We start from the raw sequence: 55,771 nt of genomic DNA, 5'->3' as shown, positions 1-55,771 counted from the left end.
GTATGACCGCAGTGCTGCCGGCGCCGGACGAGACCGCCGCGATCCAGGCCCAGTGGGAGATGTCGAGCGTCCGGCGGGTCCGGCTGGGCGCGGGCGAGGTCCTCACCGACGCGCCCGGATCGCTGTGGGCGCTCGTCCACGAGGGCGCCGTCCTGGTCGAGACGGCGACGGGGCGCCACCCGCTCGCGGCCGGTGACGCCGTCCACGTCGATGCGCGGACGGCGTACCGGCTGGTGGCGGCCGCCCCGGCCCTCGTCCTCGCCGCCGACCTGCGCCTGGTCGTCCCGGCCCACCCGCTACCGAGTCCCCTGGTGGTGACGGCGTTCAGCGAGCGTCACCGCGGGGTCACCGGGCTCGTCACGACCTGCCCCATCAACGACGGCCGCCACCCGGCGCTCTTCGTCGCCAGCTACGCCGGGCTCGTCGGTGCCGCCATGACGGCGTCCTGGCTCGAGGACGCGCCGCCGCCCGGCGCGGCGCCCCTCGGGGACGAGCAGGTCGCCTCCGTCGTGGCCGCGCTCGTCGACCGGCCGGGCGAGCCGTGGACGCTGGACCGGATGGCCGGGCTGGTGCACCTCTCGCGCTCGGCGCTGACCGACCGGTTCCGCCGCGCCACCGGCCGCAGCCCCATGCAGGTGCTGCGCGACGTGCGGATGGGCGAGGCGCGCCAGCTCCTGGGGGTCGAGGGACAACCGGTCACCCGGGTCGCCTACGCCGTCGGCTACGGGTCGGTGGCCGCCTTCAGCCGGGCGTTCTCGTCATCGCACGGGGTGACGCCCCAGCGGTGGCGCGAGCAGGCTCCGTGCGGTCAGCGGGCGGGGATCCGCAGCAGTGCGAACCCGAGCCCGGCGGCCACGGCGGCCACGGCGCCGACGACGAACGGCCAGCGCACCCCGTAGGCGTCCAGCAGTGCGCCGCCTGCCGCGGAGCCGGCCGTGATGGCCACCTGGAACGCGGTGACCTGCAACGACATCGCCGACTCGACGCGTTCGGACTCGACCCGCGTCACCCAGAGCTGGGTCGCCACGGGCACCATGTTGAAGGCCAGCCCCCAGAGCACGATCGCCGCCGTCAGCACCGGCACCGTGCTCGCCGTCGCCGCCACCAGCAGGCTCACCCCGAGCAGCGTCGGCGCCAGGGCCGCGAGCAGCCGCAGCCGCACGGCCACGACACCGGCCAGCACGGTGCCCGCGACGCCGCCGACGCCCCACGCCACGAGCAGCCAGGTCGTCGCGCCGGGGTCGATGCGCTCGGTCGCGATCCGGATGTACGGGTAGGCCGCGAAGTTGCCGAACGCGACGAGGACGATGCAGCCGGCCCCGGCCAGCAGCCGGCGATGCCGCAGCGCCTCGCGGAGCATGCCGATCCCCGCGCCCGGATGCGCCGGGACCGGCGGCAGCGCCCGGGCGACTCCGGCGGCGGTGACGGCGGTCAGCGCGGCGGCCCCGCCGAACGCGGCCCGCCAGCCGATCTGGTCGCCCACGATCGCCGCGACCGGGACGCCGACGACGGTGGCCAGGCTGACGCCGAACGCGACGCCCGAGGAGACGGCGCGCTCGCGGCCGCCCATCGCGTGCACGCCCGCGCCGAAGGCGAACGACCAGGCGCCGGCGATCGCGACCCCGAGCAGCAGCCGCCCGGCCAGCAGCACCGCGAAGTTCGGCGCGGCGGCGACCACGAGGTTCGCCACCGACCCGGCGGCCAGCAGCCCGACCAGCATGGTCCGCCGGTCGGTGCGGGGCAGCAGGACCGCGATGCTCGGGGCGGTGATCGCACCGGCGATCGCCGTGGCCGCGACGGCCAGCCCGGCGACACCCTCGCTGACGCCGATGTCGGCGGCCAGCGCGGGGAGGACGCTCGCCGGCAGGAACTCGCTGGCGACGAGCATCGCCATGGCCGCCGAGAGCGCGACGATCGGCGTCCAGCTGGGGCGGTCGACGGTGTCGAGCGCAGTCCGGGCGTGAGGGGACGAGGAGGCCACGGATCCAGCTTCGGCGCGTCGGCCGGCCGCCGGTTGATCGCGCGGACGGCGTCGTTGATGCGGCGACCGGCGCGTCAGGAGGTCGTCTGGAAGTCCTGCGTGCCGATGACCCGCAGCAGCTCCAGCTTCTCGGCGGCGTCAGTGCCTTCGAGCGGGAAGTACGCCAGCAGCGTGACGTCCTCGTCGGACGTGAGCAGCGCCTCGCAGTGCAGCCGGATCGGCCCGACCTCGGGGTGGACGAAGGTCTTGACGTCGGAGCGGCGCACCGCGACCTCGTGCCGCTCCCAGAGCTCGCGGAACTCGGCGCTGCGCTCGAGCAGGTCGTGCACCAGCTCGGTGATGTCACGGTCGCCGGCCCGGCGCGAGTAGGTCGAGCGCAGGTCGCTGACGTGCGCGGCGGACAGGCGGGGCCGGTCCTCCTCCGGAGCCAGTTCGCGCGACGCGGGCTCGGTGAACCAGCGCCAGTAGACGTTGCCGGCGCGGCCGGCCCGGAGGTCGCGCTCACCCACGAGGGCGGCGAGCAGCGCGTTGCGCCACAGCACCTCGCCCAGGTCGCTGTTGATGCAGACCGGGACGTCGACCAGGCGGGAAGCGAGCGCGATCAGGCCCGGGCGGATGTGGCCGCCGGCCCGGCGCGGCGGCGCGGACAGACCGGCCAGGTGGAAGAGGTGGTCGCGCTCGTCCAGGTCGCAGCGCAGCGCCCGGGCGATCGCCGCCACGACGGCCGCGGACGGCGCCGAGCCCCGGGCCTGCTCCAGCCGCGAGTAGTGGTCGGCCGACACCCCCGCTAGCTGCGCCACCTCCTCACGCCGCAGCCCGGGGGTGCGACGGCGGACGCCTGCGGGCAGGCCGACGTCGGCGGGGCGCAGCAGCTCACGCCGTCGGCGGAGGAAGTCGGCGAGCCCGGGTCGATCGATCACCCCTCCATGGTGCAACCCGGTGGCGACGGTAACCAGGGAGAGGCAGTCCCTGGATGGGTTGCGCCTGCCACGGCGGCCCGGACGCGCGGACGCTGGACGACATGACGACAGCAACACTCGACACCCGCACCCTCGGCCGCACCGGACCCGCCGTCACCTCGCCCGGGCTCGGCGGCCTCGGCCTCTCTGGTGCCTACGGCCGCACCGACGACGACCAGAGCGTCCGGGTCATCCACCGTTACCTCGACGCTGGCGGCACCCTGCTCGACACCGCCGACTTCTACGGCGCCGGCCACAATGAGCAGCTCATCGCCGGTGCCCTGCGGGCTCGCAACCGGGACGACGTCGTGCTCTCAGTGAAGTTCGGCGCCCACCTCGTCCCCGGCGCACCGCCGGACGGCTTCGACGGACGGCCGGCCGCGGTCCGGACGTCGCTCACCTACTCGCTGCAGCGGCTCGGCACCGACCACGTCGATGTCTACCGGCCCGCTCGGCTGGACCGCAGCGTGCCGATCGAGGAGACCGTCGGCGCGATCGCCGAGCTGGTGGAGCAGGGCCACGTCCGCCACATCGGGCTGAGCGAGGTCGGCGCCGAGACCATCCGCCGCGCCGCCGCCGTTGCGCCCATCTGCGACCTGCAGATCGAGTACTCGCTGCTCAGCCGCGGCATCGAGGACGAGATCCTGGCCACCTGCCGGGAGCTGGGTATCGGCATCACCGCCTACGGCGTGCTATCGCGCGGGCTGATCGGCGGCAGCGGCACGGTCGACGGGGCGCGCGCGATGGCGCCGCGGTTCCAGGGCGCCAACCGCGAGCACAACGAGGGGCTGGTCGCCCGGCTCCAGGGGATCGCCGACGCGAAGGGCGCGACGGTGGCGCAGCTCGCGATCGCCTGGGTCGCGGCCCAGGGCGCGGACATCGTCCCGGTGGTCGGCCCGCGCCGGATCGAGCAGGTGGACTCGATGATCGCCAGCACCGGCATCGAACTGGACGGCGACGACCTCGCCCGCCTCGGCGAGCTGATCCCGCCCGGCGCCGCCCGCGGCGACCGCTACCCGACGCGGTTCATGGCCGACCTCGACAGCGAGCGGTGAGCGGCTGGCGCCGAGCTAGAGGCCCGAGGCGTCGACGAGGCGCTGCCCGACCGCCCGCGCGGTGTGCTGGAGCTCGACGCAGCGCACGATCCGGAACGGCACCGGCAGCCTGGCCAGCTGCTCGGCGTACCACCACGGGTTGCTGGTGCTGCCGGTCAGCCGTGTGGTGTCGTCGTCGATCGGCTCCAGCGTCCCGAGCATGGGCGGCACGTACGGCCGCACCTTGTCCAGCGGCCCCTCGATGACGACCTCGGTGTCGAACTCCCAGCCCTTCGCCAGGTGCGCCTCGAGTTCGGCGACGGCGTCGATGCCGGCCGGCGGCTCGAAGGACGAGCCGGGCAGCACCGACACCGTCGTCACGCGGTCGATCCGGTACGCGCGCCGCGCCGACGAGCCGTGTGACCAGCACAGCAGGTACCAGCGCCCGTGCCGGACGACGACGGCCCACGGCTCGACGTCGGCGGACCACTCCGAGCCGGCCTCGGAGCGGTACCCGAGATGCACCTGCACCCGGTCGGCGCAGGCCTGGACCAGCGCCGTCGCGATGGCGGGGTCGGGCCGGGCGGCCGCGCGGTCCGGAGCCGGCGCCGTCGTGCGCCGGACCGCCTCGGCCTGCGCCGCGATGGGCTCGGGCAGCGCGCGGAGCAACTTGGCGAGCCCGCTCCCGACGGGGTCCGTGGCGTCGGCCGCGTGGTGGTGACCGTCGAGGACCGCCATGACCAGGCCGAGCACCTCGGCGGCCGAGAACATCAGCGGCGGCAGCCGGACGCCGCGGCCGAGGCGGTAGCCGCCGTAGGGGCCGCGCATCGAGTCGATGGGCAGGCCGGCCTCGCGCAGGATGCCGACGTAGCGGCGGGCGGCCCGCTCGGTGACCCCGAGCTTGTCGGCCAGCCGCTCGGCCGTGATGCCGGGGCTGCCCTGGATGAGCTCGAGCGCGAGCAGTGCCCGCGCCGTAGGGCTGGCGTCACCGTCCACCAAAGAACCGCCGATCCGGAAGCGGAACGTCCGGAACCCACTCTAGCGTGGCGCCCATGGACCTACAGGACATGACCGTCATCAAGGAGTCGATGGACGGCGACGAGGTCGAGATGCTGATGTTCGCCCTCGACCGCGCGAGGGCGCAGTTCGCCTGGAAGTGCGACGGCCTCGACGCCGCGGCGCTGAACAAGCCGCTGCCGCCGTCGACCATGACGCTCGGCGGGCTGCTCAAGCACATGGCGCTCTGCGAGGACCTGCGCATCGCCGAGTTCATCACCGGCGACCACATGCCCGAGCCGTGGAAGCAGGAGAACTTCGACGCCGACTCCAACTGGGACTGGCACTCCGCGGCCGACGACACGCCCGAGGAGCTGTACGCACTCTGGCGCGCGTCGGTCGAGCGGTCGCGCGCCGCCTGGGCGACGGTGCTCGCGAAGGGCGGCCTGGACCAGCCGTCGATCTTCACGACCGAGTCCGGCGCGCACCCCAACCTGCGCCGCGTCCTGGTCGACGCGGCGGAGCACTACATCCGCCACGCCGGGCACGCCGACCTCCTCCGCGAGAACGTGGACGGCCGCGTGGGCGAGGACCCGCCGCAGCCTCAGCAGCCGTCGGCCCAGTGAAGGAGCCGATCACCGCGGACCAGGTGCGGGTCGTCCCGGCCAACGAGGCGTCCTGGCACGACCTCGGCCTGGTCTTCGGGACGGCCGACTACGCGGCCCGCTGCCGCTGCCAGTGGTTCAAGGTCGAGGGCTGGATCTGGCGCGACAGCACGTTCGACGAACGGGTCGAGGCGCAACAGGCGCAGACCGGCGCCGATGACCCCGAGGCGGAGCGCACCAGCGGGCTGGTCGCCTACGTCGACGGCGACCCGGCCGGCTGGGTCGCCGTCGAGCCGCGCACCGCGTATCCGAAGCTGACCCGAGGCCGTAGCCCGGTTCCGTGGAAGGGCCGCGACGAGGACCGCGAGGACGACAGCGTCTGGGCGGTGACCTGCACGATCGTCCGGCGTGAGTACCGCGGCCGCGGCCTGGCGTACCACCTGGCCGCGGCGACCGTCGGCTACGCCCGCGACCGCGGCGCCAGGGCGCTGGAGGCGTACTCGATGATCACCGAGCCGGGCAAGGAGGTCACCTGGGGCGAGCTGTTCGTCGGCGCTCGGCAGATCTACGAGGCGGCCGGGTTCACGCAGGTCAGCCGGCCCACCAAGCGTCGCGCCGTCATGCGGATCGATTTCGCGACGTAGATTCGCCGCTGGGGTGTCGGATCGCCACCGCCCCGTTCGTCGTGGGGGCGTATCGCGACACCGTCCAGCGAAGGAGAGTCCCATGAAGTACCTGATGTTCGTCTGCACGGACCCGGACCACACCGAGGCCGACGCCAAGGCCGCGCCGGACATCGAGGAGTGGTTCGACTACGTCACCGGCGCCGGCAAGCACGTCATCGGCGACCGGCTGCGGCCGGCCTCCGCGGCGACGACGGTGCGGGTGCGCGACGGCCAGCTGCTGGTCACCGACGGCCCGTTCGCGGAGTCGAACGAGTGGATCGTCGGCTTCGACGTGCTCGAGTGCGCCGACCTGGACGAGGCGATCGAGGTCGCGTCGAAGCACTCCATGGCCTACACCGGACGGCTCGAGCTGCGGCCGTTCTGGCCCCTCGACGGGTGACGGACGGGTGACCGACGGTCCCGGCGCCCGCGCGGCGCTCGCCGGCGCCGTCGCCGCCGAGCGGGTGCGCATCGTCGCCGCCCTGATCCGGGTCACCGGCGACTGGGACCTGGCCGAGGACTGTCTGCAGGACGCCGTCGAGCGGGCGCTGGAACGCTGGCCCGCCGACGGTGTCCCGGACAACCCGAGCGCCTGGCTGACGACGACGGCCCGGCGCCGGGCCGTCGACGTGCTGAGGCGGCGGCAGACCGAACGGGCGAAGCTGCGCGAGGCGCAGGCGCTCGCCGAGCTGGAGCGCGACCTCATCGGCGACGACCCCGGCCCGTACGGCGACGACCGGTTGAAGCTGCTGTTCACCTGCTGCCATCCGGCGTTGCCGATGGCGGGACGGGTCGCGCTGACGCTGAAGACGGTCGGCGGGCTGTCGACGCGGCAGATCGCGCGGGCGTTTCTGGTCGGCGAGGCGACCATGGGGCAGCGGCTGCTGCGGACGAAGAACAAGATCGAGCACGCCGGCATCGGGTTCCGCGTCCCGGAGCCGCACCGGCTGGCCGAGCGCACGGCCGCCGTCCTCGCCGTCGTCTACCTGATCTTCACCGAGGGCTACGCGACGTTGCACGACGATCTCGCCGCCGAGGCGATCCAGCTCGCCGGCCTGCTCACCCGGTTGCTCCCGGACGACGACGAGGTGCTCGGCCTGCACGCGCTGCTGCTCCTGCAGCACGCCCGGCGCGCCGCCCGGACCGACACGTCCGGCGACCTCGTCACGTTGGAGGACCAGGACCGCGGCCGGTGGGACCGGGACGCGATCGAGGCCGGGCTGACGGCGCTCGCGGCGGCCCGGGCGACCGGCCGGCCGCCCGGCTACTACCGGCTGCAGTCCGAGATCGCGGCGCTGCACTCCACCGCCGTCCACGCGGACGTGACCGACTGGGAGCGCATCGTCGCCGCCTACGACGCGCTGCTCGTGCTGCGCCCGTCGCCGTCGATCGCGCTGAACCGGGCCGTGGCGGTGGGCCTGCGGGACGGGCCGGAGGCGGGGCTGCTCGCGGTGGACGGGCTCACGGTGGACCGGCTCGCGGACCACCCGCTGCTGCCCGCCGTCCGGGCCGACCTGCTGCGCCGGGCCGGACGGCGTCGCGAGGCGGCCGTGGCCTACCGGGACGCCGTCGCCGCAGCCCGGACCGAACCCGAGCGGCGGCTGCTGGAGCGTCGGCTCCGCGAGGTCAGTCCGCCAGGCGGCGGTAGCTGACGTCGAAGTCGGTGGCCCAGACGCGGCCGTCGGGGGAGGCCTCCCAGCGCCCGTCGATCGCCGTCGCGTCCGCCGCGACGACACCGATGAAGCGCTGGTGGAAGTCCGCGGCCGGCCGCGAGGTCATGACCCACTGCCCGTCGTCGAAGGTCATCGCGTAGACGCGGCAGACGTTGCGGGAGTCGGTGTAGAGGACGGTGAAGGCGTCGGAGTGGTCGTCGAGCCCGGTGATGCTATCCGTCCAGGCCGGCGCCAGGCCCTCCCACTCGGGGACCAGTTCGGTCTGCGGATCGGTCCGCTGGGAGAGGAAGCGGCCGCCGTCGAGCCAGCGGAACGTCGTGCGTGCCCTGCTCATGACCCGGTCGCCCTGCGACGTCGTCAGCTCCCACCCGCCCAGCAGGACGCCGAGGCGGGCCAGCCGAGGGTTCACGAAGTTCTCCATGACCCTCAGACTGGCCCACCCGGCCGTACTCATCGACGACGGGGTCAGCCCACCAAGGCGGGGCCGCGCTCGGCCGGTACCTCATCCTGTCCCGCCGGCGCCGACTCCGAGAGGGCCAGCCGCTCGTGCAGCCGTCGCAGCGGCCGGGGCAGCCACCAGTTCCGCGACCCCAGCAGCGTCATCGTCGCCGGGACCAGGAGCATCCGGACCACGACGGCGTCCAGGGCGATCGCCAGCACCAGCCCCAGCCCGATCGCCTTGATCGGCGCGAACCCGCCGAACACGAACCCGGCGAAGACGACCCCGATGATCAGCGCGGCCGCCGTGACGATGCCACCGGTCCGCTGCAGCCCCGCCACCACCGACCCGGCAGCGCCGTCGCCGGCCAGCCAGCGCTCGCGGATCCGCGACAGCAGGAACACCTCGTAGTCGACGGAGAGCCCGAACGCGATGGCGCCGACCAGGATCGGGACGGTCAGGTGCAGGTAGCCGAGGCCGTCGGCGCCGACCAGTCCGGCGAAGTGACCCCGCTGGAACACCCAGACGACCACGCCGAGGGCGGCGCCGATGCTCAACAGGTTGGTGAGGATGGCCTTGATCGGCAGCAGGATCGAGCCGGTGAAGGCGAACAGCAGCGCCAGCGTGCCGAGCGCCACCAGCGCGATCGCCCACGGCAGCCGGTCGCCGAGCATCGCCTGGTAGTCGACCAGTGTCGCGGTGTCGCCGCCGACCTGGACCTCGTACGGCAGGTCGAGCTCGCGGATCGTGGTGACGGCGTCCTGGGCGGCCTGGCCCTCGGCGTGGCCCGACGGGGTCGCCGCCAGCCCGGTCAGGTCGTCGCTCAGCGGCACGACCTCGACGGACTCGATGCCGGGCAGGTCCTCGACGGTGGTGCGCAGCCCGTCGACGGAGGCGGCCGGTGCCGAGGCCACGATCTGGATGTCGCCCGCCCAGCGCGCCTGCTCGGGGAAGTGGGTGCCGAGTTGCGACCACAGCTCGCGGGTGTCGGTCGACGTCGGGAGCATCCGCGGGTCGCCCTGCGAGATGTGCATGTCCGCGACCGGCACCGCGAGCGTGACCAGCGCGGCCGCCGTCGTGACCAGGGTGAGGACGGGCCGGCGCTGCACGCCGCGGGCGACGCGGGCGAACACGCCGTCGTTCTCGTCGCGTTCCGGGGACGGCTTGATCCGGTGGCCGAACTTCGCCAGCAGCGCCGGCAGCAGGGTGAGGGCGGCGGCCATGTCGGCCAGCACGACGGCGGACCCGGCCAGCCCCATCGAGCGCAGGAACGGGTCGTTGAAGACCACCAGCCCGGCCAGCGCCACCGCCACCGTCAGCCCGGAGAACACGACCGTCCGCCCGGCGGTCGCCGAGGTCCGCAGTACCGCCTCGCGCACGTCGGGCGCCGTCCGCCGCTCCTCGCGGAACCGGCTGACCATCAGCAGCGCGTAGTCGACGGCGAGGCCGACGGCCAGCATCGTCGTGATCTGGATCGAGTACACCGACACGCCGGTGACCTGGCTGAACGTGAACAGGATGCCGAACGTCGCGCCGACGCCGACCATCGCGATCAGCAGCGGCAGCCCGGCGGCGAGCAGCCCGCCGAACACCACCAGCAGCAGGATCAGTACGACCGGCATGGACAGCATCTCCGCGCGGGCAACGTCCTCCTGGGCGGTGTCGGCGAACTCGACCTCGGAGAGCGGGCCGCCGGCGACGACGACCGAGCCGGCGTCGATCGCCTCGAGCCGCTCGGCCGCGGCGGTCGCCTCGCCCTCGCCGTCGTCCTCGAGCCCCGGCGCGAGGTCGATCTCGACCAGCACCGCGCCGCCGTCCTCCGACGGGAGTGGCGGTGAGACGCCTGCGATGCCCGGCAGCGCCGCGACGTCGGTGAGCGCGGCGGTGAGCCCGGGGTCGGACGCGCCGACGCCGGTGATGACCGAGGTGATGGTGTCGGGCTGCGGAGCGGCGTCGTCGACGCTCTGCTCGGCCCGGGCGGACTCGCTGCCCGGGACGGTGCCGACGTCGGAGGTGAGGTTCGCGAAGACGCCGGTGCCGATGCCGAACCCGGCGGCGATGACGGCGACCCAGGCGAGGATGACGACGAGGGGCCGCCTGACGGCGAACCCCGTGATGCGGCGCAACATGGCGGCCTCCCAGAGATGTGATCGACTGGGTCGATCGTGTCCCTGGAGCCCCTGCCGGCGAATCGCCGCCGAGAGCGGATTCCGCCCCCGCTCGCAGGAGCGGGGGGCCTCGCTCTCAGGAGTGAGAATCCCCAGGCGTGACCAGGCCGGTCTCGTACGCGAGCACGACCGCCTGGACGCGGTCGCGCAGGCCGAGCTTGCTGAGCATGCTGCTCACGTGCGTCTTGACAGTGTGCTCGGTGACGAACAGCTCCGCGGCGATCTCGGCGTTCGACAGCCCGCGCGCGACCTGGCGCAGCGTCTCGGTCTCCCGCGCGGTCAGCACGTCGAGCCGGCCGTCGTCGGCGCCCTGGCCCGCGCCCGGCGGAGGCCCGCCGCGGCCGACGACGTCGGCGATGAGCCGCCGGGTGACCGACGGCGCCAGCAGCGCCTCGCCGGACGCGACGACGCGGACCGCCTCGACCAGCTCGTCGCGGCGCATGTCCTTGAGCAGGAACCCGCTGGCGCCGGCCCTCAGCGCGTCGTACACGTACTCGTCGAGGTCGAACGTCGTGAGGACGAGCACGCGGGCGTCGGTCTCGCGGCAGATCGCGGCGGTCGCCTCGATGCCGTCCATGTGCGGCATCCGTACGTCCATGAGCACGACGTCGGGGCGCAGCTCACGTGCGGCGGCGACGGCGCGCACGCCGTCCTCGGCCTCGCCGACGACGCTGATGTCCGGCTGCACGTCGAGGATCATCGCGAAGCCGCCCCGCACCAGCGCCTGGTCGTCGGCGATGAGCACACGGATGGTCGGCTCGGGCACGCGCCTATTCTGCCTTTTCCTCCCGGGACTCGCCGCCGCCCAGGACCTGGCGGTCGGCCCTGGGGCGATCTAAGGGCACCGAGGCGCGCACGCGGAACCCCACCCCGCCCGGCCCGGGTCCCGCGTCGAACGACCCGCTCGCGGCCGCGACGCGCTCGCGCATCCCGATCAGCCCGTTCCCGGTGCCGTCGATCGACGACGGTGCGCCGGCGCCGTCGTCGGACACCTCGATGCGCAGCTCGGAGTCGGACCAGGTCAGCCGCACATCGACGGCGCTCGCCGCCGCATGCTTGACGGTGTTGGTCAGCGACTCCTGGACGATGCGGTACGCCGTCGCAGCCAGGTCCGGCGGCAGCGGCCGTGCGTCGCCGTCCTCGGTGAGCGTGGCGGTGAGGCCGGTGTCGCCGACCCGGCGGACCAGATCGGGGAGCGCCTCGAGGCCGGGTTGCGGGGACCGCAGGCTGACGCCGTCGTCGCCCGTGTGCAGGACGCCGAGGACCCGCCGCAGCTGCGCCAGCGCGTCGCGGGCGGTCAGGGAGATGGTGTCGAACATCTGCTCCGCGCGGGCGGGGTCGTGCCGGACGGCGACCGGCCCGGCCTCGGCCTGCACGACGACGAGGCTCATCGAGTGGGCCAGGATGTCGTGCATCTCGCGGGCGATGCGCTCGCGCTCGCGGGTCGCGGCCGTCTCCTGCTGCTGCGTGAGCCGCAGCTCCCGTTCCTCGAGCATGGCGATGCGGAGGCGGCGGGCCCGGGCCGAGACGCCGAGCGCGTAGGCGCCGGCGAAGAAGATGCCGATGACGCCGATGTTCAGCGCCTCGTCCTCGGGCAGCAGGATCGACACCGAGACGCCGACGACGGTGCCGGCCACCGCGATCAGCCGCTTGAGCGGCGGCGACAGGGCCGCGAACGTGTAGGTGGCGACCAGTTGTGCCACCGGGATGTCGTTGAGCCCGCCGGCCATCGAGAGCGCCGTCGTGGTGACGCCGGTGATGGCGGTGACGGCGAACGGGTACTGCCGGCGCCACAGCAGCGGGAGGGCGTTCGCGGACGCGGCCAGGGGGACCCACCAGACGAACCGGTGCTCGACGCCGGCGTCGAGCGTGACGTAGAGCGCGCAGAAGGCCGCGATGACCGCGTCGACGGCGATCGGCGGCAGGCCGCGCGACCACGTCGCCAGCCGTTCGCCGTACTCGCTCAGCTCCACGCGATCAGTATCGACGGCCCGCCGCTCGGAAGTCCTCACTCCCAGGAGCGAGAACCGCAGGCACTCTCTCGCCGGAAGTCATCCGCTCCTGAACGGAAGTCGGATGCCCGGCCGTGGCCGGTCCATCTAGCGTCGACCGCATGCTGACCGTCCGCGGAATCTCCTACCTGGTCGGCGAGGCGAGCACCGATGAGGTGCGGCGGGACCTGAGGGTCATCGCCCAGGACCTGCATTGCACCACGGTGATGCTCATCGGGGACGGGACGCGGCTGATCGATGCCGCCCGCGCTGCCCTCGAGGCCGGTCTCGGCGTCTACATCCGGCCCCACGCTCCCGAGCTGCCTCAGCCGGAGCTGCTGGAGCACCTGGCCGCCGTCGCCGAGGCGGCCGAGGAACTTCGCCGGGTACACCCGGACCAGGTGACGCTCCTGGTCGGCAGCGAGTTCTCCCACACCGCGCCCGGCATCGTCCCCGGACCTCGCTCGTTCCTCCGCTTGAAGCTCATCGTCCGGTTCCACCGCGTGCTGCGGCGCAGGATCGACAGGCGGCTCCACCGGCTGCTCACCCTGGCGGTGACCACCGCGCGACGCGGCTTCGGCGGGCCGGTCACCTACGCCGCGGCCGGGTGGGAACAGGTGGACTGGTCACTGTTCGACCTGGTCGGTGTCAGCCTCTACCGCTCCCGCCGCAACCAGGCCGGCTACGCAGACCGCCTGCGCAGCCTGGTTCGCGACCACGACAAGCCCGTCGTCATCACCGAGTTCGGGTGCGGTGCCTTTGCCGGAGCCGAGCAGCGGGGAGCCGGTTCGTTCTGGATCGTCGACTGGTTCGCCGTACCCCCGCGTATCCGTGGGGACCACCCCCGCGACGAGGCCGTCCAAGCCCGCTACCTCGGTGAGCTCATCGACCAGTACGACGCGGAGGGCGTGCACGGCTGCTTCGTGTTCACCTTCGTCATGCCCGGCTTCCCGCATGACGATGATCCTCGTCTCGACCTCGACAGGGCCGGGTTCGGGGTCGTGGCGGTCACCGGCGACGGCGGGCGCAGACCCAAGGAGGCGTTCCACGAGCTCGCGCGGCGCTACGGAAATCGCATCGCCACCGAGTAGCCGGACGGTGAGAATGGTCCGGTGCTGCTGACCCTGACCTCGACCGCCGGCCACGCCTCCGACCTCGGCTATCTGCTGCACAAGCATCCCGAGCGGGTGCAGAGCTTCGAGCTCAGCGTCGGCGTCGCGCACGTCTTCTACCCGGAGGCGACCGACCAACGGTGCACCGTCGCGCTGCTGCTCGAGGTCGACCCGATCGAGCTGGTGCGCGGCCGGAGGTTCGGCGGCGACGCGCTCAGCCTCGCCCAGTACGTCAACGACCGGCCGTACGCGGCGTCGTCGATGCTGTCGGTCGCGCTGGGCCGGGTGTTCGGGTCGGCCCTGAAGGGACGGTGCGACGCCCGGCCCGAGCTGGTCGGCGTGCCGCTGCCGCTCGAGGTGCGCCTTCCGTCCCTGCCGTCCAGGGGCGGGGCCGACGGCGTCAGCTCCCTGTTCGCGCCGCTCGGCTGGTCGGTGTCGGCGACGGTGCAGCCGCTCGACCCGGAGCTGCCGGCGTGGGGAGACTCCCGCTACGCCGACGTCACGCTGCGGGGCACGCTGCCGCTGGACGTCGCGCTCTCGCACCTCTACGTGCTGCTGCCGGTGCTCGACGGCGCCAAGCACTACTGGGTGAGTAGCGACGAGGTCGACAAGCTCATCCGCAGCGGCGGGTCCTGGCTGCAGACCCACCCGCAGCGCGACGCGATCGTCCGGCGCTACCTGGCGCACAAGCGCGGCTTCGTCGCCGACGCGCTGGCCCGGCTGGCCGAGCTGGACGACGCTCCCGGGGAGGCCGAGGAGATCGACGAGACGGAGGAGGTGGACCCGCCGGCGTCGGTCCCGCTGGCCCAGCTGCGGAAGGCGGCCGTCGTCGAGCAGCTGACGGCGGCCGGCGCGCACCGCGTCGTCGACCTCGGCTGCGGCGAGGGGGCATTGCTGCGCGAGCTGCTGGCCGACGCGTCGTTCACCGAGATCGTCGGCGCCGACGTCGCGCCGCGGGTGCTCGAACGGGCCGCCGCCCGGCTGCACCTCGACCGCATGGGCGAGCGGCAGCGCTCACGCATCACGCTGCTGCAGTCGTCGGTCACCTACCGCGACGACCGCCTGTCCGGCTTCGACGCCCTCGTGCTCATGGAGGTGGTCGAGCACATCGACCCGGAGCGGCTGCCGGCGCTGGAGCGGACGGTGTTCGGCCACGCCCGGCCTCGGACGGTCGTCGTCACCACGCCCAACAGCGAGTACAACGTGTTGTTCGAGACCCTGCCCGCCGGCACGCTGCGCCACCCGGACCACCGGTTCGAGTGGACCCGCGCGGAGTTCGCCGCGTGGGCGACACGTGTGGCGGACGCACACGGCTACACCGTCGCGTTCGCCCCCGTGGGCGAGCCGGACGCCGTCGCCGGACCGCCGACCCAGCTCGCGACCTTCACCCGGTCGGAGGTCCCCGCATGAGCAGCATCGGGATCCCGGAGCTGTCGCTGGTCGCGCTGGTCGGCGTGTCCGGCTCGGGCAAGTCGACGTTCGCTGCCCGGCACTTCGGCCGGTTCGAGGTCGTCTCCAGCGACTTCTGCCGCGGCCTCGTGGCCGACGACGAGAACGACCAGACGGTCAGCGGCGACGCCTTCGACGTCCTCTACTACATCGCCGGGAAGCGGCTGGCCGGCGGCCGGCTCACCGTCGTCGACGCCACGAACGTGCAGAAGGACGCCCGCCGCAAGGTCGTCGACCTCGCCAAGGCGCACGACGTGCTGCCGGTCGCGATCGTCCTCGACGTCCCCGAGAGCGTGTGCGTCGAGCGCAACCGGGACCGGCCGGACCGCGACTTCGGCCCGCACGTGGTCCGGCGCCAGCGCGACCAGCTCCGCCGGTCGCTGCGCGGCCTGGCCAAAGAGGGGTTCCGCCAGGTGCACGTGCTGCGCTCGGCCGAGGAGATCGAGTCGGTCACCATCGTGCGCGAGCGGCTCTACAACGACCGTCGCGACGAGCACGGCCCGTTCGACGTCATCGGCGACGTGCACGGCTGCCGGTCCGAGCTGGAGTCGCTGCTCGGGCGGCTCGGGTATGCCGTCGTGCGCGACGACGACGGGCGCGCCGTCGACGCCGTCCACCCCGAGGGCCGCCGCGTCGTCTTCCTCGGCGACCTCGTCGACCGCGGGCCGGACTCGCCGGGCGTGCTGCGGCTGGCCATGGGCATGACGGCGGCCGGGCACGCGCTCGCCGTCCCCGGCAACCACGAGCACAAGCTGGTCCGGGCCCTGGGCGGTCAGCAGGTCAAGGTGGGGCACGGGCTGGCCGAGACCCTGGAGCAGCTGTCCGCCGAGCCGCCGTCGTTCGCCGCCGAGGTGCGCGACTGGTGCCGCGACCTCGTCTCGCACCTCGTCCTCGACGACGGGAAGCTGGTGGTCGCGCACGCCGGGCTCAAGGAGGCGTACCACGGTCGCGCGTCGGGCCGGGTGCGCGCGTTCGCGCTCTACGGCGACACCACCGGCGAGACCGACGAGTTCGGGCTGCCGGTGCGCTACCCGTGGGCCAACGACTACCGCGGCCGGGCCATGGTGCTGTACGGCCACACGCCCACGCCGGAGCCGGAGTGGGTCAACAACACGATGTGCCTCGACACCGGCTGCGTGTTCGGCGGGCACCTCACGGCGCTGCGCTACCCGGAGCGCGAGGTGGTCCAGGTTCCGGCCGAGCGGGTCTGGTACGAGCCGGTGAAGCCGCTGGTTCCAGCGGTTGCGGCCGGAGAGGCGTCGTCGCGGGCGGGCGACGAGCTGGACCTCACCGACGTCCTGGGCAAGCGGGTCGTCGAGACGGAGCACCACGGCCGGATCACGGTGCGGGCCGAGAACGCCGCCGGCGCGCTCGAGGTGATGAGCCGGTACGCGCTGCATCCGCGCTGGCTGCCGTACCTGCCGCCGACCATGGCGCCGGTCGCGACGTCGCCGCTGCCGGAGGTCTTGGAGCATCCCGCGGAGGCCTTCGCCGCGTTCGCGGCCGACGGCGTCGACGAGGTCGTGTGCGAGGAGAAGCACATGGGCTCGCGGGCCGTCCTGCTGGTCTGCCGCGACCAGGCGGCGGCGACCCGCCGGTTCGGCGCGCCTGCCGGTGAGACGGGCGCGGTGTACACCCGGACGGGGCGGTCGTTCTTCGCCTCGGCGTTGACGGAGGTGCTGCTCGACGGCGTGCGGGTGGCGGTGACGGCGGCCGGGCTGTGGGACGAGCTCGGGACCGACTGGGTGCTGCTCGACGCCGAGCTGCTGCCGTGGTCGGCGAAGGCGGAGTCGCTGCTGCGCGGCCAATACGCGTCGGTCGGGGCGGCGGCGCGGTCGGCGCTGCCGGTCGCGGTGTCTGCCCTCTCCCGCGCGGCGTCACGGGGACTGGAGGTGGCGGCGTTGCTGGACCGGACGACGGCGCGTGCGGCCAACGCGGCGGACTTCGCGGCGGCGTACCGGCGCTACGTCTGGCCGGTCGACGGGCTCGACGGCGTCCAGGTGGCGCCGTTCCAGCTGCTCGCCACGGAGGGCGCGACGTACCACGACCGGCCCCACCCGTGGCACCTCGCGCTGGCCGACCGGCTGGTGGCCGCGGACCCGGTGCTGTTCCGCCCGACGCGGCGGCTGGCGGTGTCGGTGTCGTCACCGGAATCGACCGCCGCCGGAGTCGAGTGGTGGACGTCGCTCACGGACGCCGGCGGCGAAGGGATGGTCGTCAAGCCCGCGGCGAACCTCGTCCGCGGCCGGCGCGGGCTGGTGCAGCCGGGACTCAAGGTGCGCGGCCGCGAGTACCTGCGGATCATCTACGGCCCCGACTACACGCTGCCGGTGAACCTGGAGCGGCTGAAGGACCGCGGGCTCGGGCACAAGCGCTCCCTCGCGCTGCGCGAGTACGCGCTCGGCCTCGAGGCGCTCGAGCGGCTGGCCCGGTCCGAGCCGCTCTGGCGCGTCCATGAACCGGTCTTCGCCGTCCTGGCGCTGGAGTCCGAGCCGGTCGACCCTCGGCTCTGACTCCGTTGCCGCGTCAATAAATGTTGCCGTGGACATAGTGTCCACGTACAGTTTTTCGGGTGATGAAGAAGAACCCGACCGCGGGCTACCTCGTGTGGCGGCTCGCGACCAAGTGGGGCGCGCTGCTCGACCGGGCGCTCGCACCGTTCGGGCTCACGCAGGCGCAGTTCTCCGTGCTCGCCACCCTCTACGGCGTCACCCGGGCCGGCGGGCAGCCGAGCCAGCGGGAACTGTCCGACCACACCGGCCTCGATCCGGTCTTCGTGTCCAAGCTGGTGCGCACGCTCGAGGGCCACGGCCTGCTGCGCCGCACCACCGACCCGGCCGACTCGCGCGCCGTCCGGCTCACCCTCACCGAGCAGGGAGCCGAGATCGCCGAAGCCGCCACCACCCGCGTCATGACGCTGCAGGACCAGCTCGCCGAGCCGCTCGGCGGGCCCGGCAGCGAGCAGACCCGCGACTTCATCGCCACCCTGACCACCCTGTTGCACGCGCCGCCGCCGCCCGACCCCGGGAGGACCCCATGAACACCACCACCCCGCTTCCGGGCGTCGACCTCGGCGACGCCGCCAAGGCCGTCCGCTCCCTCCTCGACGTCGTGCTCGACGCCCAGGACGTCACGTTCGCCGAATGGGTCGCGCTGCGCACGCTCGGCGTCGCCGTCCCCGGGCGGGTGTCGCAGCCTGCCCTGCGCGACGGCGTCGTCCTGGCGCTGGACCTCGACGCCACCCAGGCGACGGCGCTGCTCTGCGCCCTCGAAGGACGCGGGCTGCTGTCTTACGACGGGTTCGAGCAGGTCGGGTTGACCCCCGAGGGCACGGCGTTGTTCGACGAGATCCAGGGCGGGGTCGCCGCCATCACCGCCGAGGTCTACGGCGGCATCGACGCCGGCGAGCTGGCGACGACGCGGCGAGTGCTGGCGTCCGTCGCGGCCCGGGCCACGGAGCTGCGCGCCCGCCTCTGAGCCGGGCCCTCCGGAGAACGTGGACGCGACAGCTCGGCCACGGTGTTGCGACGCTGCACCCGGTGGGTGGCCGAACTGTCGCCCTGGCAACAGCACCGCCACCCACGTCCGGCAGGAAGGTCTGCACGCGGGCGGACCCGTCAGTCCGCCGCCCGCCCACGAGGTCGCGCCCGGCCTTCTCCAGCTGCTCGATCGCGTCCTCCAGCTCGAAGTCCGCCGACCCGGTGAGCTGGTGGAACGCGAACAGGTGCCCGCGCGCCACCTCGGTCGTCTCGAGCGCCTCGGTCAGGGCGCCGACGGCGGCGACGGTGGCCGGGTCGACGCCGTCGGGCGGGGCGGGGAGGTCGTCGGCAGAGGGGTTCATGCGGCCCCCTGTACCCGAACCGGCCGCGAGCACGACTTGACCTCAACAATGGTTGAGATTGGACCCTGGCTCCGTGACCATCACCGAAGACCCCCGCCGGGCCTGGGCCGGGCTCGCCGTCCTCTGCGTGGTGGCGGTGCTCGCCTCGCTCGAGCTGACCGTCACCCATCTCGCACTCCCGGCCATCGACGCCGACCTGCGGCCGTCCGGGACGCAGCTGCTCTGGATCGTCGACGTCTACGCGTTCCTGCTGGCCGGCTCGACGCTGGCGCTCGGCGCCGTGGGCGACCGGATCGGCCGGCGGCGACTGCTGATGATCGGGGCCGCGGCGTACGGGGTCCTCTCGGCGCTCGCGGCCTACGCGCCCACGCCGGACCTGCTCATCGCCGCCCGCGCGCTGCTCGGCGTGGCCGGGGCGACGCTGATGCCGTCGGCGTTCTCCCTGGCGGCGACGTTGTTCGGCGAGGCGCGGCAGCGGGCGGTCGCCCTCGGGATCGTCGTCGCCAGCGTGGCCGGCGGCACGGCGATCGGGCCACTGGTGGGCGGAGCGCTGCTGGAGCGCTTCTGGTGGGGTTCGGTGTTCCTGCTGGGCGTGCCGGTGATGGTGCTGATCCTCGCGCTCGGGCCGGTGCTGCTGCCGGAACACCGGGCCGCCGTCGCCGCCCGCATCGACCTGGCGAGCGTCGGGCTGTCGCTGGGTGCCGTCCTGCCGATGGTGTGGGGGCTGAAGGAGATCGCCGCCGACGGGGAGCGCTGGAGTGCCGTGGGCGCCGTCGTCGCCGGACTGGTCGTCGGTGTCGTCTTCGTCGCGCGGCAGCGGAGACTCGCGGACCCCGTCGTCGATGTGCGGCTGTTCCGGGACCGGGCGTTCTCGGTGGTCGTGGCGACACTGACGATCGGGATCTTCGTGCTCTGGGCCGCGAACTACTACCTGGCCCAGTACCTGCAGCTGGTGAAGGACCTCGACCCGCTCGAGGCGGGACTGTGGACGGCGCCGTCGGCGCTCGGGGTCATCGCCGGCTCGCTGCTGGCGCCCCGGCTGACCCGGCGGCTGCGACCGAGCCTGGTGATCGGTGCCGGCCTGACGGTGTCAGCTGCCGGTTTCGTCCTGCTCACCCAGCTCACCGCGACGTCCGGACTGGGGTTGATGGTGGCCGGGTCGGTGGCGGTGTCGGCGGGGTTCGGCCCGATGATGGCGCTGGCCACGGACGAGGTCATCGGGGCGGCACCGCCGGAGCGTGCGGGTGCGGCCGCCGCGTTGTCGTCCATGGCGCCGCAGCTCGGCGGCGCGCTCGGCATCGCGGTCCTGGGCAGCGTCGTGACGGCGGTGTTCCGGGGCGCGGACACCGGGGCGGACGCCGGGGCGGACACGCTCGGCGCGGTCGTCGCGTCGTCCACGGACGGGGTCGTGCTGGCGGCCGCGCGCGACGCGTTCACCGGCGGCATCGCCGTCGCCGCGACGGTGAGCGCCGTCCTCGTTTCGGTCCTGGCGTCAACCGTTGTCGCCCTGTCGGTCCGCCGGGATAGCGTCTCTCCCACGCCGAGACCCCGTGGGAGTTCCGCATGACCATCGCCCAGCTCGCCGACGAGCTCATCGACCTCCTGTTCGACGCCTACCCGGTCGACGCCTCGCTGCTCGGGCTGCGCGACCGCGAGGACCGCCTCACCGACTACACCGAGGCCGGCGAGGCCGCGTTCGCCGGCCGGCTGACCTCCGTCGCCGCGCGGGCCGAGGCCGTCGACCCCGCCGGTCTCGACGACGCCGACCGCATCACGCGGGCGGTCATCCTGCAGCAGGCCGAGGCCGAGCTGGACCACCTCGCCACCCACGCGGTCGAGTACACCGTCACCGACTCCTTCTTCGCTCCGGCCAGCGCCTCGCTCTCGTCGCTGACCATGATCGGCATCTCCGAGCCCGCGCACGCCGACGGCTACCTCGCCCGGCTGGCCGGGCTGCCGGCCCTGCTCGACACCATCACTCAGCGCCATCGCGCGGGCATCGCCGCCGGGCGGCTGCCGGTGCGCCGGCTGGCCGAGGCCACCGTCGCGCACTGGACCCGCTACGTCGCCAACGCCGCCGACGACCCCCTCCGCCGGCCCGAGCCGGCCGCCGGCAGCGGCACCGACGCCGCCGCGTTCCGCACCGAGCGCGACCGCCTGCTCACCGAGGTCGTCCACCCCGCGATCACCCGCTACCGCGACTCCGTCGCCGCCGACGTCGTCCCGCACGGGCGCCCCGACGACAGGGCCGGGCTGTGCTGGCTGCCGGGCGGCGACGAGTTCTATGCCCGGGTCGCCCGCGCCCACACCACCACCACCCGCACGCCCGACGAGCTGCACCAGACCGGCCTCGACGTGCTGGCCCGGCTCACCGCCGAGTATGCGGAGATCGGCGGCCGCGTCTTCGGCACCGGCGACCAGGCCGCCATCCTGCACCGGCTGCGCACCGACCCCGCCATGCGCTGGCGCGACGGCGACGAGCTGCTCGCGGCCGCGCGCGCCGCCATCCAGCGCGCCGAGCGCGTCGCGCCGCAGTGGTTCGGCCGGCTGCCGTCGCAGAGCTGCGTCGTCGAGGCGGTGCCGGCGTCCGAGGCCCCGGGTGCGCCCGGCGCCTACTACATGCAGCCGGCCCTGGATGGCAGCCGTCCCGGCACCTACTTCGCCAACACCCACGAGGCCGAGAAGCGCGACCGCTACGGCGCCGAGTCCGTCGCCTTCCACGAGGCCGTCCCCGGACACCACTTCCAGCTCACCATCGCCCAAGAGCTCACCGACCTCCCGCTGCTGCGCCGGCTCGCCTCGATCACCGCGTTCGACGAGGGCTGGGGCCTCTACGCCGAGCGGCTGGCCGACGAGATGGGCCTCTACTCCGACGACGTCGCCCTGCTCGGGATGCTGAGCGAAGACTCCATGCGCGCCTGCCGGCTGGTCGTCGACACCGGGCTGCACGCCAAGGGCTGGAGCCGTCAGCAGGCGGTCGACTTCATGGTCGCCAACACCGCGACCAGCCAGATCGAGATCGAGACCGAGGTCGACCGGTACATCTCCGCGCCCGGCCAGGCGCTCGCCTACATGGTGGGGCGCCTGGAGATCCAGCGCATCCGGGCCGCCGCCGAGGCCACCATGGGCGACCGGTTCGACCTGCGCGGCTTCCACGACCTCGTGCTCGGCAACGGCCCGCTCCCCATGGGCGTGCTCGATCAGGTCGTCGGTGCCTGGGCGGCGCGGCAGGACTGACCCGTGGACGAGGTCGGGCTCATCCGCCGCCGGCTGGGCACCGTCGGCCTGGGCGACACGCAACCCGCGTCGTTCGCCGACGCCGCCGACGTGGTGGGCTGGTTCGGTGGCCTGCAGTCGCAGGACTACCACCCGGCGAAATGGGCGATCGCCCAGCGGCTCGGCCCCGGTGTCGGCGACGCCGACCTCGACCGCGCCTTCGACGATGGTGCCATCCTGCGCACCCACGTGCTGCGCCCGACGTGGCACTTCGTCACCCCGGCCGACCTGCGCTGGCTGCTGGAGCTGACCGCGCCGCGCGTGCACGCGCTGAACGCCTATGCCTATCGGGCGACCGGCCTCGACGCCGAGGTGTTGCGCCGCGGCACGGACCTGATCGCCGGCGCACTCGCGGGCGGGAACCATCTGACCCGAGCCGAGGTCGCGTCCATGCTGGACCGCCACGGCATCAGTGCGGTGCGAGTCCGGCTCGGCTACATCCTCATCCACGCCGAGCTCGAGCGGGTGATCTGCAGCGGGCCGCTGAAGGGCAGGCAGCACACCTACGCCCTGCTGGACGAGCGCGCTCCGCAGGCGGCGAGTCTGGACCGCGATGCGGTGCCGACATCGCCGCCGGACTGTCGCTCGCCGCGGACGCGCTCGAGCGCACCGAGGTCGACGGCCTCACCTACTGGTCCGCGCCGGGCGACACTCCCGTGACGGCACCGTCGCCGTCGGTGCGGCTGCTCCAGGCGTACGACGAGTACATCGTCGGCTATACCCAGAGCAAGTACCTGCTGGACCTCGGCGGCCTGGTCGCAGCGGTGCCGGACAAGCTCGCGCTGCCCAACGGGGTCATCGTCGTCGATACCCAGGTCGCCGGCCGGTGGAAGCGCAGCGTCCGCAAGGACGAGGTGGTCGTCGAGGCGGCGCTGTACCAACCCTTCGACGCCGCCGAGTCGCGGGCGTTGCAGGTCGCGGCCGACGAACTGGGCGCGTTCCTGGGAGCACCCGCTGTGGTCGCGGTGAGCGTGCTGTGAGCGGGGGCCGGGTGGTGACCGAGCGGTTCGAGCTCGTGCCGCTGACCGTGGACGACGCCGCGGACATGGCCGAGGTGCTGGCCGACCCCGCGCTGTACGCGTTCATCGGGGGTGCGCCGCCGACGCTGCCGGAGCTGCGGGCGCGGTACGAGAGGCTGGCGGCGGGCCGCTCGCCCGACGGCTCGGAGGAGTGGCTCAACTGGGTCGTGCGCCGCCGGCCCGACTCCCGCGCCGTCGGCTACGTGCAGGCGACGGTCACCGACGAGGGCCGGCAGGCCGAGATCGCCTGGGTCGTCGGGACCGCCTTCCAGGGCCAGGGATACGCGACGGCGGCGGCCGCGGCCCTGGTCGGGTGGCTCGACGCGCGCGGGGTGCACACCGTCGTCGCGCACGTGCACCCCGACCACGCGGCCTCCGAGGCGGTCGCGCGGCGGGCCGGCCTGCACCCGACCGACCACTACGAGGACGGCGAACGGCGCTGGATCCGCCCCCGCATAGGGTGAAGGGCGTGGCTGAGCTCGCGGCGGTGGTGTTCGATCTCGACGACACGCTCTTCGACCACTCCGGCTCCGCATCGCGCGGCTTCGGCACCTGGCTGGCCGGCTTCCACGGACCGGCGACGCCCGAGCTGACGGCCGCCTGGTTCGAGCTGCAGGACCTGCACTTCGGCGCTTGGCGGGCCGGCCTGGTCAGCATGGCCGAGCAGCGCCGCCGCCGCATCGCCGGACTGCTCGAGCTGCTCGGGCGGCCCGCGCTCGAGCCCACCGGGCTGGACGCGCTGTGGGCCGACTACTTCGTCGCCTACCGTTCCGGCTGGCAGCGCTTCGACGACGCCGAGGCGGCGCTCGCGCTGGTGGCCGCGGCCGGTCTGCGCACCGGCATCCTCACCAACGGGCCCGAGGACATGCAGCACGACAAGCTCGCGGTCATCGGGCTGACCGGCCGGGTCGGCCCCGTCCTCACGGCCGACGTGCTGGGGTGCGCCAAGCCCGACCCGCGCGCCTATGCCGGCCTGTGCTCGGCCCTCGGCCTCGACCCTGCAGCCGTCCTCTACGTCGGCGACGACCACGACCTCGACGTCGTCGCCGCCCGCGCGGCCGGCCTGCGCGCCGTCCACCTCGACCGGCGGGGCACCGGCCCGGCCGGCGAACGCGACCGCATCGCCACCCTGCACGACCTCGCCGCCCACCTCGCATAGAACCCGCTCAGCACCCCGGCTTGGAGTTCCGAGGCCGGAGGGCACAAGGTGGGACGGTGACGACGTCGACGAGTCTGCCGGGGCCGGCGGCGGTGGCCGCCGCCCGGGCCACCATCGCCCCGTACATCCGGCCCACGCCGCTGTTCCGTACCCAGGTGGACGGCAGGCCGTTGGTCCTCAAGCTCGAGCACCTGCAGCTCAGCGGCTCGTTCAAGCTGCGCGGCGCGCTGACCGCGCTGCTCGGCGGCGACCGGCCGGAGCACGTGGTGACGGCGTCGGGCGGCAACCACGGGCTCGGGGTCGCGACGGCGGCCGCGCTGCTCGGGCTGCCGGCGACGGTGTACGTGCCGGAAACGGTCCCTGAGACGAAGGCGCGCCGCATCGAGCAGGGCGGCGCCCGGCTCGTCCGCCACGGCAGCACCTACGCCGAGGCCGCGGCCGCCGCCACGGAGGCCGCCACCGAGCCCGGCGCCCGCTACGTGCCCGCCTACGACCATCCCGATGTCATCGCCGGGCAGGGCACGGTCGCCGCCGAGGTGGTGGCCGAGGCGCCGGACGTCGACGCGGTGGCGGTGGCCGTCGGCGGGGGCGGGCTGGCCGCCGGGACGGCGCTGGCCATCGGCGGGCGCACCACGGTCGCCGTCGAGCCGGAGCACTGTTGCGCGCTGCACCGGGCGCTGGAGGCGGGGGAGCCGGTGGATTCTCCGGTCGACTCCGTCGCGGCGTCGGCCCTGGGCGCGACCCGTGTGGGCGAGCTGCCGTTCGCCGTCCTGAGCGCCTCGCCGGTGGTGTCCCTGCTGGTCACCGATGACGAGCTGCTCGCAGCACGGGACCGGCTCTGGGACGAGTTCCGGCTGCTGGTCGAGCCGGCCGCCGCCGTGCCGTTCGCCGCGTGGCTGGCCGGCCGTCTGCCCGGCGAGCTGGCGTGCATCGTGCTGTGCGGGGCCAACACCGACCGCTGATCGGGGCGCCCGAGCCGTTCCCAACGGCCGTCCGCGTCGCCATACTGTGCCGATGATCCGCCCTGCGATCGTCGCGATGGTGCTGCTGCTCACCGCCTGCTCCGACGGCGGGGACGATCCGTCGGCCGGCGCGACGCCCACGCCCACGCCGTCGGCCACGCAGCGCGAGACCGACGAGGGCCTGCGCGCGGAGCTGCTGGAGATGATGGAGCAGGACCAGACCGAGCGCTCGCCCGAGTTCACCGGCGAGTGGAACGACCAGGAGCGCACCGACCGGCTGCGCGAGATCGTCGAGGAGCACGGCTGGCCCGGGTCGGACCTGGTCGGCGACGACGGCGCCACCGCGGCCTGGGTCATCGCCCAGCACTCCGACCTCGACCTGGAGTTCCAGCAGGAGGCGCTGGAGCTGATGCGGCCCGCTGTCGAGGCCGGGCTGGCCGACCCCACCGAGCTGGCGTACCTGGAGGACCGGGTCGGGCTCAACTCCGGCGGCGAGCAGGTCTACGGCACCCAGATCGGCTGCGTCGACGGCGTGCCGCAGCCGGCACCGCTCGCCGACCCCGAGACGGTCGACGAGCGGAGGACGGAGGTCGGGCTGGAGCCGCTCGACGACTACCTCGCCACCCTGAACGAGGCCTGCGCCGCCGAGGCGGCGGCGAGCGCCGGCGCCAGCCCCACCTCCTACGGCTGACCGAACGGCACCCAGCCGCGCGGCTCGAGGTCGTCGAGCCCGTTGGCCTGCACGCCGTCCTGCCACACGGTGTAGAGGGCGTCGCCGACGACGATGGTGCGCCGCAGCTGCGTCCAGCCCTCGCGCGGCGCCTCGGTGCGGGTGATCTGGCCCTGCTCGGTGACGGTGTCGTCGCCGAGCCGGACGACGAGCGCGCTGGGCCCCGTCATCGTCTCGAGCGGTACGACCACCTGGTCGGTGTCGGCCCAGAACAGGAACGCCTGCGGGTCCCACTCGGTCTGCGACCAGGCGTTCGGCACGACGTGCCCGTCGAGCTTGGCCGGCGCGCTGGGGTCGGCGACGTCGAACAGCGACACCTGCGCTCCGACGGTCTGACCCTCGGCGGTGGCCTCCTGGCCGACCCCGATGAGCCGGTCGTCGCCGCCGTCGTGCAGGTAGGACGAGTAGCCGGTGATCTTCAGCTCTCCGGTGACGGCCGGGTTCGCGGGGTCGGAGAGGTCGAGCACGTAGAGCGGGTCGATCTGGCGGAACGTGACCACGTAGCCGGTGTCGCCGAAGTAGCGCACGGCGTAGATCTGCTCGCCCTTGCCCAGCCCGCCGACCTGCCCGAGCGGCATCAGCTCGCCGTCGCCCTCCTCGAGCGTGTAGAGCACGCTCTCGCTGGTGTCGGTGGTGCCGTTCCAGGAGTCGAGGGTGGTGGCGACCCGCAGCACGCCCTCGTGCTCGGACATCGCGTACCGGCCGATGATGCGGCCCTCGACCTCGCCGGACGCGAGGTACTTCGCGGGCACGTTGCCGGTGATGTCGAACGCGTGGATGCCGGTGGTGACGGTGGTCGTCTCCGGCGCCGGCCGGACCAGCCGGGAGGCATCGGGCTCGTCGGCCTCGACGGGGAACGGGTCGCCCCAGCGGGTGGTGGCGACGTAGAGCCGGTCCTCGCTGGCGTAGACGGTGTCGCCGTCGGTCAGCACGCCCACGGCGCCGTCGGCGGACAGCCCCTCGGCGGGGTCGAACGTCAGCACGCTGAGCGTGGTGAACCCGGCGAACTCGTCGGGGCGGCTCAGCTGCTCGCAGTCCAGCAGCTGCCCGGTGACGGGGTCGGCGTCGCCCTGGGTGAAGGTGTAGGCCGGCAGCCAGTCCTCGATGGTGGAGTCGGCGACGATGCCCTGGTTGCGCTCGGTGAGCACGTCCTCGGGCTTGTTCCAGTCCTCCTCCGCCATGGGGAACTGCAGCGTGGGGTAGGAGCTGACGACCAGCCGGACGGTGTCGTCGACCATGCGCGCGTCGACGTAGTTGCCGTCGACGACGAGCGTCGACTCGACGGCCGGCTGGGCCGGGTCGGAGAGGTCGACGAGCAGGACGGTGGTCGTGGTCGTGGGCGCGCCGCCCGCGGGGTAGGTACTGGCGGCGAGGTCGTAGGCGATCATCGAGTTCTGCCGGACCAGCACCACGGCGCGGTCGTCGGCCAGGAACACCGACGCGTCGACGTAGCCGGGATCGGGCAGGATGTACGCCCCGGGTTCGTCGGACTGCGGCTGCACCGGCGGCTCGACCAGCCGGAGCCGGCCGACCTCGCGCGGAGTGTCGCCGGTGACGTCGAGGACGCGCAGGTCACCGCCGGCCGTCGTCACCAGCAGCCGCCCGTCGGTCTTGGCGACGTCGGGCTCGTCGACGCCCGCCTCCTGCACGTTGGTGGTCGAGTGCGGCTGCCGGGCGGCGCTGCCCGCGGCGCCGTCGGCCGCCTGTGGAGCGGCGGCCACGGCACTGTCCTCCATGGCGACGGCGCCACCCGCGGCGTAGAGCCGAGGGTCGCCGACGCCGAGGCCGTACGGCCCCACGCGCTCGCCCGCCTCGGTCTTCAGGTGATTCAGGACGTCCGCACAGGCATCGAAGTACGTCAGCCCCATGACGGCGATCGGGCCGTCTTCTTCATCCGGACCAGCTGAACCGTCCGAACCCCACGAGCAACCGGCGAGCATGCCCAAAGAGACAAGGCCGGCAAACCACCGCCTCATGCCCGATTCGACGGCGGCGGCGACCGGCCGGTTCCGCGCGGCCGCCCGGGTCAGCCCACGTAGCGGTCGAGGAAGTCGTTGCCGAACGTGTCGTCGGGGTCGTAGTCGGCCCGCAGCCGGCGGAAGTCGTCCAGCCGCGGGTAGCGCTCGCGCACCTGGGCGGAGTCGACGGTGAACAGCTTGCCCCAGTGCGGGCGGACGTCGTACGGGGCCAGCGCGCGCTCGATCTCGGCCATGACCGGGCGGACGCCGTCCGGATCCTTCTTCCACGTGAAGTGGAAGCCGGCGACGTCGCGGCCGTACGACGAGCTGAGCCACAGGTCGTCGGCGGCGACGGTGCGGATCTCGGAGATGTGCAGCACCGGCGCGATCCGGTCTGCCAGCTTCGCGACGGCGCCGAACGCCTCGACCGCGTGCTCGCGCGGCACGAGGTACTCCGACTGCAGCTCCTCGCCGCTGCTGGGGGTGAACTCGAGCCGGAAGTGCGGCAGCCGGTCGTACCAGGGTCCGGGGACGCCCAGCTGCTCGGTGCAGAACTCGGCGGGCATGCCCGGCACCGGGTGCCGGGGGCCGTCGGCCAGCGTCGCGCCCATCCAGGACGGCTCGGGCGTCCAGTCGTCGCTCTCGCTCACCCGGTGCTTGACCCAGCTGAGCGCCGTCCCGCTGGCCCAGTCGGTGAAGATGCTGACGCTGTAGGCGGTGGCGAAGATGTCGTCGAACCGCTCCGCGGCGGTGCTGAGCGCGAGGTCGTCATAGACCACCTGCCGCACTTCGAAGGCCGGCTCGAGGTCGAGCGTCAGCGACACGACGACGCCCAGCGCGCCCAGCGCCACGACGGCGCCGTCGAAGTCCGGCTCGCCGCGGCGCAGGGTGACCAGCTCGCCGTCGCCGCCCACCAGCTGCACGGCGGACACGGCCGTCGCGAGGTTGCCGTTGCCGTCGCCGGACCCGTGCGTGCCCGTGGCGACCGCCCCCGCCACCGAGATGTGCGGCAGCGAGCCGAGGTTGTGCAGCGCCCAGCCCTTGCGCTGCAGCTGGGTGGCGAGGTCGCCGTAGCGCAGGCCGGCCGCGACGGTCACCGTCCGGTGCGCGCGGTCGACCTCGATGTGCGACGGCAGGCCGGCCAGCGACACCAGCTCGGCCGTCGTGTCGGCGACGTCGCTGAACGAGTGCCGGCTGCCCAGCGCCCGGATGCGGTCGCTGCGTGCGACGAGGTCCTGCAGCTCCTGCACCGTGCCCGGGGTGTGCACCCGCGTGGCCGCATAGGTGAGGTTGCCCGCCCAGTTCGTCCGTTCCGCGCTCACAGCGAGCAGCGTACGGCCCGGGTCCGGGGAGCGCGTCGGCGGCCGGGTCGGCAAGATGGTGCGCATGAGGCCCTGGCTGCAACAGTGGATGGACGACCTCGAGAACGAGCGCTACTCCGAAGCCGACGAGAACGTCCACTTCACCGAGAACCTGGCCGAGACCGTGATCGCCGAGTACTCCCTGCCCGGCCAGCTGGTCCTCGACCCGTTCACGGGATTCGGCACCACGCTGGTCGTGGCCGAGCGGATGGGCCGGTCCGGGCTGGGCGTCGAGCTGCTGCCCGAGCGCGCGGACATGGTCCGGCGCCGGCTCGGGGGCCGCGGCGAGGTCATCACCGGCGACGCCCGCAAGGTCGCGGCGCTGGTGGACCGGCCGGTCGACCTGTGCCTGACGTCGCCGCCGTACATGACTCTGATGAACCACCCCGAGAACCCGCTCAACGCCTACGAGACCCTCGACGGCGACTACACCACATACCTGTCCGAGCTGGACGCGATCTTCGGCCAGGTGGCCGGGCTGCTGCGGCCCTGGGGGCACCTCGTCCTCAACGTCGGCAACATGATCGACGACGGCATCGCGACGACGTTGGCGTGGGACGTGGGGAAGATAGTCGGCAAGCATCTGACGTTCCGGCAGGAGACGTTCCTGTGCTGGGACGAGCAGCCCGAGTGGCTCACCGGCGACTACTGCCTGGTGTTCCAGAAGCCCGGCGACGCCTAGAGGGGCTTGTGCCAGACGAGGAAGTCGCACGGCGTCGCGAGCAGCGGCGCCAGGTGCGGATAGTCCTCGTCGATGGTGCCGCGCCGGACCACCCGGTAGCCGCGGCGCTCGTACCACTGGGCGAGGAAGGCCTTCGCCGGGTGCGTCCACGTCCGCGGCACCAGCAGCTCCAGCCGCATGATCGTGCGGCCCTCGCCGCGGCTCTGCTCCTCGGCGAAGCGGACCAGCGCCCGCCCGACGCCGCCGCCCCGGTGATCGGGGTCGGCGGCGAGCATGCCGAACTCGCCGGTGCTGGCGTCCCAGCGTTGGATCCGCACGCACCCGATCGTCCGGTCCCCGACGCGGGCGACGGCGATCTCGCCGGCCCTTATGAACCCCGCCATCTCGGCCGCGGACGTCCGGCTGGCGCCGTCGAGCCACAGCCCGGTCTCTGAGGCGGCGTAGACCTCGTTGACCAGACCGGTCAGTCGATCCACCAGCGCGGCATCGTCCGCCGCCTCCGGCTCCAGCAGCTCGACGGCCGGCTCACTCATACCGTTGGCGTTCTCGGAACGGCCAGGTCCATACTTCCTGTGTCTACCAGCAACATCGGGAGGTCGACATGCCGGTGACCCGTATCCTCCTCGATCAGGACCTCGTCGCTGAAGTCCACCGCCGATCCGGCGTTGCATCTGCAGAGCACGCTGTCACCATCGCGCTTCGCGAATATGTCACTCGCCGTCGCCGTATCGCCCTCGACCAGTTCGCCGTCCTTGCGGCGGACTGGGACTACGTCCGGTGGGAGCGCCGTCGAGCGGAATGAATGAGGTTTCCCGGCCCATGTGTGCCGTGTCTCCGCGTGATCATGTTCGTCTGCGGTCACTGAGACGCCGCCAGGGAACCTGATCACCTGAGCCGGAGAGGCCGGTCACGACGGTGTCCGTCGTGACCGGCCTCGATATCGCAGTCAGGACGAGCGGCGCATCGCGCGGGTGCCGACCGCCAGGCCGAGGGCCGCGACCGCCGCCGACGCGACCATCGCGGCCAGCACCGTCGACGCGGGGAACTCGCCGTTGAAGAGGGCTCGCTCGGCGTCGACGACGTAGGTGAGCGGGTTGGCGCTCGACAGCGCGCGCAGCCAGCCGGGACCGTCGTCGACCGGGAGCAGGATACCGGCCAGGAGCAGCAACGGGAACAGCACGGTCTGCTGCACCGTCCAGAACAGCCACTCGGTGTTCTTCGACGCCAGCGCCAGCGTGTACGACAGCGCGCCCAGCCCGACGGCCATGACGGACAGGATCGCCACGCCGACGACGACGCCCAGGACGTGCAGGTCGAAGCCGAACGGCACGCACACCAGCACGATGATCGCCGTCTGCACGATCATCGGGACGATCTCCTTGAGCGCCCGGCCGATGATGAGCGCCGGCCGCCGCAGCGGAGTGACCAGCATGCGCTCGTGCGCCCCGGTCTGGATCTCGAACAGCAGGTTCGACCCGGTGAACGAGGTGCTGAACAGGCACGACATCACCACGATGCCGGGCACGAACCACTGCAGCGCCGATCCGCCGCCCTCGACCTCGGGAAGGAGCGGCGCGAACAGCCCGAGGAACACCAGCGGCTGGATCATGCTGAAGACGACGGAGAACGGGTCGCGCAGGACGGGCCGCAGCTCGCGGCTGAAGACGGTGACGGTGTCGGTGACCAGAGTCGTGCTGCTCATGCCACGACCTCCTCGGCGATAGCGGTGTCGGTGACGGTGTCGGCTGCGGTGCCGCCCTCGCGGAGGCTCCGGCCGGTGAGGTTGAGGAAGACGTCGTCGAGAGTGGGGCGGCTGACGGCGGTGGACTCGACGGCGATCCCGGCGGCGTCGAGGTCGCGAATGATCCCGGGGACCAGGCGCGGCCCGCCGGCGGCCCGCACCTCGAGCGACGCGCCGTCGACGGTCACCGTCGCGCCGGCCAGGGACGCCAGCCGCGCGGCCGCCTGCCCGGCATCGGACGCGGACCCGAAGCCGAGCGTGATCCGGTCGCCCGCGTGGTCGGCCTTGAGCCGGGCCGGGGTGTCGTCGGCGATGACAGTGCCGTGGTCGATGACGATGACCCGCTCGGCCATGGCGTCGGCCTCGTCGAGGTAGTGCGTCGTCAGCACGATCGTCGTGCCGTGCTCGGCGCGCAGCTTCAGGATGTGCTCCTGCAGGTTGGCCCGGTTCTGCGGGTCCAGGCCGGTCGACGGCTCGTCGAGGAAGAGCAGCCGCGGGGCGTGGATGAGGCCCATCGCGATGTCCAGCCGCCGCTTCTGCCCGCCGGACAGCGACGACGTCGGCCGGTCGGCGACGGCGGCGAGGTCGAGCGAGGCGACGAGCTCGTCGGCCCGGGCCTTGGCGTCGCGGACGCTCATGCCGTAGGCGCGGCCCTGGCTGACCAGCTCGTCGCGGCCGCGCTGGCTGAGCGCCGCGCCGTTGCCCTGGCCGATGTAGCCGATGACCCGGCGCACGTCGCGCTGCTGGGCGACCACGTCGAACCCGGCGACCGTCGCCGTGCCCGAGGTCGGCGGGATCAGCGTCGTCAGCATGCGCAGCGTCGTCGACTTCCCTGCGCCGTTCGGCCCCAGCAGGGCGACCAGCTCGCCCTCCGCGACGTGCAGGTCGAGCCCGCGAACGGCTTCGACCGTCTCCTTCTTGACCGTGAAGTGCCTGGTCAGACCGTTGGTCTGGATCATGGTGGCGTTCATGGGATCCACGCTAGAATCCATTCCGGCCACTTTCTGACCTCAATTGCGAGGACGCTGAAGACATGGCGAACACGAGTGCTCGAATGCTCCGGCTGCTGTCCCTGCTGCAGACGCATCGGTACTGGCCAGGGGAGGAGCTGGCCGACCGGCTCGGCGTCAGCCCGCGCACGCTGCGTCGCGACGTCGACCGGCTGCGCGAGCTCGGCTACCCCGTCGACGCGGCCCGGGGCGTGGCCGGCGGCTACCAGCTGCAGGCGGGGGCCGCGCTGCCGCCGCTGCTGCTCGACGACGAAGAGGCCGTGGCCATCGCGGTGAGCCTGCGCACGGCCGCCGGTGGCGCCGTCGCCGGCATCGAGGAGACGTCGGTGCGGGCACTCACCAAGGTGGTCCAGGTGCTGCCGCCCCGGCTGCGCCGCCGGGTCGACGCGCTGCACACCTACACCGTCCCGTCCATCGCGGGCGGCGGACCGCGCGTCGACTCCGCCGCGCTCACCGTCCTCGCGCAGGCCTGCCGCGACGACGAGCGGCTGCGGTTCCGGTACGCGCCCCGCGAGGGCGAGCCGGCCGGCCGGCTGGTCGAGCCGTACCGGCTGGTGTCGCGGGGACGGCGCTGGTACCTCGTCGCGTGGGACGTCGAGCGGCACGACTGGCGCACGTTCCGCGTCGACCGGCTCTCCGACCCGGCGACGACGGGCCAGCGCTTCCGCCCGCGCGAGCTGCCGGCCGAGGACGCCGCCACCTTCCTCAGCGAGCGGCTGGCCGCCATCCCGACCCGCTACCAGGTGGTGGTCGACGTGAAGGCGCCGGCCGACCGGGTGAAGCGGCAGGTGTGGGGGTGGGGCACGATCGAGCCGACCGGCGAGGCGACCTGCCGGCTCACCATGAACGTCGACACCCTGGACTGGCCGGCGTTCGCGCTGGGCTCGATCGGCGCCGAGTTCGACGTCGTGGCGCCGGCCGAGCTGCGCGACTACGTCCGCGGCATGGGCGAGCTGTTCCTCCGCTCGGCCTAGATCAGGCCCGGCTCAGCCCGGGGACCCCCTCCTCGACGACGTACGACGTGACGGTGCGCGCGGGCGACGTCCGCTGCCGGACGGTGTCGACCACGCGGTAGTCCGCGCGGGCCAGCTCCGGCGTGACCGTGATCAGGACGTGCCCACGGCCTGCACCGGCCATCCGGAAGTGCGGGTTCTCGGGGTCCGGGTCGTGCTGGACGGAGCCCGCGACCTGGCCGCCGCTGGTGATCGAGGTGCCGGTGAACTCGACGCCGACCGTCGGCGACGACGGGTCGTCGAAGTCGAGCTTGAGGTCGGCCGCCCGGTTGGCGTGGATGTCGCCGGAGAGCACGATCGGGTTGCGCGGCCGGCCCGACGCCATCGCCTCGAGCACCTGCTGGCGCGAGACGCGGTAGCCGTCCCACTTGTCGTTCTCCGCACCCACGTCGGGGTCCTCGAAGAACGGCACCTGCTGGGCCAGCACGTTCCACGTGCTCGTGCTGCCGTTGAGCCCGTCGAGCAGCCACCGCGTCTGCTCGGCGCCGAGGATCGTGCGGCCGGGCTCCCAGGCCTCGGGGCCGTCGGCCTCGATGTCGGCCACGTGGTCGGTGCGGTACTGCCGGGTGTCGAGGATGTTGATCGTCGCCAGCCGCCCCCACTGCAGCCGCCGGTAGAGCTGGATGCTCGGGCCGTCCGGGCGCTGTGCCGCGCGGAAGGGCATGTGCTCCCAGTACGCCTGGAACGACGCGACCTTGAGCGCGGCGAACTCGTCGGCGGGGCGGTCCGGGTCGGCGTCGTCGCCGGCCCAGTTGTTCTCCAGCTCGTGGTCGTCCCAGGTGATGCCGAACGGGACGGCCGCGTGGACGGCCTGCAGGTCCGGGTCGCTGTGGTACTGCCCGAGCCGGACGCGGTAGTCCGCGAGCGTGGCCAGCTTGGCGTCGGGCAGGTGGCCGCGCCCGAGGTTGCCCTGGCCGCCGCCCTCGTAGATGTAATCGCCCAGGTGGAACACGATGTCCGGGTTCCCGGCCAGCATGTCCTGGTAGGCGGTGTAGTAGCCGGCCGTGTAGTTCTGGCAGCTCGCGATCGCGAACCTCCAGGACGACGGCAGGGCGTCCGGCGCCGGGGCGGTGCGGGTGCGCCCGACGGGGCTGAGCTGGCCCTCGGCGCGGAACCGGTAGAAGTACCAGCGGTCCGGCTCCAGCCCGGCGACGTCGACGTGGACGGTGTGTGCGTCCTCGCGCCGGGCCATCGTCATGCCGCGGCGGACCAGGCGCGTGAACAGCTCGTCGTGCGCGACCTCCCACGACACCGCGACCGGCCGCGACGGCATGCCGCCCGCGCCGTCGAGCGCGACGGGGTCGGCCGCCAGCCGGGTCCAGATGACGACGCGGTCGTGCAGGGGGTCGCCGGACGCGACGCCGAGCGTGAAGACGCCGTCGGTCAGCTTGGCCGGCGCCGGGGTGGGCGAGGCCCAGGCGATGCCGCCGGTGGCGGCGGTGCCGACCAGCGCGGCGGCCGTCGCGCCGCCGAGCTGCAGGACCCGGCGGCGGGTGAGCTTCTGCTCCATGGGGCGGGTCCTCTCAGCCGCGGAGGCGGCGGGCGGCGGGAATGCCGTGCGGGGGCTCGTCGCGCAGGATCCAGAAAGGGTTGCTCTCGCCGATGACGCGGTTCTGCGCGTCGCGGGCCTGCAGTCGCACGAAGGAGCCGTCGCCGGGGACCACGAGGTGGTCGACCCGCCCGTTCACCAGCGACGCGGCCGGCACGACGGTGCTCGTCGTGGCCGGCGACGGGTCGGCGACGCCGGGGAGGTCGACCGGGCTCTCGATGATGTGCAGCGCACCGCCGTCGGGCAGGCCGGTCGCCGTCAGCCGCACGTTGAGCCGGGCCGCGGTCGTCACCAGCGCCGAGCCGAGCGCTCGCCGTCCGGCCAACTCGATGTCCATGGCGCCGCGCCAGCGGACCGGGTCCACCCACCACGCGCGGCCCGCCCGCAACGCGTCGACCAGGTCGTTCTTCGCCTTCGACGCCGCCCAGACATAGGTGATGTTGTTGTCGGCGAGGTTCGCCCAGTTCTGGCCGGCGTGGTCGTCGCTGACGCCGACCCCGGTGATGAACAGCGCGTTGCGGGCCGCGGCGTCGAACACCCACCGCAGGTCGTCGAACGGGGTGCGGCCGATCTCCATGAGGTCCGCGCCCAGGCTGTTCCGCTCGATCATCAGCCGGACCAGCTCCTCCGGCGTCGCGGCGTCGAGCGGGTGGTTCCACTGGACCAGCGCGCCGTGGGCGTGCATGAACTCGATCATCTCTTCGGTGAGGTCCGGGTCGTTGTTCCGCCGCGGCGGGCTGGGCAGCTCCGGCATCGCGAGCTCGCCGCCGATCCAGTTGAGGTGGCGGACCATCGACATCTCGAATGCCTCGTAGTGCGTGACGTCCGCGAACTCGCCGGCGTAGTTCGCCAGGACCTCGCGGCGCAGCTCGATGCCGCCGGCGCCGTCGCGGCGGCCGTAGTCGATGCGCAGCCGGTCCGCGACCACCTGGGTCGGTGCCTGGCCCGTGACGCGGACGCCGAGGCGCAGCTGGTGCATCGAGTTGTCCGCCGCGACCAGGTCCGGCCAGATCGCCCGCATGTCGTCGACGGGGCGCAGCGTGACACGCTGCCACTGGTTCTGCGGGACGGGGATCTCGACGTAGCCGCGCAGCCCCTCGGCGCGCCGGACGATCGCGCCCGAGGTGCTGCCGCCGATGCGGTACTGCAGCAGGTAGCGACCGGCGGCCCGGCCGCCGCGCGCCGGGTGGTACGAGGTGTTCAGCTCGAGGACCAGCTCACGGCCCGGGCCGGTCTGCTCGGCCAGCACGTCCAGCTGGAGCGTGGAGTCGGCGAGCGAGCCGCTGAAGGTCTGGTTCCACGCCGCGGCGGTGTACCAGAGGATCCCCCAGCCGGTGCCGGCCGCCGTCAGGCGCATGGCCTTGCCGGGCTCGTCCGGCGAGTGCGGGTCGTCGACGAACTCGGCCGCGCCGCTGGTCACCGCGCCCTCGGTGGAGCGCGTCCAGGTCCACTCCATGGTGTTGACGACCTCGCGCAGGCCCTCGAAGCGGACCTCGCGGCGGTGGTCGTGCGCGCCCACCCGGAACTCGTGGTCGGTCCACCAGATGACGTCGACGGCGTTCAGCCGCGCCTGCCGCAGGTGCGTCTCGTAGCTGGCGGTGCCCTCGCTGAACGAGCCGTGGATGTGCATCGCCATGCTGACCGGACGGAGGTCGCGGGCCGCAGCGGCCGCGGGCAGGGCCTGGACGAGCGGGAGGGCGAGCCCCGCGGCTGCCGCGCCGCCGGCCGTCGCCAGCAGGGTCCGGCGCGAGACCGCCCCGTCGTTCTCCGTCGTGGCAGCGTCGCGCATGCCGTGCCTCCGTGATGGTCTCCGATGGATGGTCGGAGATCACCGTAGGAACCGGTCCGGAGGCCGCAAAAGGGATGTATCAAGGATTCACCGACCCGTCGAGCGGGCGTCGCGGAACGTTCGCCGCCAGCCGCTGCGCGGCCGGATCACGGACGGCGGACGCAGTCGCTGCCCGGCTGGGGACAGTCCGGCGCGATCTCCGGAAGCAGGGTGGCCAGCTCGTCGGCGAAGGCCACCAGGGCGTCGCGGTCGCGTTCCGGGTCGTGGGGCCTGTGCTCCACGGCCAGGCCCAGTTCCTGGGGGACGACCACGACGTCGACGCCGGCCGTCGGGGGCGTGGAACCGATCACCTCGAAGTAGACGGCGTTCTCCGTCCCACCCGCCAGGTCGAGCACCTCTGCGCCGGGGGCGTCCATCGTCCACACCAGCCCCGCCACCTCGCCCGACGTCGTCCGGGCCGACAGCGAGCCGGTCTCGGTGGCCCAGCCGCAGACCAGGCCGTAGAACGAGACGTTGTCGCGGCGCAGCTCCGGCCGTTCGCCGAGCACGGCCGCGGCGCTGTCCGTCAGCGCGTCGCACTCGGGCAGGGCGACCACCTCGGGCGGCTCCGGCAGGTCCGGGAGCCGCGGCAGCACCAGCTCGGCCAGGGCGATCGCCTCGTCGTGGCCGGGGAGGTCCCGGAGCCGGAGCACACGGCCATCCTCGAACACCTGCAGGCTTCCGTCCGAGACGAAGCGGGCGTCTTCGCCCAGCCCCGGCACCTCGGCGCCGGGCGGTGGCCCGGCAGGCGCGACGGCCTGCCGGTAGAGCAGCTCGTGGTCGGCCAGGGTCATCGGCTGGGCCGAGACGTCGATGCGGACGGTCGAGCCGGCCGCTGACGGGCCGCCGCCGAGGACGAGGTCGCATCCGTCGAACGTCTGGACGTCGACGGGCCCGGGCCGCTCGACCAGCTCGACCTCGCCTCCGAGGATCTCGCCCGCCTCGTCGGCGCCGATCAGCTCGCAGATCCCGGCCGTCGCCCGGTCCGGGAGACGATTGCGGTCGACCGGGTACGCGACCGGCGGTTCGGGTGCGGCCTCGGGCAGTTCGGCGGCGAACGCCCGGGCCAGCGCGATCAGCGGGTCGTGGTCGGTGCCGTGGTCGTGCGGCTGGTGCTGGACGTAGCCGCCCAGACGCCAGCCGTCGACCACGAACTGGACCGTGCCGAAGGCGTCCTCGTGCGAGAGGTACCTGGCGGGCGCGCCGCCGAGGTCCAGGCTCTCGTCCTCGGTCGCGTCGGCGGCGCCCTCGAGCACACTCCGGTCGCCCAGGGTGGTGTGCGCCTGGATCACGTCGCCGCCGCGGGACCAGGAGCAGAGCAGCCGGTCGTCGGCACGGTCGCGCCGCCGGTCGGCTTCGCCGCCGAGCAGGGTCTCCGCCTGCGGGGTGACGGCGTCGCAGGCGGGCAGCGCGACCTCCGCCGGCGCGGGCCGATAGCCGCCGAGGCGCGACAGCACCGGCCGGACGACCTCGCTCAGCACCGGGATCTCCGGGAGGTGGTACCGGCCGGACAGCCGGACCAGCCGGTCGCCGGCGAGCACCTGCAGCCAGGTCGGGGTGAAGAGGTCGGCCGCGGTGCCGAGTCCGGGCACCTCGATCGTGCCCCAGTCCGCGGCCATCGCCTCGTGGTCGGCGAGCTCGGCCCGGTCGAGCGACACCCGGAGCAGCAGCTCGTACGTCGGATCGGTGCCGGCCTCGTCGACGGTGATGCGGCAGTTGTCGAACGACCAGTCCTCCTCCAGCGGGCCCGGCTCCTCCGTCAGGGTCACGTCGGCCGCACCGAGCGCCGTCCGGACCTCGTCGGCGCGGAGCAACTCGCACACGTGCGTCCCGGCCGGTGCGTCCGGCCCCGTGTCGTCCTGCGCCCCGGACCCGCACGCGGCCGCCGCGAGGAGGACCGCTGCGCCGGCAACGGCGGACCGGAGCCGCATCGATGATCACCCGTCCCGACCTCGAACCCTGTGCCATGAAGACGGCCCGCCCGCCCGCGGCGGTTGCACGGTCCGGAACTGCCTGCTGGCGCAAGATTCGGTCCAAACGGTTGAAACCCGGTCGGTTGCCGGGCGGGCCCTGCGCCGACGCGGGAGAATGGGCGCCATGTCTCGCCTGAGCGCCCCCACGCGAGTGCCGGTCGGCACACAGGTCGTCGTGCACGGCACGCCGGCCGACGCCGCTGCCCCCGGCTCCGGCCGTGGTCTCGCCGGACGTGTCGTCCGCGAGGCCGACGGCACCTACACCGTCGCGATCGGCGACGGGCGCCTGGTCGATGCCGACCCCGACCAGCTGACCGCACTCGCCGACCCGCTCTCCCGGCTGCCCGAGCCGGTGCGCTCCGGCGCCCCGCGCGACCTGGTCACCACCCGCACCCTGTACGCCGCCGCGGTGGGCCGGCCGTCCGCCGACCCCGCCGCGCCGCTGACCGTCCGCGGCGTCTTCCAGGCGCCGACGGCGGCGTTCTGGTCGCTGCGCAAGCCGCCCGAGCAGGTCACCGGGCCGGGACCGTCCTGGCTCTCGTGGGAGGTCGAGCACTTCTGCCGGCTCGCGCTCGACGCCGACCCCGAATGCCTCGAGCTGTTGTGGTCGGCCCGCCCCATCTGGGTGAGCGAGGCAGGCCGCGAGCTGCTCGACCTCCGGCCGGCGTTCCTGTCGCAGACCATCTCCGCCGCCTATGCCGACCACGTGCTGGCCGGGTTCAAGCGCTTCGACGACGAGCACGTCCAGGGCGAGCCGCGCGACTCCGGCGCGGCCGATCTGCTGCGGCTGCTGGTCGACGGCCTCGCCCTGCTGCTGACGGGCGACACCGGCGTGCCGTCCGCCGAGCACCAGGAGCGCCTGGCGTCGGTGCGGGCCGGCGCACTGCCCTGGGACCAGGTCGACTCCTACCGCCTCGAGCTGCAGCAGCAGCTCGACGACGTCGCCGCGGCGTCGTTCCTGCCGCCCGGCCCCGACATCTCGCGCGTCGACGCCTGGCTCAGCGACCTGCGCCGACGCGACCTCGACGCGAGCTCCTGACTCTGCCCGATTGGACCGTGATCAGCAGGGTAAGTCCGCTACGTCACGAAAGTCCGATGAACGGGGACGAAGGAGCTGGGATGATCATCCTGGGTGTCGTTCTGCTGCTGATCGGGTTGCTCGCGGGCGTGGGCATCCTGACGACCATCGGCATCATCCTGCTGATCGTCGGTGCGGTGCTGTACGTCCTGGGCGCCGCCGGCCGTCCGCTGGCCGGCCGCAAGCACTACTGGTAGCGCCCCTCACGGCACCCGGCCGGGGCTACAGACGGCGGTACATGATGTGCAGCCCGACGTAGCCCCGGTCCGGGTGCCGGAACGCCTCCGGGAGCGTCCCGACGACCTCGAACCCGAGCGACCGCCACAGCGCGACCGCCCGCGTGTTCGTCTCGACCACCGCGTTGAACTGCATGGCGCGGTAGCCGGCGGCGCGCGCCCAGTCGAGGACGTGCTCGCCCAGCGCCCGCCCGACGCCGCGCCCGGAGTGCTCCGGCGCGACGATGAAGCTCGCGCTGGCGATGTGGTCGCCCGGGCCCAGGTGGTTGCGGTTCATCTTCGCCGAGCCCAGCACCGTGCCGTCGTCGCCGACCGCGACGACCGTGCGGTCCGGAGGCGCCAGCATCCAGATCCGCCGCCCCAGCTCGACGTCGAGGTCGCGGGGGAGCGTGTACGTCTCGCCCGCCGCGACGATGCCCCGCAGGATCGGCCAGACGGCCGGCCAGTCGTCGTCGCGGGCGTCCCGGATCTCCATGCCGCGAGCCTAGGCTTCCTTCTGGGACGACATCAGCCAGGCATGAGGAGACGGCGTTGACCAGCCTGTACGACATTCCGCTGCAGACCATCGACGGGGTGGACGCCTCGCTCGGCGACCACAAGGGCAGCCTCCTGCTGCTCGTCAACGTCGCCTCGAAGTGCGGCCTGACCCCGCAGTACGAGGGCCTCGAGCGCCTGCACGAGCGCTACGCCGGCCGCGGGTTCACGGTGCTCGGCTTCCCGTGCAACCAGTTCGGCGGCCAGGAGCCCGGCACCGCCGAGGAGATCCAGGAGTTCTGCTCCACGACCTACGGCGTGACCTTCCCGCTGTACCGGAAGGCCGACGTCAACGGACCGTCGCAGCAGCCGCTGTACGCGGAGCTGACGCAGGTCGCCGACGCCGAGGGCGAGGCCGGTGACGTGCAGTGGAACTTCGAGAAGTTCCTGGTCTCGGCCGACGGCGCCGTGCTGGGCCGGTTCCGCCCGGGCGTGCTGCCGGAGTCCGACGAGCTGGTCGGGGCCATCGAGGCCAACCTGCCGCGCTGACCCCTGCCGCCCGCCCGCTACTGTCGCGTCTCGTGGAGACGAGACAGCTGGGGCGGACCGGCCGGCAGGTCGGTGTGGTGGGGTTCGGCGCGTGGCAGATCGGCGCCGACTGGGGCACGGTCGACGAGGACGCCGCGATGGCGGCGCTCGAGGCCGCGGTCGACGCGGGCGTGACGTTCATCGACACCGCGGACGTGTACGGCGACGGGCGCAGCGAGCGGTTCGTCGGCGAGCTGCTGCGGCGCCGGCCCGACGCCGGGCTCACGGTGGCCACCAAGATGGGCCGGCGGGCGAATCCGCACGTGCCGGGTGCGTACACGCTGGACGCCTTCCGGGCGTGGAACGACCGCAGCCGCGAGAACCTCGGCGTCGACACCCTCGACCTGGTGCAGCTGCACTGCCCGCCCACCGAGGTCTACTCGCGCGACGCCGTCTTCGACGCACTGGACACGCTGGTCGAGGAGAAGCGCCTGCGGGCCTACGCGGTCAGCGTCGAGACCTGCGACGAGGCGCTCGCGGCGATCCGCCGGCCGGGCGTGGCCAGCATCCAGATCATCCTCAACTGCTTCCGGCAGAAGCCGCTGGACGAGGTGCTGCCCGCGGCCGTGGCGGCCGGCGTCGGCATCATCGCCCGGGTGCCGCTGGCCAGCGGCCTGCTGTCGGGCCGCTACGACGCGTCGACGACCTTCGGGCCGAACGACCACCGCACGTTCAACCGCGCCGGCGAGGCCTTCGACGTCGGCGAGACGTTCTCGGGCGTCCCGTTCGAGGTGGGCGTCGAGGCGGCGCGCGAGATCGCCGCGCTGACCCCGTCCGGCGCCACCACGGCCCAGCTGGCGCTGCGCTGGATCCTCGACCAGCCGGGCGTCTCGGTGGTCATCCCCGGCGCCCGCAACCCGGAGCAGGCCAGGGCCAACGCGGCCGCGGCGGACCTGGCGCCGCTCGACGGGGCGACCTCGGCCGCCATCGGGCGCATCTACGACGCGCGCATCCGCCCGCTCGTGCACGCCCAGTGGTGAGCCGCCCGAACTGAGCCGTCAGCGCGTGGGCGCCGGACCGACCCGCGGCGCGACGTCGAGCAGCGACGGCGCGAACGCGTCGGCCAGCGCCACCAGGTGGTCGCGGTCGCGCCCGGGGTCGTGCGGACGCTGCCGCAGGAGCATGCCGACCTGCTGGTGGCCCATCCAGAAGTAGACGCGGCCGCTGGGAACGTAGACGCCGTTGTCGTGCAGTCCGCCGACGTGCACGACCTCGGCGCCGGGCCGGTCCATGGCCCAGACCCGGCCCACCTCGTCGCCGCGCCCGCGCAGCGTGGCGGTGAGGACGGTCTCGCCGGCCGTCCACTCGCAGCGCAGCTCGTCCTGCGTGCGGCGGTCGCGGCGTCCGGTGGCCGGCTCGCCCAGCACGGCCTCGGCCTCTGGGGTGACGGCGTCGCAGGCGGGCTGGGTGCTGCCGGGGTCGGGCGACGGCGCCAGCTCGGCCAGCCGCGGGACCACCAGGGCGGCGAGGTCGACGGCGTTGTCGTCGCCCCCGCCGTGGATGCGCACCACGCGGTCGCCGGCGTAGACGTGCAGGAGCCCGGGGGCGATGTAGGCGACGTCGCCGAGGCCGGGCACCACGGTGCGCGGGCCGATGCCTTCTTCGGCGTCCTCCTCGAGCATGGCGAGGTGCTCTTCGGCCGAGACCGGGTCCATGGACACCATCAGCGGGAACGGCTTCGGCGGCCGGGTGGTGGTGCCGTAGTCGATGGTGACGTAGCAGCTCTCGAAGGACGGGTCGCCGACCGGACCGGCGTAGTCGCTGAGGCGGACCTCGCCGCCGCTGTAGACGGCGCGGACCTCGGCCGGGTCGAGCAGGTCGCAGACACGCCGGGCCGAGGGCTCGCTGCCGGTCTTGGCGGCCGTGGCGGTGTCGGCGGCGGGGCCGGCGCCGGATCCGCAGGCGGCCAGCACCAGGGCGAAGGCCGCAATGGACCGGACCCGCATGGCGTGACCACCTCCTCCCCGTCGCCGGAACACCTCTCAGCAGGATGACGCATGGGCCGGACCAAACCGTTGCATCAACGACTGTGCCACCATCGAGCGATGACGACAGCAGTCACGGAACCGGTCGTCCTGCGCCACGCGCTCGGCCGCGCCGTGGCCGTCGTGGGCTGGACGGCGGCGCTGGGCTGGCTGGTCGCCGCGCGGCCGCCGGGCGGCACCGGCCTGCTGTTCGCCGCGGGGGCGAGCGGCCTGCTCTGGGCGCTCTGCTGGCGCCCGGCCGTGGTCCTCGACGACGACGGCGTCACCGTCCGCAACCCGCTCCGCGACGTGCGGGCCGGCTGGGCCGCGCTCGACGAGGCCGGCTTCGGCTGGTCGCTGTGGCTGCGCGCCGGCGACGTCACCTGGCACGCGGCCGCCGCGCCCGGCCCGGCGTCGATGTCGGCGCTGTACGACCGGCACGTCACTGCGGGCGGGGTGCTCGAACGCGACGCCGTCGCCCGGGCGGGGCAGCGGCCGGCACCGGCGCTGCTGGCGGTGCGGCAGCGGTGGGAGGCACGGCGGGCGGTGGCTCCGGGCGGGCTGACGGTGGCGCCGGCGGTCGCGAGCATCGCCGTGCTGGCGTCCTCGGCCGTCCTGCTGGTGACGGCGGCCCTCACGGGCTGACCACGACGCGATGGCAGGATGGAGGCATGGATGCCGGTGACACCGTCGACGACTTCGTCCTGCCGGACCAGTCCGGCACCCCGCGCCGGCTCAGCGAGCTGCTGGCCTCCGGTCCGGTCGTGCTGTTCTTCTATCCCGCCGCCATGAGCCGCGGCTGCACGGCCGAGGCCTGCCACTTCCGCGACCTGTCCGCCGAGTTCGCCGTCGCCGGTGCGCAGCCCGTCGGCATCAGCGCCGACGCCGTCGAGCGGCAGCAGGCCTTCGACTCCGGCAACGACCTCGGCTTCCCGCTGCTCAGCGACCCCGGCCGGACGGTGGCGGCGCAGTTCGGCGTCGCCCGGCGCTTCGGCGCGCTCCCGGTGAAGCGGCAGACGTTCGTCATCGGCACCGATGCGCGCGTGCTGGGTGTCGTGCGCAGCGAGCTGGCCATGGAGAAGCACGCCGACCGCGCCCTCGAGATCCTGCGCGCGGCCGCCTGACGGACCGCCGGTCTCAGGCGATCCGCCGCGCCAGCGCGGGGTCGGGCTCGCCGGCGGCGTCCGGGTGCAGGATCGCCGCGAGCGCCTCGACGCCGTCGACCAGGCGCGGGCCGGGCCGGGCGAACGAGGCGTTGGCGTCGACCGCCCAGACCGGCACGTCGGGCAGCCCGCCGGCCCGGACCAGCTCAGTTGCCAGCCGCGCGGACTCGTCCAGGCCGAAGCCGCAGGGTGCGCACACGGCGACGTCGGCGCCGCAGCCCGCGAGCACGCCCGGATCGAGGCGGTAGGAGCGCTCGCCCGCCGTGCCCAGGACGCAGGCGCCGCCGGCCGCCGTCACCATGTCCGGCACCCAGTGCCCCGGCGCGAACGGCGGGTCGGTCCACTCCAGCACCAGGGCGGGCACCGGCGCGCGCCCGGCGACCTTCGCCCGCACGGCGTCGAGGCGGCCGGTCAGCTCGCGTACCAGCGCATCGGCCCGGTCCGGCGTGCCAGTGGCGGCGCCGATGAGGCGGATCGACCCGAGCACCTCACCGAGGTCCTGCGGGTCGACGGTGAGCACGTCGGCGGTGCAGCGCAGGTGGGCCAGGGCATCGCGCACCTCGGTGACGTCGACGGCGCACACCGCGCAGAGGTCCTGCGTGACGACGAGGTCGGCGTCGAGCCCGGCCAGGGCGCCCTCGTCGAGGTGGTAGAGGTCCTCGCCGGCCGCCATGCGCCGGGCGACGAGGCGGTCGATCTCCGCGGGCGTCAGGCCCTCGGAGAGGGTGCTGGTCGAGACGATGCGACGGCTGCGTGCCTCGGGCGGGAAGTCGCACTCGAACGTCACGCCGACGACGTCGTCGCCCGCGCCCAGGGCGAAGATGATCTCCGTCGTCGACGGGAGGAGCGACACGATCCGCATCGGTCCACCGTAGCCGGGACACCGGACCCGTCCGGAGGTGCCGAAACCATGATCGTTGTGCCAGGCTGCGCCCCATGAAGCGAATGAGACCAGTGCGCGCTCTGGCGGTGGCTGCCATGGCGGTGGCCCTCACCGGGTGCATCAAGGTGGATATGCAGCTGGATGTGTCCGACAGCGACACGGTCGGCGGCGAGATCATCTTCGCGCTCAGCCGTGACGTGTCCGCGATGGCCGAGGCCATGGGCGAGGACCCGAGCGAGGCCTTCGGCGACCTCAGCGAGGACATGCCCGAGGGCGCGCAGGTCGAGGAGTACGAGGACGACGACTTCGTCGGGCAGCGAGTGACCTTCGAGGACATCGCGCTGTCGGAGTTCTCCGAGGGCAACGAGTTCACCATCGCCCACGAGGGCGAGGAGATCATCGTCGACGGCTCCCTCGACATGACCGAGTTCGACCCCGAGACCATGGCCGGCGAGCTCGGCGGCCTGGGCGGCGACGCCGGTGAGCTCGGCGACATGGACCAGCTCATGGAGTCGCTCGAGATGCGCGTCGCCATCACGTTCCCGGGCGAGGTCACCGAGCACAACGGCGAGCTCGACGGCACCACCGTCACCTGGACCCCGGTCCCCGGGGAGGCCAACGAGATCAGCGCCCGGTCCGCCGACTCCGGTGGCGGGGGCGGCGACGGCATCCCGGTCTGGATCTGGATCCTCATCGTCGTCGTGGTGCTGGGTCTGGCGGCGCTGCTGTTCTTCCTGTCGCGCAACCGCAACCAGGCGCCGCCGGCCGACGAGTCCGCCGCCGGCTACCCGGGCGCGGTCCCGCCGCCGCCCGGTGGCGCGCCGTTCGGGCCGGGAAGCGCCGCCGACGCGCCGACCGTCACCACCGAGGCCCCGACCGCGGTCCAGCCGCCGCCTCCGGACCAGGCCGCCGCGCCCACGCAGCAGACGACGCCGTTGCCGACGGATCCGCCGGCCCAGGGCGGGACGCCGGGCCAGGGCGGGACGCCGGGCCAGGGCGGGACGCCGGGCCAGGAGCCGCCGGCCGCGCCGCGCTGACCCCGTTCGCTTCACGAACCGACGACGGCGCTCGTCGTGCGCACCACCGCACGGCGAGCGCCGTCGTTCGCCGGTTCAGCCCTTGCTGAGCGTCAGGAGGAACTCGACGGTGCCATGGTCCTCGACCTTCACGAAGCCGAGGTTCGGCGGGTCGACGTCGAAGTCGGCGAACTGGATCTCGCCGGACCCCGCCACCTGGACGCCGTCGCCGGAGCGCTGCACGTCGAGCTGGACCTCGATGGAGTGCGTGACGTCGCGGACCTTGAGGTCGCCGGTGGCGCTGACGGTGATCGGGCCGCCGTCCTCGAGACCGTCCAGCGAGACCGGCGACGTGAGCGTGAACGTCGAGGTCGGGAACTCGTCGGTCTGCAGGATCGGGCCGCGGAACTGGCTGTCGCGGCTGCCGCTGTCCGTGGTGATGGTCGTCGTGTCGACGGTGATCTCGCCCTCGGTGGCCGAGCCGCCGGCGACGGTGATGTCGCCCGTGACGTCGCTGGTCCGGCCGACGACGGTGTTGTCCTGGCCGTTGAGCACCTCGTCGACGCGGTAGCCGGCCTCGGAGCCGCCGGCGACCGTCCAGGTGCCGTCGAGGTCCACATCGCCGCCGCTGGCGGGCGGCGGGTTCGTCTCGAGGGCCAGGGGATCGGGCGCGTCGCCGCTGATGACGTTGACGTAGAGATACGTCCCGCCGATCACCAGCACCACGAGTGCGGCAAGGCCGCCGACGCCGATGAGGACCCGGCGGCGGGTGAAGAACGACATCCGAAAGACCTCCAGCAGTGTGGCCCGACTGCTTGTTATACGAGGAACTGCGTGACGGGGATGGCGGTTCCGCGAGTCGCGGGCGTCACACGCTACTGTGCGGAGCGTGCGAGCGGCGGCGCAGACGGCCTACGGCGGGCCCGAGGTCGTCCGTCTGACCGACGCGGACCGGCCGGTCGCGGGCCCGGGCGAACTGCTGGTCCGGGTGCACGCGACGACGGTGAACCGCACCGACACGGCGTACCGGGCGGGCACGCCGGTGTTCCTGCGGGTCGTCCGCCCGCGCGGGCGGATCCTGGGCACGGAGTACGCCGGGGTGGTCGAGGAGACCGGCGCCGGCGTCACGGGCTACGCCGCCGGGGACCGCGTCTTCGGCTACCACGAGGGCGGGTTCGGCGCCCACGCCGAGTACCTCACGGTCGAGGCGGACGGCTTCCTGGCCGCGATCCCGGACGGCGTCACCTTCGCGCAGGCGGCCCCGGCCACCGAGGGCGCCCACTACGCGCAGTCGTTCATCCGCCGCGCCCGCATCGAGCCCGGCATGGCGGTGCTGGTCAACGGGGCGACCGGCGGCATCGGCTCGGCGGCCGTCCAGCTGCTGGCGGCCATGGACGTGGCGGTCACGGCGGTCTGCGCCACGCCGCATGTCGAGCTGGTCCGCTCGCTGGGGGCGCGTCACGTCATCGACTACACCGCCGAGGACTTCACCCGTTCTGCCGGCGGCGGGTTCGACGCGGTCTTCGACGCCGTCGGCAAGGCGACGTTCGGGCGCTGCCGTCGGCTGCTGCGCCCCGGCGGCGTCTACGTGAGCTCCGAGCTCGGCCCGTTCGCGCAGAACCTCGGCCTGGCCCTGGTCACGCCGTTGCTGCGACGTCGTCGCGTGGTGTTCCCGGTGCCGCTGCAGAGGCGGGAGATGATCGAGCAGTTGCGCGACCTGCTGGCCTCGGGGGAGTTCCGGCCCGTGATCGACCGGCACTACCCCCTGGAGCGGATCGTCGAGGCGCACCGCTACGTCGACATCGGCGCCAAGATCGGCAACGTCGTCATCGACGTGGTCCGGTAGCTAGCGGCCGATCACGCGCACCTCGGCCGCCGGCAACCCCGTCCACCAGCGGTCGTAGCGGCGGTAGACGGTGGGGTCGCGCTCGGCCAGCAGCGCCGTCAGCGCGGCCGCCTCGGCCGAGAGCCCGGCCCAGTCGGCCGCCGGCAGCGGGTGGAACGCGGCCGCCTCGATGCCGCCGCCGTCGGCCGGGCGCCACACGCCGGCCACGAACCCGTCGACGAGCAGCGCCGGCAGGGTGTCGCCGTTGCTGCGGATGACCAGCTTGCGGTACTCGGGCGGGAGTACGCGGCCGCGGTCGGCGTGCGCCAGCAGCAGGCTGTCCCACATGCCCAGCAACCGCGGCGGCGCGGGGACGTGCTCGCCCGGGCGGGGCGCGCCGGGCAGGTCGTGGAGCACGGTGCCCCCGGGTCCGGCCAGCTCCTCCAGCTCGTCCGCGAGGGCCTCGACCGCCGCCTTGGCCTGCGGCCGGTAGACCAGCGCGAACTGGGCGAAGTCGGGCATCGTCACGGGCCCGAAGCCGGCGACGTAGCGGCGGAACAGCTCGGCCAGGGCGGCCGCGGCGGTGGCGTCGTCGGCGAGCGGCGGCGGGTGGGCGGGCGCGACGTACGACGGCCGGGCGCCGAACGACCACGGCGGGCCGGTGGGTGCGTGCACCACCGGCCCGAACTGCCGCAGCGCCCACCACAGCCACGTGCTGGGCTCGCCCCGGCGTGCGGTCAGCCAGGCCTCGCACTCGGCGTTGGAGCGCGGTGATGCGAGGAACTCGAGCACCTGGGGGATGGCGGCCTCGGCGTCGGCATGGCTCAGGCCGGCGCCGGCGTAGCGGCGATCGTTGAGCCGGGCTCCGCGCAGCGTCGGCTGCATGGCCTGCTTGAAGGTGAGGTGGTCGCCGGCGTCCACCGCGTGCAGCGTGACGCGCATGAGGGTCGCCTTGACCACAGTCGCGTCGGCGAACGCGGCGTCGAGGGCGGCAGGGTCGAAGCCGTCGACCCGGTTCCACAGCGCGAGGTACGGCGAGGCCGGGTGCTGGGCCTGCAGCGCGACCAGCTGCCGGACCGCGCCGGCCACGTCGGTGGACGCGCGCTCCAGCAGCAGCTGCCGGGCCAGCGTGGCACGGTTGAGCGCCCGGACGGTCATCGTCATGCCGGGCATTGTGCCCCGAGCCACCGACAGCCCCGCGCCACCGACAGCCGGACCCCGTCGGGCGAACCCTCGTCAACCCTCCGTCTGCTCGCCCTGCACCGGGCCGGGCGTCGCGGCGAAGTCGGCCGCCGTGTCCTCGCCGCCCCGCTTCGGCAGCCCCCGGGCGCGCGCGTCGGGCCAGGCCCAGTCGGCCACCTCGGGGAGGTCGGTGCCGTGCTCGCGGGTGTACTGGCGGGCCCGCAGGCGCGCGTCGGCCATGCGCTGGCGCAGCACCGCCCGCTCGCCGGCCAGCCCGGGCACGCGGTCGATGACGTCCATGACCAGGTGGTACCGGTCGAGGTCGTTGAGCATCACCATGTCGAACGGCGTCGTGGTGGTGCCCTCCTCCTTGTAGCCGCGGACGTGGATGTTGTCGTGGTTGGTGCGGCGGTAGGTCAGCCGGTGGATCAGCCACGGGTAGCCGTGGTAGGCGAACACGACCGGCTTGTCCGTGGTGAACAGCGCGTCGAACTCGCGGGCGCTCAGCCCGTGCGGGTGCTCGTGCTCGTCCTGCAGCCGCATGAGGTCGACGACGTTGACGACGCGCACCCGCAGCTCCGGCAGGTGCTGGCGCATGAGGTCGACGGCGGCCAGCGTCTCGACCGTGGGCACGTCGCCGGCGCAGGCCATGACGACGTCGGGCTCGCCCTCGCCGCCGTCGGTGCTGGCCCACTCCCAGATGCCGATGCCGCGCGTGCAGTGGGCGATCGCCTCGTCCATGGTCAGCCACTGCGGCCCGGGCTGCTTCCCGGAGACGACGACGTTGACGTAGTCGCGGCTGCGCAGGCAGTGGTCGTACGTGGACAGCAGCGTGTTGGTGTCCGGCGGCAGGTAGACCCGGATGACGTCGGCCTTCTTGTTGACGACGTGGTCGATGAAGCCGGGGTCCTGGTGCGAGAAGCCGTTGTGGTCCTGGCGCCAGACGTGCGACGACAGCAGGTAGTTCAGCGAGGGGACGGGCGCGCGCCAGGGGATCTCGCGGGTCACCTTCAGCCACTTCGCGTGCTGGTTGAACATGGCGTCGATGATGTGGATGAACGCCTCGTAGCAGTTGAAGAGCCCGTGCCGGCCGGTCAGCAGGTATCCCTCGAGCCAGCCCTGGCACTGGTGCTCCGACAGCATCTCGAACACCCGGCCCGTGGGCGACAGCGAGTCGTCGGTGGGCAGCGTCTCGCCCAGCCAGCGCTTGCCGCCGGCCGCCACGGCCGCCGACAGCCGGTTGGACGCCGTCTCGTCCGGCCCCATGATGAGGAAGTTGTCCGGATTGGCGCTGACGACGCCGGCGAGCCACCGGCCCAGCACCGTCGTCGGCTCGTCGATCACCCCGCCGGGCACCGGCACGTCGACGGCGAACTCGCGGAACTCCGGCAGCCGCAGGTCGCGGGTGAGGACACCGCCGTTCGCGTGCGGGTTCGCGCTCATCCGCCGGGGTCCCGACGGCGACAGCTCGCGCAGGTCGGCGCGGAGCCGGCCGTCGTCGTCGAACAGCTCCTCGGGCCGGTAGGAGCGCATCCACTGCTCCAGCAGCCGGGTGTACTCGTCGTTGCCGCGGACGGCGCTCATGGGTACCTGGTGCGACCGGTAGGTGTCCTCGACCTGGTGGCCGTCGACCTCGCGCGGGCCGGTCCAGCCCTTGGGCGTCTTGAAGACGATCATCGGCCAGTCCGGCCGGTGGTCGTACTCGCCGGCGCGGAAGTCGTTCTGGGCGGCCGCGATCTGGTCCAGCGCATGGTTCAGCAGGTCGGCGAACCGGCGGTGGATCGACAGGTGGTCCTCGTCGTCGAAGCCGGCCTCGAACCAGTAGGGCGTGTACCCGTAGCCGACCATGAGGTGCTCCAGCTCGCGCCGCGGGATGCGGGCCAGCACCGCCGGGTTGGCGATCTTGTAGCCGTTGAGGTGCAGGATCGGCAGCACGGCGCCGTCGGTGGCCGGGTTGAGGAACTTGTTGCTGTGCCAGGCCGTGGCCAGCGGGCCGGTCTCGGCCTCGCCGTCGCCGACACAGGCCGCCACGATCAGCCCGGGGTTGTCGAAAGCGGCGCCGTAGGCGTGCGACAGCACGTAGCCCAGCTCGCCGCCCTCGTGGATCGAGCCGGGCGTCTCGGGCGCCACGTGGCTGGGGATGCCGCCGGGGAAGGAGAACTGGCGGAACAGCTCGCGCAGGCCCGCCTCGTCGTCGCCGACGCCGGAGTAGACCTCGCTGTAGGTGCCGTCGAGCCAGGCCGCCGACACCAGCGACGGGCCGCCGTGCCCCGGGCCGGAGAGGTAGATCATGTCGAGGTCGCGCTGGACGATCGCCCGGTTGAGGTGCGCGTACAGGAAGTTCTGCCCGGGCGACGTGCCCCAGTGGCCGAGCAGCCGCGGCTTGACGTGCTCGGCGCGCAGCGGCTCGCGCAGCAGCGGGTTGTCCAGCAGGTAGATCTGGCCGACGGAGAGATAGTTGGCCGCCCGCCACCACGCGTCGATGCGGGTGAGCAGGGCGTCGTCGATGGTGTGGCGGGCCTCGTCGAGCATCGTCGCCGCTCCTCGGTTGGGGCTGCTCGTCAAGGACCAGCATGTACCCGGTGCCCGCGGACTCATACAGGTTTCTCAGGACCGTCTCCGGATGTTCTCAGGAACGCCGGACAGGATCGGTCTCACGAACGACACGACCCTCACCCGGAGGCGGCCATGTACGCGATCCCGACGGCGGCACAGATCCTCGGCGTCACCCCCGCGGCCCTGGAGGCCGCCCTCGAACGCGGCGAGACGATCCGCACCCTCGCGCTGGCCTGCGGACTCGACCCGGACCTGATGACGGAGGCGATCGTCGACGCGGAGACCGCCGATGTCATCGCCCTGGCGTCGATCGCCGGGTTCGGGCCGGCGGACGTCGCCGAGTTCGCCCGCGAGCTGCGCACCTATCTCGTGGCGTTCGTGCACGACGGCGAGCGCGTGGCCGACCGGCTCTACGAGACGAGCACCCTGCAGCCGGTGTGAGGCCGAGGAGCTGCCGGGTGGCCGCGGGTCACGCCCCTTGCGCCTCGGCCACCCGGCGCATCCAGTAGCGGAACCAGCTGTCGCCGTACGGTGCGTAGACGCGCACCGGCACGCCGCGGCCGGCCAGCTCGCGGGCGTCGTCCTCGCGGACGCCGAGCAGCATCTCGACCCCGGCGCCGGGCAGCGCCTCGAGCAGGGCCTCTAGCAGCACCCGGTCGTGCGTGGCCAGCAGCGGCGGCGTGCCGCCCGCGTGGATCCGGTGCGCGAGCCGCACGAATGCGACGCCGGTCTCGTCGCCCCAGCGGTGGGCGATGTCGGCGGCCTCGAGGTAGGCGCCCTTGACCAGCCGGACCGGGACCCCGGCGGCCAGCAGCCGGTCGACGTCGCCGGGGCTGCGGCGCAGGTTCGCCTGGACCGTCGCCAGGACCGGCGCGCCCGCCTCGGCCAGCGCGATCGTGAGGTCCATGATGTGCGGCGTGCGCTCGGCCTCCTCGGCGCTGATCTCGAGCCGCGACCCGGCCGGCAGGAACTCGACCAGCTGCTCCACGTGTCGGCGGCAGACGTCGAGCCCGAGGTCCAGCCCGAGGTGCGACGGCACGATCTCGAGGTACACGTCGCCGCCCACGTCGGCCAGCGCGGCCGCCGCCTCGCGGTAGCCGTCCACCGTTGCCGCCAGCGCCTCCTCGTCGGCCGCGCCCTCGCCGAACAGGTCGAGGCTGACCGCGAGGCCGTCGCCGACCAGCCGCCGGACGGTGACCAGCGCCTCGTCCAGTGTGGTGCCGGCGACGTAGCGGCGCGCCTGGGACAGCGCGAGGTCCTGGACCGGCGGGACGGCGCGGACGACGGACTCCAGCTCGGTGCTGGTCGCGAGGGCATAGAGGGCCCGGCGGGCGAGCGATGCGATCACGGTGCCGACGTTACCGGCCGAGCCAGCCGAGCTTGTCCGGATTGGTGACGAGGAAGAGCGCGCTGATCCTGCCGTCGTCGATGCTGAAGGTGAGGGTCTGGGGGCCGCCGTACAGCTGGAGGATCGCGCCGGGGGCGCCGTTGAGCTCGAGCAGCTCGTACGCCGGACGGCTGCGGGTGTGGATGCCGGCGAAGAACCGGGCCACCTTGTCCGCACCGGACACCGGGTTGCGGGCCGCCTTCGCCCGGCCGCCGCCGTCGGTCCAGGCGACCGCGTCGTCGTGGAGCAGGGACCGCAGCGTGGCGAGGTCGCCCTCGCGAGCCGCCACGAGGAAGCGCTCGAGCAGGACGGCGTGCTCGCGGCGGCTGGGCGCGAACCGGCGGCGGTCGTCGCCCAGCCGGGCGGCCGCTCGGTGGTAGAGCTGGCGGCTGTGCTCGGGCGTGCGGTCGACGATCTCGGCGATCTCCGCGTAGGGCAGGTCGAACGCGCTGCGCAGCACGAACACGGCGCGCTCGACCGGGTCCAGCCGCTCCATCAGGTAGAGGGTCGCCGTCGACACCGAGTCGCGCTGCTCGACGGTCTCGAGCGGGTCGAACGGCGACGGGGCCGTGGCCACCGGGTCCGGCAGCCACGGCCCCACGTAGCTCGCGTGCGCCTTCCGCTCGCGCAGCCGGTCGAGGGCGAGCCGGGTCACCGTCCGGGACAGGTAGCGGCGCGGCTCGCGCACCTCCGACCGGTCGACGTCACGCCAGCGCAGGTAGGCGTCCTGCACGACGTCCTCGGCGTCGCCGGTCGAGCCCAGCATCCGGTAGGCCAGGCCGAGGAGCATCGGCCGGTGCCGCTGGACCTCGACGGCCGCGTCGGCGGACGCGGTGTCGATCACACCGTCGTCGGCGGCTCGGTCCGGGTCGGTACGGTGATCCGGTTCCACACGTTGATTGTGCCGATGGTCAGCAGCAGATCGGCCAGTTCCTTCTCGGTGAACAGCTTCGCGGCCATGTCCCAGACGTCGTCGGGCACGCCACCGGGGCCCAGCCGGGTGGCGGAGTCGGTGAGTGCGAGCGCCGCCCGCTCGCGCTCGGTGAAGAACGGAGCGTCCTCCCAGGCGCCGACGGCGAAGAGCCGGCGGGCGTCCTCGCCGGCGGCCAGGGCGTCGCGGCTGTGCATGTCGACGCAGTAGGAGCAGCCGTTGATGATCGAGGCGCGCAGCTCGATCAGGTGCATGAGCGTCCGGTCGACGTTCGCCTTGACGTAGGCGGCCAGGCCGGCCACCGCGCGGTAGCCCTCGGGAGCCACTGCGGAGACGTTCAGGCGTTGCGTCATCGTCGTTCCTCTCGGTGGGTGGGATGTCACCGAGACGACGCGAGGGGACCCGGCCGGCGTGACGGAACCGGGTGTGAGGCCGCCCACACGGGCGGCGGGCGCCGGGCTAGAAGCCCAGCAGCAGGCCCGCGAGCACCGAGGCGTAGCCCACGCACAGGGCGGCGATGCCGACCTTGACGGCCGTGGCGCGCCGGCTGGGCTGCGACGGTGGCTTGAACACGCGAACCTCCGGCGGTGGAGGGCGCCGGCCGGCTGCCGGCGCCCTCGCGAGCAGCGGTCAGGGCGTGATGAGCCCCGTGGTCTTCGTCCGGGCCGCCTCGAAGCGCGTGGCGACGTCGGGCCAGTTGACGATGTTCCAGAACGCCGCCACGTAGTCGGGCTTGACGTTCTTGTACTGCAGGTAGAAGGCGTGCTCCCACATGTCGAGCATGAGCAGCGGGACGGTGCCGGCCGCCAGGTTGCCCTGGTGGTCGTAGAGCTGCTCGATGACCAGGCGCTGGCCGATGCTCTCCCACGCCAGGATGGACCAGCCCGAGCCCTGGATGCCCAGCGCGGCCGCGGTGTAGTGCGCGCGGAAGCCGTCGAAGGAGCCGAAGAACTCGTCGACCGCGGCGCCCAGCTCACCGTCGGGCTTGTCGCCGCCCTCGGGCGACATGTTGTTCCAGAAGACGGTGTGGTTGACGTGGCCCGCGAGGTTGAAGGCCAGGTTCTTCTGCAGCTGGTTGACCGTGTCGAGCTTGTTGGTGGCGCGCGCCTCCTCGAGCTGCTCGAGCGCGGTGTTGGTGCCGCTGACGTACGTCTGGTGGTGCTTGGAGTGGTGGAGCTCCATGATCTGACCGGCGATGTGCGGCTCGAGCGCACCGTAGTCGTAAGGGAGATCCGGCAGAGAATAGGCGGCCATGCTTCTGAGCTTCCTCTCGACGACATCGTCAGGCGCGGAACCTGTCACTGGCTAACCTAC

Annotated in this window: 56 protein-coding genes; 31 read left to right on the top strand and 25 right to left on the bottom strand. The window is 73.4% G+C overall.

Annotated features, from left to right (window positions below):
- Positions 1-2: 2 nt before the first annotated feature.
- A complete protein-coding gene (locus HD601_RS08490; protein WP_184820997.1) occupies positions 3-899 on the top strand; it encodes a helix-turn-helix transcriptional regulator in 897 nt (298 codons plus the stop codon).
- Here HD601_RS08490 and HD601_RS08485 read toward each other — a convergent pair.
- Positions 809-1,981 (bottom strand): MFS transporter, encoded by a 1,173-nt coding sequence (locus tag HD601_RS08485; protein WP_221440710.1) that lies wholly within the window; start codon positions 1,979-1,981, stop codon positions 809-811. The genes HD601_RS08490 and HD601_RS08485 overlap by 91 nt on opposite strands.
- 74 nt (positions 1,982-2,055) lie before the next feature.
- Positions 2,056-2,898 (bottom strand): MmyB family transcriptional regulator, encoded by an 843-nt coding sequence (locus HD601_RS08480; protein ID WP_184829602.1) that lies wholly within the window; start codon positions 2,896-2,898, stop codon positions 2,056-2,058.
- Between the two features lie 104 nt (positions 2,899-3,002).
- On the opposite strand from HD601_RS08480, the gene HD601_RS08475 reads away from it, so the two are divergent.
- Positions 3,003-3,995: an aldo/keto reductase gene (locus HD601_RS08475; protein WP_184820995.1), complete on the top strand. Its 993-nt coding sequence runs from the start codon at positions 3,003-3,005 to the stop codon at positions 3,993-3,995.
- 15 nt (positions 3,996-4,010) lie between these two features.
- On the opposite strand, the gene HD601_RS08470 is transcribed toward HD601_RS08475, so the two are convergent.
- A complete protein-coding gene (locus tag HD601_RS08470) occupies positions 4,011-4,970 on the bottom strand; it encodes a WYL domain-containing protein (RefSeq protein ID WP_184820993.1) in 960 nt (319 codons plus the stop codon).
- A gap of 56 nt (positions 4,971-5,026) precedes the next feature.
- Here HD601_RS08470 and HD601_RS08465 point away from each other — a divergent pair, with 56 nt between their 5' ends.
- The 4 genes from HD601_RS08465 to HD601_RS08450 all read left to right on the top strand — a co-directional run bounded on the left by HD601_RS08465 (position 5,027) and on the right by HD601_RS08450 (position 7,892).
- Entirely contained in the window at positions 5,027-5,596 is a 570-nt protein-coding gene (locus HD601_RS08465) for a mycothiol transferase (RefSeq protein ID WP_184820991.1), read from the top strand.
- Positions 5,593-6,219: a GNAT family N-acetyltransferase gene (locus HD601_RS33615; RefSeq protein ID WP_221440708.1), complete on the top strand. Its 627-nt coding sequence runs from the start codon at positions 5,593-5,595 to the stop codon at positions 6,217-6,219. Before HD601_RS08465 ends, HD601_RS33615 begins: the two co-directional genes overlap by 4 nt.
- Positions 6,220-6,301: 82 nt before the next feature.
- On the top strand, positions 6,302-6,640 hold the full coding sequence (locus tag HD601_RS08455) for a YciI family protein (protein ID WP_184820989.1): 339 nt from the start codon (positions 6,302-6,304) through the stop codon (positions 6,638-6,640).
- Between the two features lie 7 nt (positions 6,641-6,647).
- A complete protein-coding gene (locus HD601_RS08450; protein ID WP_184820987.1) occupies positions 6,648-7,892 on the top strand; it encodes a DUF6596 domain-containing protein in 1,245 nt (414 codons plus the stop codon).
- Here the strand turns inward: HD601_RS08450 and HD601_RS08445 are convergent.
- The 4 genes from HD601_RS08445 to HD601_RS08430 all read right to left on the bottom strand — a co-directional run bounded on the left by HD601_RS08445 (position 7,867) and on the right by HD601_RS08430 (position 12,493).
- On the bottom strand, positions 7,867-8,334 hold the full coding sequence (locus HD601_RS08445; RefSeq protein ID WP_184820985.1) for a hypothetical protein: 468 nt from the start codon (positions 8,332-8,334) through the stop codon (positions 7,867-7,869). The genes HD601_RS08450 and HD601_RS08445 overlap by 26 nt on opposite strands.
- Positions 8,335-8,378: 44 nt before the next feature.
- Positions 8,379-10,481, bottom strand: coding sequence for an MMPL family transporter (locus HD601_RS08440; protein ID WP_184820983.1), 2,103 nt, complete (start codon positions 10,479-10,481; stop codon positions 8,379-8,381).
- Positions 10,482-10,596: 115 nt separating this feature from the next.
- A complete protein-coding gene (locus tag HD601_RS35540) occupies positions 10,597-11,286 on the bottom strand; it encodes a response regulator (protein WP_343076389.1) in 690 nt (229 codons plus the stop codon).
- Positions 11,287-11,290: 4 nt separating this feature from the next.
- The gene (locus HD601_RS08430; protein WP_184820981.1) at positions 11,291-12,493 is read right to left on the bottom strand and encodes a histidine kinase; all 1,203 of its coding nucleotides are present in this window, start codon (positions 12,491-12,493) and stop codon (positions 11,291-11,293) included.
- Between the two features lie 140 nt (positions 12,494-12,633).
- On the opposite strand from HD601_RS08430, the gene HD601_RS08425 reads away from it, so the two are divergent.
- From HD601_RS08425 to HD601_RS08370, 13 genes are all read left to right on the top strand, one after another.
- Positions 12,634-13,602, top strand: coding sequence for a glycoside hydrolase family 113 protein (locus HD601_RS08425; protein WP_184820979.1), 969 nt, complete (start codon positions 12,634-12,636; stop codon positions 13,600-13,602).
- 21 nt (positions 13,603-13,623) lie between these two features.
- Positions 13,624-15,033, top strand: coding sequence for a 3' terminal RNA ribose 2'-O-methyltransferase Hen1 (locus HD601_RS08420; protein WP_184820977.1), 1,410 nt, complete (start codon positions 13,624-13,626; stop codon positions 15,031-15,033).
- Positions 15,030-17,585: a polynucleotide kinase-phosphatase gene (locus tag HD601_RS08415; protein WP_184820974.1), complete on the top strand. Its 2,556-nt coding sequence runs from the start codon at positions 15,030-15,032 to the stop codon at positions 17,583-17,585. Before HD601_RS08420 ends, HD601_RS08415 begins: the two co-directional genes overlap by 4 nt.
- A gap of 62 nt (positions 17,586-17,647) precedes the next feature.
- On the top strand, positions 17,648-18,112 hold the full coding sequence (locus HD601_RS08410) for a MarR family winged helix-turn-helix transcriptional regulator (protein ID WP_184820972.1): 465 nt from the start codon (positions 17,648-17,650) through the stop codon (positions 18,110-18,112).
- Positions 18,109-18,549, top strand: coding sequence for a MarR family winged helix-turn-helix transcriptional regulator (locus HD601_RS08405; protein ID WP_184820970.1), 441 nt, complete (start codon positions 18,109-18,111; stop codon positions 18,547-18,549). Before HD601_RS08410 ends, HD601_RS08405 begins: the two co-directional genes overlap by 4 nt.
- 437 nt (positions 18,550-18,986) lie before the next feature.
- The gene (locus tag HD601_RS08400) at positions 18,987-20,480 is read left to right on the top strand and encodes an MFS transporter (protein ID WP_221440707.1); all 1,494 of its coding nucleotides are present in this window, start codon (positions 18,987-18,989) and stop codon (positions 20,478-20,480) included.
- A complete protein-coding gene (locus tag HD601_RS08395; protein ID WP_184820966.1) occupies positions 20,477-22,150 on the top strand; it encodes a DUF885 domain-containing protein in 1,674 nt (557 codons plus the stop codon). The genes HD601_RS08400 and HD601_RS08395 overlap by 4 nt, the downstream gene beginning before the upstream one ends.
- Before the next feature lie 3 nt (positions 22,151-22,153).
- The gene (locus tag HD601_RS08390) at positions 22,154-22,849 is read left to right on the top strand and encodes a DNA glycosylase AlkZ-like family protein (RefSeq protein ID WP_184820964.1); all 696 of its coding nucleotides are present in this window, start codon (positions 22,154-22,156) and stop codon (positions 22,847-22,849) included.
- Positions 22,846-23,169 (top strand): DNA glycosylase AlkZ-like family protein, encoded by a 324-nt coding sequence (locus HD601_RS35530; RefSeq protein WP_221440706.1) that lies wholly within the window; start codon positions 22,846-22,848, stop codon positions 23,167-23,169. The genes HD601_RS08390 and HD601_RS35530 overlap by 4 nt, the downstream gene beginning before the upstream one ends.
- Positions 23,166-23,672, top strand: coding sequence for a GNAT family N-acetyltransferase (locus HD601_RS35525; RefSeq protein WP_221440705.1), 507 nt, complete (start codon positions 23,166-23,168; stop codon positions 23,670-23,672). The genes HD601_RS35530 and HD601_RS35525 overlap by 4 nt, the downstream gene beginning before the upstream one ends.
- A 5-nt stretch (positions 23,673-23,677) precedes the next feature.
- Positions 23,678-24,367, top strand: a complete 690-nt coding sequence (locus tag HD601_RS08380; RefSeq protein WP_221440704.1) for an HAD-IA family hydrolase — start codon at positions 23,678-23,680, stop codon at positions 24,365-24,367.
- 56 nt (positions 24,368-24,423) lie between these two features.
- The gene (locus HD601_RS08375) at positions 24,424-25,329 is read left to right on the top strand and encodes a serine/threonine dehydratase (RefSeq protein WP_343076388.1); all 906 of its coding nucleotides are present in this window, start codon (positions 24,424-24,426) and stop codon (positions 25,327-25,329) included.
- Positions 25,330-25,381: 52 nt separating this feature from the next.
- A complete protein-coding gene (locus HD601_RS08370) occupies positions 25,382-26,020 on the top strand; it encodes a DUF6624 domain-containing protein (protein WP_184820960.1) in 639 nt (212 codons plus the stop codon).
- Here HD601_RS08370 and HD601_RS08365 read toward each other — a convergent pair.
- Both HD601_RS08365 and HD601_RS08360 read right to left on the bottom strand, forming a co-directional pair.
- Positions 26,011-27,927 (bottom strand): beta-propeller domain-containing protein, encoded by a 1,917-nt coding sequence (locus tag HD601_RS08365; RefSeq protein WP_184820958.1) that lies wholly within the window; start codon positions 27,925-27,927, stop codon positions 26,011-26,013. The two genes, HD601_RS08370 and HD601_RS08365, sit on opposite strands and share 10 nt — an antisense overlap.
- A 158-nt stretch (positions 27,928-28,085) precedes the next feature.
- Positions 28,086-29,339, bottom strand: a complete 1,254-nt coding sequence (locus HD601_RS08360; RefSeq protein ID WP_221440703.1) for a D-arabinono-1,4-lactone oxidase — start codon at positions 29,337-29,339, stop codon at positions 28,086-28,088.
- 64 nt (positions 29,340-29,403) lie between these two features.
- Here HD601_RS08360 and HD601_RS08355 point away from each other — a divergent pair, with 64 nt between their 5' ends.
- Positions 29,404-30,060: a TRM11 family SAM-dependent methyltransferase gene (locus tag HD601_RS08355; protein ID WP_184820954.1), complete on the top strand. Its 657-nt coding sequence runs from the start codon at positions 29,404-29,406 to the stop codon at positions 30,058-30,060.
- Here the strand turns inward: HD601_RS08355 and HD601_RS08350 are convergent.
- Positions 30,057-30,593, bottom strand: coding sequence for a GNAT family N-acetyltransferase (locus HD601_RS08350; protein ID WP_184820952.1), 537 nt, complete (start codon positions 30,591-30,593; stop codon positions 30,057-30,059). The two genes, HD601_RS08355 and HD601_RS08350, sit on opposite strands and share 4 nt — an antisense overlap.
- A 68-nt stretch (positions 30,594-30,661) precedes the next feature.
- On the opposite strand from HD601_RS08350, the gene HD601_RS08345 reads away from it, so the two are divergent.
- On the top strand, positions 30,662-30,862 hold the full coding sequence (locus tag HD601_RS08345) for a type II toxin-antitoxin system VapB family antitoxin (RefSeq protein WP_184820950.1): 201 nt from the start codon (positions 30,662-30,664) through the stop codon (positions 30,860-30,862).
- A gap of 144 nt (positions 30,863-31,006) precedes the next feature.
- On the opposite strand, the gene HD601_RS08340 is transcribed toward HD601_RS08345, so the two are convergent.
- Both HD601_RS08340 and HD601_RS08335 read right to left on the bottom strand, forming a co-directional pair.
- Positions 31,007-31,762: an ABC transporter permease gene (locus tag HD601_RS08340; RefSeq protein WP_184820948.1), complete on the bottom strand. Its 756-nt coding sequence runs from the start codon at positions 31,760-31,762 to the stop codon at positions 31,007-31,009.
- Positions 31,759-32,760 carry an ATP-binding cassette domain-containing protein gene (locus HD601_RS08335; RefSeq protein ID WP_184829592.1) on the bottom strand — a complete coding sequence of 334 codons (1,002 nt, stop codon included), beginning with the start codon at positions 32,758-32,760 and terminating at the stop codon, positions 31,759-31,761. The genes HD601_RS08340 and HD601_RS08335 overlap by 4 nt, the downstream gene beginning before the upstream one ends.
- 74 nt (positions 32,761-32,834) lie before the next feature.
- Between HD601_RS08335 and HD601_RS08330 the strand changes: the two genes are divergently transcribed.
- Positions 32,835-33,785 (top strand): helix-turn-helix transcriptional regulator, encoded by a 951-nt coding sequence (locus HD601_RS08330; RefSeq protein ID WP_221440701.1) that lies wholly within the window; start codon positions 32,835-32,837, stop codon positions 33,783-33,785.
- Between the two features lies 1 nt (position 33,786).
- On the opposite strand, the gene HD601_RS08325 is transcribed toward HD601_RS08330, so the two are convergent.
- From HD601_RS08325 to HD601_RS08315, 3 genes are all read right to left on the bottom strand, one after another.
- Positions 33,787-35,334 carry an alkaline phosphatase D family protein gene (locus HD601_RS08325; protein WP_184820946.1) on the bottom strand — a complete coding sequence of 516 codons (1,548 nt, stop codon included), beginning with the start codon at positions 35,332-35,334 and terminating at the stop codon, positions 33,787-33,789.
- 13 nt (positions 35,335-35,347) lie between these two features.
- The gene (locus HD601_RS08320) at positions 35,348-37,162 is read right to left on the bottom strand and encodes a CehA/McbA family metallohydrolase domain-containing protein (protein WP_184820944.1); all 1,815 of its coding nucleotides are present in this window, start codon (positions 37,160-37,162) and stop codon (positions 35,348-35,350) included.
- 146 nt (positions 37,163-37,308) lie between these two features.
- Positions 37,309-39,132, bottom strand: a complete 1,824-nt coding sequence (locus HD601_RS08315) for a hypothetical protein (RefSeq protein WP_184820942.1) — start codon at positions 39,130-39,132, stop codon at positions 37,309-37,311.
- A 166-nt stretch (positions 39,133-39,298) separates the two neighbouring features.
- On the opposite strand from HD601_RS08315, the gene HD601_RS08310 reads away from it, so the two are divergent.
- Entirely contained in the window at positions 39,299-40,213 is a 915-nt protein-coding gene (locus HD601_RS08310) for a DNA polymerase beta superfamily protein (RefSeq protein ID WP_184820940.1), read from the top strand.
- A gap of 80 nt (positions 40,214-40,293) precedes the next feature.
- On the top strand, positions 40,294-40,449 hold the full coding sequence (locus HD601_RS08305; protein ID WP_184820938.1) for a DUF6131 family protein: 156 nt from the start codon (positions 40,294-40,296) through the stop codon (positions 40,447-40,449).
- A 25-nt stretch (positions 40,450-40,474) separates the two neighbouring features.
- Here HD601_RS08305 and HD601_RS08300 read toward each other — a convergent pair whose 3' ends face one another.
- Positions 40,475-40,963, bottom strand: a complete 489-nt coding sequence (locus HD601_RS08300; RefSeq protein WP_184820936.1) for a GNAT family N-acetyltransferase — start codon at positions 40,961-40,963, stop codon at positions 40,475-40,477.
- A 56-nt stretch (positions 40,964-41,019) separates the two neighbouring features.
- Between HD601_RS08300 and HD601_RS08295 the strand changes: the two genes are divergently transcribed.
- Together HD601_RS08295 and HD601_RS08290 are read left to right on the top strand one after the other, a co-directional pair.
- Complete coding sequence (locus HD601_RS08295) at positions 41,020-41,511, top strand: glutathione peroxidase (RefSeq protein WP_184820935.1); 492 nt, start codon at positions 41,020-41,022, stop codon at positions 41,509-41,511.
- Positions 41,512-41,543: 32 nt separating this feature from the next.
- Positions 41,544-42,530 carry an aldo/keto reductase gene (locus HD601_RS08290; RefSeq protein ID WP_184820933.1) on the top strand — a complete coding sequence of 329 codons (987 nt, stop codon included), beginning with the start codon at positions 41,544-41,546 and terminating at the stop codon, positions 42,528-42,530.
- Between the two features lie 18 nt (positions 42,531-42,548).
- On the opposite strand, the gene HD601_RS08285 is transcribed toward HD601_RS08290, so the two are convergent.
- Positions 42,549-43,496: a hypothetical protein gene (locus tag HD601_RS08285; RefSeq protein WP_184820931.1), complete on the bottom strand. Its 948-nt coding sequence runs from the start codon at positions 43,494-43,496 to the stop codon at positions 42,549-42,551.
- A 99-nt stretch (positions 43,497-43,595) separates the two neighbouring features.
- On the opposite strand from HD601_RS08285, the gene HD601_RS08280 reads away from it, so the two are divergent.
- Positions 43,596-44,159 (top strand): PH domain-containing protein, encoded by a 564-nt coding sequence (locus HD601_RS08280; protein WP_184820929.1) that lies wholly within the window; start codon positions 43,596-43,598, stop codon positions 44,157-44,159.
- Between the two features lie 26 nt (positions 44,160-44,185).
- Positions 44,186-44,638 (top strand): peroxiredoxin, encoded by a 453-nt coding sequence (locus HD601_RS08275; protein ID WP_184820927.1) that lies wholly within the window; start codon positions 44,186-44,188, stop codon positions 44,636-44,638.
- 13 nt (positions 44,639-44,651) lie between these two features.
- Here HD601_RS08275 and HD601_RS08270 read toward each other — a convergent pair whose 3' ends face one another.
- A complete protein-coding gene (locus tag HD601_RS08270; RefSeq protein WP_184820925.1) occupies positions 44,652-45,539 on the bottom strand; it encodes an ABC transporter substrate-binding protein in 888 nt (295 codons plus the stop codon).
- A 74-nt stretch (positions 45,540-45,613) separates the two neighbouring features.
- On the opposite strand from HD601_RS08270, the gene HD601_RS08265 reads away from it, so the two are divergent.
- Complete coding sequence (locus tag HD601_RS08265; RefSeq protein ID WP_425503380.1) at positions 45,614-46,597, top strand: LppM family (lipo)protein; 984 nt, start codon at positions 45,614-45,616, stop codon at positions 46,595-46,597.
- Between the two features lie 75 nt (positions 46,598-46,672).
- Here HD601_RS08265 and HD601_RS08260 read toward each other — a convergent pair whose 3' ends face one another.
- Entirely contained in the window at positions 46,673-47,359 is a 687-nt protein-coding gene (locus HD601_RS08260) for a YceI family protein (protein WP_184820921.1), read from the bottom strand.
- A gap of 106 nt (positions 47,360-47,465) precedes the next feature.
- On the opposite strand from HD601_RS08260, the gene HD601_RS08255 reads away from it, so the two are divergent.
- Positions 47,466-48,422, top strand: coding sequence for a zinc-binding dehydrogenase (locus tag HD601_RS08255; protein ID WP_184820919.1), 957 nt, complete (start codon positions 47,466-47,468; stop codon positions 48,420-48,422).
- Here HD601_RS08255 and HD601_RS08250 read toward each other — a convergent pair whose 3' ends face one another.
- Together HD601_RS08250 and HD601_RS08245 are read right to left on the bottom strand one after the other, a co-directional pair.
- A complete protein-coding gene (locus tag HD601_RS08250; RefSeq protein ID WP_184820917.1) occupies positions 48,423-49,565 on the bottom strand; it encodes a winged helix DNA-binding domain-containing protein in 1,143 nt (380 codons plus the stop codon).
- A 72-nt stretch (positions 49,566-49,637) separates the two neighbouring features.
- Complete coding sequence (locus HD601_RS08245) at positions 49,638-52,115, bottom strand: phosphoketolase family protein (RefSeq protein ID WP_184820915.1); 2,478 nt, start codon at positions 52,113-52,115, stop codon at positions 49,638-49,640.
- A gap of 156 nt (positions 52,116-52,271) precedes the next feature.
- Here HD601_RS08245 and HD601_RS08240 point away from each other — a divergent pair, with 156 nt between their 5' ends.
- Positions 52,272-52,580, top strand: a complete 309-nt coding sequence (locus tag HD601_RS08240; RefSeq protein WP_184820913.1) for a hypothetical protein — start codon at positions 52,272-52,274, stop codon at positions 52,578-52,580.
- 28 nt (positions 52,581-52,608) lie between these two features.
- Here HD601_RS08240 and HD601_RS08235 read toward each other — a convergent pair whose 3' ends face one another.
- The 4 genes from HD601_RS08235 to HD601_RS08220 form a co-directional block, all read right to left on the bottom strand.
- Positions 52,609-53,487, bottom strand: coding sequence for a proline dehydrogenase family protein (locus HD601_RS08235; RefSeq protein WP_184820910.1), 879 nt, complete (start codon positions 53,485-53,487; stop codon positions 52,609-52,611).
- Between the two features lie 10 nt (positions 53,488-53,497).
- Positions 53,498-54,418 (bottom strand): RNA polymerase sigma factor SigJ, encoded by a 921-nt coding sequence (sigJ, locus tag HD601_RS08230; RefSeq protein ID WP_221440700.1) that lies wholly within the window; start codon positions 54,416-54,418, stop codon positions 53,498-53,500.
- Complete coding sequence (locus tag HD601_RS08225; RefSeq protein WP_184820908.1) at positions 54,367-54,810, bottom strand: carboxymuconolactone decarboxylase family protein; 444 nt, start codon at positions 54,808-54,810, stop codon at positions 54,367-54,369. The genes sigJ and HD601_RS08225 overlap by 52 nt, the downstream gene beginning before the upstream one ends.
- 277 nt (positions 54,811-55,087) lie before the next feature.
- Positions 55,088-55,711: a superoxide dismutase gene (locus HD601_RS08220; protein WP_184820906.1), complete on the bottom strand. Its 624-nt coding sequence runs from the start codon at positions 55,709-55,711 to the stop codon at positions 55,088-55,090.
- Between the last annotated feature and the right edge of the window lie 60 nt (positions 55,712-55,771).

The sequence above is a fragment of the Jiangella mangrovi genome (assembly GCF_014204975.1).
In the GTDB taxonomy this organism is placed as follows: Bacteria; Actinomycetota; Actinomycetes; order Jiangellales; family Jiangellaceae; genus Jiangella; species Jiangella mangrovi.
Note: the sequence above shows the minus strand (reverse complement) of the source record. Positions and strands in the feature narration are given on the sequence as shown.

Coding starts and splice junctions, on each gene's coding strand:
- HD601_RS08345 (WP_184820950.1), top strand. CDS start 30,662: ATGCCGGTGACCCGTATCCTCCTCGATCAGGACCTCGTCGCTGAAGTC.
- HD601_RS08415 (WP_184820974.1), top strand. CDS start 15,030: ATGAGCAGCATCGGGATCCCGGAGCTGTCGCTGGTCGCGCTGGTCGGC.
- HD601_RS08465 (WP_184820991.1), top strand. CDS start 5,027: ATGGACCTACAGGACATGACCGTCATCAAGGAGTCGATGGACGGCGAC.
- HD601_RS08425 (WP_184820979.1), top strand. CDS start 12,634: ATGCTGACCGTCCGCGGAATCTCCTACCTGGTCGGCGAGGCGAGCACC.
- HD601_RS08455 (WP_184820989.1), top strand. CDS start 6,302: ATGAAGTACCTGATGTTCGTCTGCACGGACCCGGACCACACCGAGGCC.
- HD601_RS08355 (WP_184820954.1), top strand. CDS start 29,404: ATGAGGCCCTGGCTGCAACAGTGGATGGACGACCTCGAGAACGAGCGC.
- HD601_RS08325 (WP_184820946.1), bottom strand. CDS start 35,334: ATGGAGCAGAAGCTCACCCGCCGCCGGGTCCTGCAGCTCGGCGGCGCG.
- HD601_RS08440 (WP_184820983.1), bottom strand. CDS start 10,481: ATGTTGCGCCGCATCACGGGGTTCGCCGTCAGGCGGCCCCTCGTCGTC.
- HD601_RS08310 (WP_184820940.1), top strand. CDS start 39,299: ATGTCTCGCCTGAGCGCCCCCACGCGAGTGCCGGTCGGCACACAGGTC.
- HD601_RS08260 (WP_184820921.1), bottom strand. CDS start 47,359: ATGTCGTTCTTCACCCGCCGCCGGGTCCTCATCGGCGTCGGCGGCCTT.
- HD601_RS08330 (WP_221440701.1), top strand. CDS start 32,835: ATGGCGAACACGAGTGCTCGAATGCTCCGGCTGCTGTCCCTGCTGCAG.
- HD601_RS08225 (WP_184820908.1), bottom strand. CDS start 54,810: ATGACGCAACGCCTGAACGTCTCCGCAGTGGCTCCCGAGGGCTACCGC.
- HD601_RS08340 (WP_184820948.1), bottom strand. CDS start 31,762: ATGAGCAGCACGACTCTGGTCACCGACACCGTCACCGTCTTCAGCCGC.
- HD601_RS08275 (WP_184820927.1), top strand. CDS start 44,186: ATGGATGCCGGTGACACCGTCGACGACTTCGTCCTGCCGGACCAGTCC.
- HD601_RS08245 (WP_184820915.1), bottom strand. CDS start 52,115: ATGCTCGACGAGGCCCGCCACACCATCGACGACGCCCTGCTCACCCGC.
- HD601_RS08395 (WP_184820966.1), top strand. CDS start 20,477: ATGACCATCGCCCAGCTCGCCGACGAGCTCATCGACCTCCTGTTCGAC.
- HD601_RS08250 (WP_184820917.1), bottom strand. CDS start 49,565: ATGACGATGACCGTCCGGGCGCTCAACCGTGCCACGCTGGCCCGGCAG.
- HD601_RS08285 (WP_184820931.1), bottom strand. CDS start 43,496: ATGCGGGTCCGGTCCATTGCGGCCTTCGCCCTGGTGCTGGCCGCCTGC.
- HD601_RS08305 (WP_184820938.1), top strand. CDS start 40,294: ATGATCATCCTGGGTGTCGTTCTGCTGCTGATCGGGTTGCTCGCGGGC.
- HD601_RS08320 (WP_184820944.1), bottom strand. CDS start 37,162: ATGCGCGACGCTGCCACGACGGAGAACGACGGGGCGGTCTCGCGCCGG.
- HD601_RS08300 (WP_184820936.1), bottom strand. CDS start 40,963: ATGGAGATCCGGGACGCCCGCGACGACGACTGGCCGGCCGTCTGGCCG.
- HD601_RS08220 (WP_184820906.1), bottom strand. CDS start 55,711: ATGGCCGCCTATTCTCTGCCGGATCTCCCTTACGACTACGGTGCGCTC.
- HD601_RS08265 (WP_425503380.1), top strand. CDS start 45,614: ATGAAGCGAATGAGACCAGTGCGCGCTCTGGCGGTGGCTGCCATGGCG.
- HD601_RS08240 (WP_184820913.1), top strand. CDS start 52,272: ATGTACGCGATCCCGACGGCGGCACAGATCCTCGGCGTCACCCCCGCG.
- HD601_RS08370 (WP_184820960.1), top strand. CDS start 25,382: ATGATCCGCCCTGCGATCGTCGCGATGGTGCTGCTGCTCACCGCCTGC.
- HD601_RS08315 (WP_184820942.1), bottom strand. CDS start 39,132: ATGCGGCTCCGGTCCGCCGTTGCCGGCGCAGCGGTCCTCCTCGCGGCG.
- HD601_RS08335 (WP_184829592.1), bottom strand. CDS start 32,760: ATGATCCAGACCAACGGTCTGACCAGGCACTTCACGGTCAAGAAGGAG.
- HD601_RS08410 (WP_184820972.1), top strand. CDS start 17,648: ATGAAGAAGAACCCGACCGCGGGCTACCTCGTGTGGCGGCTCGCGACC.
- HD601_RS08280 (WP_184820929.1), top strand. CDS start 43,596: ATGACGACAGCAGTCACGGAACCGGTCGTCCTGCGCCACGCGCTCGGC.
- HD601_RS08405 (WP_184820970.1), top strand. CDS start 18,109: ATGAACACCACCACCCCGCTTCCGGGCGTCGACCTCGGCGACGCCGCC.
- HD601_RS08475 (WP_184820995.1), top strand. CDS start 3,003: ATGACGACAGCAACACTCGACACCCGCACCCTCGGCCGCACCGGACCC.
- HD601_RS08350 (WP_184820952.1), bottom strand. CDS start 30,593: ATGAGTGAGCCGGCCGTCGAGCTGCTGGAGCCGGAGGCGGCGGACGAT.
- HD601_RS08270 (WP_184820925.1), bottom strand. CDS start 45,539: ATGCGGATCGTGTCGCTCCTCCCGTCGACGACGGAGATCATCTTCGCC.
- HD601_RS08490 (WP_184820997.1), top strand. CDS start 3: ATGACCGCAGTGCTGCCGGCGCCGGACGAGACCGCCGCGATCCAGGCC.
- HD601_RS08365 (WP_184820958.1), bottom strand. CDS start 27,927: ATGGGGCTGACGTACTTCGATGCCTGTGCGGACGTCCTGAATCACCTG.
- HD601_RS08445 (WP_184820985.1), bottom strand. CDS start 8,334: ATGGAGAACTTCGTGAACCCTCGGCTGGCCCGCCTCGGCGTCCTGCTG.